This is a genomic window from Cellulomonas sp. P5_C5 (assembly GCF_054049655.1).
Window position 1 is genome coordinate 282,210 of record NZ_JBFULY010000002.1, and the last position, 56,412, is coordinate 338,621.

Annotated in this window: 52 protein-coding genes and 1 tRNA gene (2 of these 53 running past the window's edge); 26 read left to right on the forward strand and 27 right to left on the reverse strand. The window is 71.9% G+C overall.

Features of this window, described 5'->3' with window-relative positions; all coding sequences use genetic code 11:
- From ACXJKF_RS03145 to ACXJKF_RS03175, 7 genes are all read left to right on the forward strand, one after another.
- On the forward strand, window positions 1-19 hold the end of the coding sequence (locus tag ACXJKF_RS03145) for a CU044_2847 family protein (RefSeq protein ID WP_456786281.1). 311 nt of this gene lie to the left of the window's left edge; only the last 19 of its 330 coding nucleotides appear in the window; the start codon falls outside the window, past its left edge; the stop codon is at window positions 17-19.
- The gene (locus ACXJKF_RS03150) at window positions 16-4,758 is read left to right on the forward strand and encodes a HEAT repeat domain-containing protein (RefSeq protein ID WP_456786282.1); all 4,743 of its coding nucleotides are present in this window, start codon (window positions 16-18) and stop codon (window positions 4,756-4,758) included. Before ACXJKF_RS03145 ends, ACXJKF_RS03150 begins: the two co-directional genes overlap by 4 nt.
- Before the next feature lie 312 nt (window positions 4,759-5,070).
- Window positions 5,071-6,234: an ABC transporter substrate-binding protein gene (locus ACXJKF_RS03155; protein WP_456786283.1), complete on the forward strand. Its 1,164-nt coding sequence runs from the start codon at window positions 5,071-5,073 to the stop codon at window positions 6,232-6,234.
- On the forward strand, window positions 6,231-7,340 hold the full coding sequence (locus tag ACXJKF_RS03160) for a FecCD family ABC transporter permease (RefSeq protein WP_456786284.1): 1,110 nt from the start codon (window positions 6,231-6,233) through the stop codon (window positions 7,338-7,340). The genes ACXJKF_RS03155 and ACXJKF_RS03160 overlap by 4 nt, the downstream gene beginning before the upstream one ends.
- Entirely contained in the window at window positions 7,340-8,131 is a 792-nt protein-coding gene (locus ACXJKF_RS03165) for an ABC transporter ATP-binding protein (protein ID WP_456786285.1), read from the forward strand. The genes ACXJKF_RS03160 and ACXJKF_RS03165 overlap by 1 nt, the downstream gene beginning before the upstream one ends.
- 17 nt (window positions 8,132-8,148) lie before the next feature.
- Entirely contained in the window at window positions 8,149-9,459 is a 1,311-nt protein-coding gene (locus tag ACXJKF_RS03170) for an NtaA/DmoA family FMN-dependent monooxygenase (RefSeq protein ID WP_456786286.1), read from the forward strand.
- Window positions 9,459-10,196: a class II aldolase/adducin family protein gene (locus tag ACXJKF_RS03175; RefSeq protein ID WP_456786287.1), complete on the forward strand. Its 738-nt coding sequence runs from the start codon at window positions 9,459-9,461 to the stop codon at window positions 10,194-10,196. The genes ACXJKF_RS03170 and ACXJKF_RS03175 overlap by 1 nt, the downstream gene beginning before the upstream one ends.
- A 73-nt stretch (window positions 10,197-10,269) precedes the next feature.
- Here ACXJKF_RS03175 and ACXJKF_RS03180 read toward each other — a convergent pair whose 3' ends face one another.
- The 3 genes from ACXJKF_RS03180 to ACXJKF_RS03190 form a co-directional block, all read right to left on the reverse strand.
- Complete coding sequence (locus ACXJKF_RS03180; RefSeq protein WP_456786288.1) at window positions 10,270-11,523, reverse strand: alanine racemase; 1,254 nt, start codon at window positions 11,521-11,523, stop codon at window positions 10,270-10,272.
- Window positions 11,520-12,203, reverse strand: coding sequence for an HNH endonuclease family protein (locus tag ACXJKF_RS03185; protein WP_456786289.1), 684 nt, complete (start codon window positions 12,201-12,203; stop codon window positions 11,520-11,522). Before ACXJKF_RS03185 ends, ACXJKF_RS03180 begins: the two co-directional genes overlap by 4 nt.
- A 117-nt stretch (window positions 12,204-12,320) precedes the next feature.
- Window positions 12,321-12,785, reverse strand: coding sequence for an anthrone oxygenase family protein (locus ACXJKF_RS03190; protein WP_456786290.1), 465 nt, complete (start codon window positions 12,783-12,785; stop codon window positions 12,321-12,323).
- 192 nt (window positions 12,786-12,977) lie between these two features.
- On the opposite strand from ACXJKF_RS03190, the gene ACXJKF_RS03195 reads away from it, so the two are divergent.
- Genes ACXJKF_RS03195 through ACXJKF_RS03210 form a run of 4 tightly spaced genes read left to right on the forward strand, consistent with a single transcriptional unit; the run spans window position 12,978 to window position 16,200 of the window.
- A complete protein-coding gene (locus ACXJKF_RS03195) occupies window positions 12,978-13,388 on the forward strand; it encodes a MerR family transcriptional regulator (RefSeq protein ID WP_456786291.1) in 411 nt (136 codons plus the stop codon).
- 35 nt (window positions 13,389-13,423) lie between these two features.
- On the forward strand, window positions 13,424-13,873 hold the full coding sequence (locus tag ACXJKF_RS03200) for a ribosomal maturation YjgA family protein (RefSeq protein ID WP_456786292.1): 450 nt from the start codon (window positions 13,424-13,426) through the stop codon (window positions 13,871-13,873).
- A 27-nt stretch (window positions 13,874-13,900) separates the two neighbouring features.
- Window positions 13,901-14,638, forward strand: coding sequence for an MIP/aquaporin family protein (locus tag ACXJKF_RS03205; RefSeq protein ID WP_456786293.1), 738 nt, complete (start codon window positions 13,901-13,903; stop codon window positions 14,636-14,638).
- A 59-nt stretch (window positions 14,639-14,697) separates the two neighbouring features.
- A complete protein-coding gene (locus tag ACXJKF_RS03210) occupies window positions 14,698-16,200 on the forward strand; it encodes an APC family permease (protein WP_456786294.1) in 1,503 nt (500 codons plus the stop codon).
- Here the strand turns inward: ACXJKF_RS03210 and ACXJKF_RS03215 are convergent.
- Window positions 16,197-16,631, reverse strand: coding sequence for a nitroreductase family deazaflavin-dependent oxidoreductase (locus tag ACXJKF_RS03215; RefSeq protein ID WP_456786295.1), 435 nt, complete (start codon window positions 16,629-16,631; stop codon window positions 16,197-16,199). The genes ACXJKF_RS03210 and ACXJKF_RS03215 overlap by 4 nt on opposite strands.
- A 140-nt stretch (window positions 16,632-16,771) precedes the next feature.
- Here ACXJKF_RS03215 and ACXJKF_RS03220 point away from each other — a divergent pair, with 140 nt between their 5' ends.
- Window positions 16,772-17,401 carry an LppU/SCO3897 family protein gene (locus ACXJKF_RS03220; protein WP_456786296.1) on the forward strand — a complete coding sequence of 210 codons (630 nt, stop codon included), beginning with the start codon at window positions 16,772-16,774 and terminating at the stop codon, window positions 17,399-17,401.
- 43 nt (window positions 17,402-17,444) lie between these two features.
- On the opposite strand, the gene ACXJKF_RS03225 is transcribed toward ACXJKF_RS03220, so the two are convergent.
- Both ACXJKF_RS03225 and ACXJKF_RS03230 read right to left on the reverse strand, forming a co-directional pair.
- Window positions 17,445-17,627 carry an antitoxin gene (locus tag ACXJKF_RS03225; protein WP_456786297.1) on the reverse strand — a complete coding sequence of 61 codons (183 nt, stop codon included), beginning with the start codon at window positions 17,625-17,627 and terminating at the stop codon, window positions 17,445-17,447.
- Window positions 17,628-17,653: 26 nt separating this feature from the next.
- Window positions 17,654-19,024, reverse strand: coding sequence for an MFS transporter (locus ACXJKF_RS03230; protein ID WP_456786344.1), 1,371 nt, complete (start codon window positions 19,022-19,024; stop codon window positions 17,654-17,656).
- A gap of 131 nt (window positions 19,025-19,155) precedes the next feature.
- On the opposite strand from ACXJKF_RS03230, the gene ACXJKF_RS03235 reads away from it, so the two are divergent.
- Entirely contained in the window at window positions 19,156-20,433 is a 1,278-nt protein-coding gene (locus ACXJKF_RS03235; protein ID WP_456786298.1) for an alpha/beta fold hydrolase, read from the forward strand.
- 108 nt (window positions 20,434-20,541) lie between these two features.
- Here the strand turns inward: ACXJKF_RS03235 and ACXJKF_RS03240 are convergent, their stop codons facing one another.
- The 4 genes from ACXJKF_RS03240 to ACXJKF_RS03255 all read right to left on the reverse strand — a co-directional run bounded on the left by ACXJKF_RS03240 (window position 20,542) and on the right by ACXJKF_RS03255 (window position 24,280).
- Entirely contained in the window at window positions 20,542-20,976 is a 435-nt protein-coding gene (locus ACXJKF_RS03240; RefSeq protein WP_456786299.1) for a hypothetical protein, read from the reverse strand.
- A gap of 206 nt (window positions 20,977-21,182) precedes the next feature.
- Window positions 21,183-22,988: a carbohydrate-binding domain-containing protein gene (locus tag ACXJKF_RS03245; protein ID WP_456786300.1), complete on the reverse strand. Its 1,806-nt coding sequence runs from the start codon at window positions 22,986-22,988 to the stop codon at window positions 21,183-21,185.
- Between the two features lie 12 nt (window positions 22,989-23,000).
- Complete coding sequence (locus ACXJKF_RS03250) at window positions 23,001-23,717, reverse strand: polyphosphate polymerase domain-containing protein (protein ID WP_456786301.1); 717 nt, start codon at window positions 23,715-23,717, stop codon at window positions 23,001-23,003.
- Window positions 23,714-24,280, reverse strand: a complete 567-nt coding sequence (locus ACXJKF_RS03255; protein ID WP_456786302.1) for a DUF4956 domain-containing protein — start codon at window positions 24,278-24,280, stop codon at window positions 23,714-23,716. Before ACXJKF_RS03255 ends, ACXJKF_RS03250 begins: the two co-directional genes overlap by 4 nt.
- A gap of 197 nt (window positions 24,281-24,477) precedes the next feature.
- Between ACXJKF_RS03255 and ACXJKF_RS03260 the strand changes: the two genes are divergently transcribed.
- Entirely contained in the window at window positions 24,478-25,287 is an 810-nt protein-coding gene (locus tag ACXJKF_RS03260; protein WP_456786303.1) for a hypothetical protein, read from the forward strand.
- Between the two features lie 3 nt (window positions 25,288-25,290).
- Here the strand turns inward: ACXJKF_RS03260 and ACXJKF_RS03265 are convergent, their stop codons facing one another.
- Window positions 25,291-26,691, reverse strand: a complete 1,401-nt coding sequence (locus ACXJKF_RS03265; protein ID WP_456786304.1) for a glucose-6-phosphate dehydrogenase — start codon at window positions 26,689-26,691, stop codon at window positions 25,291-25,293.
- A gap of 119 nt (window positions 26,692-26,810) precedes the next feature.
- Between ACXJKF_RS03265 and ACXJKF_RS03270 the strand changes: the two genes are divergently transcribed.
- Complete coding sequence (locus ACXJKF_RS03270) at window positions 26,811-27,926, forward strand: hypothetical protein (protein ID WP_456786305.1); 1,116 nt, start codon at window positions 26,811-26,813, stop codon at window positions 27,924-27,926.
- Between the two features lie 18 nt (window positions 27,927-27,944).
- Here the strand turns inward: ACXJKF_RS03270 and ACXJKF_RS03275 are convergent, their stop codons facing one another.
- Window positions 27,945-29,240, reverse strand: coding sequence for a glycosyltransferase (locus ACXJKF_RS03275; protein ID WP_456786306.1), 1,296 nt, complete (start codon window positions 29,238-29,240; stop codon window positions 27,945-27,947).
- Window positions 29,241-29,254: 14 nt separating this feature from the next.
- Complete coding sequence (locus ACXJKF_RS03280; RefSeq protein ID WP_456786307.1) at window positions 29,255-31,474, reverse strand: glycoside hydrolase domain-containing protein; 2,220 nt, start codon at window positions 31,472-31,474, stop codon at window positions 29,255-29,257.
- A gap of 172 nt (window positions 31,475-31,646) precedes the next feature.
- Between ACXJKF_RS03280 and ACXJKF_RS03285 the strand changes: the two genes are divergently transcribed.
- The 4 genes from ACXJKF_RS03285 to ACXJKF_RS03300 all read left to right on the forward strand — a co-directional run bounded on the left by ACXJKF_RS03285 (window position 31,647) and on the right by ACXJKF_RS03300 (window position 34,968).
- Window positions 31,647-32,561 carry a hypothetical protein gene (locus tag ACXJKF_RS03285; protein ID WP_456786308.1) on the forward strand — a complete coding sequence of 305 codons (915 nt, stop codon included), beginning with the start codon at window positions 31,647-31,649 and terminating at the stop codon, window positions 32,559-32,561.
- Between the two features lie 115 nt (window positions 32,562-32,676).
- A complete protein-coding gene (locus ACXJKF_RS03290; RefSeq protein ID WP_456786309.1) occupies window positions 32,677-34,170 on the forward strand; it encodes an MFS transporter in 1,494 nt (497 codons plus the stop codon).
- Window positions 34,171-34,215: 45 nt separating this feature from the next.
- Window positions 34,216-34,539, forward strand: coding sequence for a hypothetical protein (locus ACXJKF_RS03295; protein ID WP_456786310.1), 324 nt, complete (start codon window positions 34,216-34,218; stop codon window positions 34,537-34,539).
- A 45-nt stretch (window positions 34,540-34,584) separates the two neighbouring features.
- Window positions 34,585-34,968: an SseB family protein gene (locus tag ACXJKF_RS03300; protein ID WP_456786311.1), complete on the forward strand. Its 384-nt coding sequence runs from the start codon at window positions 34,585-34,587 to the stop codon at window positions 34,966-34,968.
- 20 nt (window positions 34,969-34,988) lie between these two features.
- On the opposite strand, the gene ACXJKF_RS03305 is transcribed toward ACXJKF_RS03300, so the two are convergent.
- From ACXJKF_RS03305 to ACXJKF_RS03320, 4 genes are read right to left on the reverse strand one after another with little or no spacing between them, the layout of a single operon-like run.
- Window positions 34,989-35,780 carry a hypothetical protein gene (locus ACXJKF_RS03305; RefSeq protein WP_456786312.1) on the reverse strand — a complete coding sequence of 264 codons (792 nt, stop codon included), beginning with the start codon at window positions 35,778-35,780 and terminating at the stop codon, window positions 34,989-34,991.
- Between the two features lie 15 nt (window positions 35,781-35,795).
- A complete protein-coding gene (locus tag ACXJKF_RS03310) occupies window positions 35,796-36,512 on the reverse strand; it encodes a GNAT family N-acetyltransferase (protein WP_456786313.1) in 717 nt (238 codons plus the stop codon).
- The gene (locus tag ACXJKF_RS03315) at window positions 36,509-37,333 is read right to left on the reverse strand and encodes an LLM class flavin-dependent oxidoreductase (protein ID WP_456786314.1); all 825 of its coding nucleotides are present in this window, start codon (window positions 37,331-37,333) and stop codon (window positions 36,509-36,511) included. The genes ACXJKF_RS03310 and ACXJKF_RS03315 overlap by 4 nt, the downstream gene beginning before the upstream one ends.
- Window positions 37,334-37,344: 11 nt before the next feature.
- Entirely contained in the window at window positions 37,345-38,274 is a 930-nt protein-coding gene (locus ACXJKF_RS03320) for an NAD-dependent epimerase/dehydratase family protein (RefSeq protein WP_456786315.1), read from the reverse strand.
- Window positions 38,275-38,397: 123 nt separating this feature from the next.
- Here ACXJKF_RS03320 and ACXJKF_RS03325 point away from each other — a divergent pair, with 123 nt between their 5' ends.
- The 4 genes from ACXJKF_RS03325 to ACXJKF_RS03340 all read left to right on the forward strand — a co-directional run bounded on the left by ACXJKF_RS03325 (window position 38,398) and on the right by ACXJKF_RS03340 (window position 40,904).
- Window positions 38,398-39,174: a TetR/AcrR family transcriptional regulator gene (locus ACXJKF_RS03325; RefSeq protein WP_456786316.1), complete on the forward strand. Its 777-nt coding sequence runs from the start codon at window positions 38,398-38,400 to the stop codon at window positions 39,172-39,174.
- Window positions 39,175-39,304: 130 nt separating this feature from the next.
- Window positions 39,305-39,381: transfer RNA gene (locus ACXJKF_RS03330), tRNA-Arg, on the forward strand.
- Between the two features lie 15 nt (window positions 39,382-39,396).
- Window positions 39,397-39,843, forward strand: coding sequence for an HNH endonuclease (locus tag ACXJKF_RS03335; RefSeq protein ID WP_456786317.1), 447 nt, complete (start codon window positions 39,397-39,399; stop codon window positions 39,841-39,843).
- Between the two features lie 23 nt (window positions 39,844-39,866).
- Complete coding sequence (locus ACXJKF_RS03340; protein WP_456786318.1) at window positions 39,867-40,904, forward strand: hypothetical protein; 1,038 nt, start codon at window positions 39,867-39,869, stop codon at window positions 40,902-40,904.
- Window positions 40,905-41,188: 284 nt separating this feature from the next.
- Here the strand turns inward: ACXJKF_RS03340 and ACXJKF_RS03345 are convergent, their stop codons facing one another.
- The 9 genes from ACXJKF_RS03345 to ACXJKF_RS03385 form a co-directional block, all read right to left on the reverse strand.
- The gene (locus tag ACXJKF_RS03345; protein ID WP_456786319.1) at window positions 41,189-42,163 is read right to left on the reverse strand and encodes a glycoside hydrolase family 113; all 975 of its coding nucleotides are present in this window, start codon (window positions 42,161-42,163) and stop codon (window positions 41,189-41,191) included.
- A 65-nt stretch (window positions 42,164-42,228) separates the two neighbouring features.
- Window positions 42,229-42,981, reverse strand: a complete 753-nt coding sequence (locus tag ACXJKF_RS03350) for a uracil-DNA glycosylase (RefSeq protein ID WP_456786320.1) — start codon at window positions 42,979-42,981, stop codon at window positions 42,229-42,231.
- A 69-nt stretch (window positions 42,982-43,050) separates the two neighbouring features.
- Window positions 43,051-44,553: a cellulose binding domain-containing protein gene (locus ACXJKF_RS03355; protein ID WP_456786321.1), complete on the reverse strand. Its 1,503-nt coding sequence runs from the start codon at window positions 44,551-44,553 to the stop codon at window positions 43,051-43,053.
- 157 nt (window positions 44,554-44,710) lie between these two features.
- Window positions 44,711-46,150 (reverse strand): glycoside hydrolase family 16 protein, encoded by a 1,440-nt coding sequence (locus tag ACXJKF_RS03360; protein WP_456786322.1) that lies wholly within the window; start codon window positions 46,148-46,150, stop codon window positions 44,711-44,713.
- 262 nt (window positions 46,151-46,412) lie between these two features.
- Window positions 46,413-46,895, reverse strand: a complete 483-nt coding sequence (locus tag ACXJKF_RS03365; protein ID WP_456786323.1) for a TIGR00725 family protein — start codon at window positions 46,893-46,895, stop codon at window positions 46,413-46,415.
- A gap of 12 nt (window positions 46,896-46,907) precedes the next feature.
- Window positions 46,908-47,528, reverse strand: coding sequence for an L-threonylcarbamoyladenylate synthase (locus ACXJKF_RS03370; protein WP_456786324.1), 621 nt, complete (start codon window positions 47,526-47,528; stop codon window positions 46,908-46,910).
- Between the two features lie 10 nt (window positions 47,529-47,538).
- Window positions 47,539-47,895 carry a nucleotide pyrophosphohydrolase gene (locus tag ACXJKF_RS03375; protein WP_456786325.1) on the reverse strand — a complete coding sequence of 119 codons (357 nt, stop codon included), beginning with the start codon at window positions 47,893-47,895 and terminating at the stop codon, window positions 47,539-47,541.
- Window positions 47,892-49,943 (reverse strand): elongation factor G, encoded by a 2,052-nt coding sequence (locus ACXJKF_RS03380; RefSeq protein WP_456786326.1) that lies wholly within the window; start codon window positions 49,941-49,943, stop codon window positions 47,892-47,894. The genes ACXJKF_RS03375 and ACXJKF_RS03380 overlap by 4 nt, the downstream gene beginning before the upstream one ends.
- A gap of 95 nt (window positions 49,944-50,038) precedes the next feature.
- Entirely contained in the window at window positions 50,039-51,007 is a 969-nt protein-coding gene (locus ACXJKF_RS03385; RefSeq protein WP_456786327.1) for an FKBP-type peptidyl-prolyl cis-trans isomerase, read from the reverse strand.
- Between the two features lie 349 nt (window positions 51,008-51,356).
- Here ACXJKF_RS03385 and ACXJKF_RS03390 point away from each other — a divergent pair, with 349 nt between their 5' ends.
- The 3 genes from ACXJKF_RS03390 (at window position 51,357) to ACXJKF_RS03400 (ending at window position 54,826) form a co-directional block, all read left to right on the forward strand.
- Window positions 51,357-51,935, forward strand: a complete 579-nt coding sequence (locus tag ACXJKF_RS03390; protein WP_456786328.1) for a DUF4956 domain-containing protein — start codon at window positions 51,357-51,359, stop codon at window positions 51,933-51,935.
- On the forward strand, window positions 51,932-52,717 hold the full coding sequence (locus ACXJKF_RS03395) for a polyphosphate polymerase domain-containing protein (protein WP_456786329.1): 786 nt from the start codon (window positions 51,932-51,934) through the stop codon (window positions 52,715-52,717). Before ACXJKF_RS03390 ends, ACXJKF_RS03395 begins: the two co-directional genes overlap by 4 nt.
- A 63-nt stretch (window positions 52,718-52,780) precedes the next feature.
- Entirely contained in the window at window positions 52,781-54,826 is a 2,046-nt protein-coding gene (locus ACXJKF_RS03400) for a CotH kinase family protein (RefSeq protein WP_456786330.1), read from the forward strand.
- A gap of 253 nt (window positions 54,827-55,079) precedes the next feature.
- Here the strand turns inward: ACXJKF_RS03400 and ACXJKF_RS03405 are convergent, their stop codons facing one another.
- Window positions 55,080-56,412 carry the 3' portion of an alpha-amylase family protein gene (locus tag ACXJKF_RS03405; protein ID WP_456786331.1) on the reverse strand. It continues 350 nt past the right edge of the window, so the window shows 1,333 of its 1,683 coding nt (coding positions 351-1,683); the start codon falls outside the window, past its right edge; its stop codon occupies window positions 55,080-55,082.

The following is a 56,412-nucleotide window of genomic DNA, read 5'->3' on the forward strand; positions in this document are numbered from 1 at the left end:
GTTCAAGCGCGACCCATGACCCGGACGACGGGCGAGGCGGCCGGCACCATCTCGGTGGGGGGCAACCTGCGCGGCTGCGGATTCCTGATCGGCCCGCAGATCGCTCTCACGGCCAATCACGTCGTCCGCGGTCGGGACGGCCGTCCTGTGGACCCGTCCTCGGTTCTCCTCGACGCGCAGGGGATGCGGTTCACCGTGTCCCGCATCGAGTCCGACCCGGTGCTGGACGTTGCAGTGCTCCATGTGATCGAGGAGTCCACGGCCTGGTTGCGAGCAGGTCGTGCCGATGTCGGCCAGCGCTGGTCCGTGCGCACGCAGCCGGCGCCGAACGACCCGGCTCTGGACGGCTCGATCACGGTCCTCCGGCGGGAGTATGCCAACCGGCAGGGCGCGGCCGTCGGCCACCAGCTCCAGGTCGAGCAGGACCTGGACGAGTACGAGGGGTACTCCGGGAGTCCCGTCGAGACGTCGCCCGGTGTCGTGGTGGGCGTCCTGGTCGAGCAGGTGCGCTCTCGCCTCACGAGCCTGTCGGGGGAGCCTGTGCGCGCCGCGCCGGTCCTCTACGCAACCCCGATCGAGGAGGTGGAGGAGCGGTTCGGGCTGCAGGAGCGCGTGACGCGAGCACAGGTCGAGGGCGTCGATCCGAGCCGGGCACTCGACCGGTTCGTCGAGATGGTCGGTGCACGACTTCACGACGGATCCCGGGTGGACGGCAACTACATGGAGCTGCTCCTCCGCACGCGAGCAGGAGACGACGCGACGGCGCACGACCCCACCGAGGTGCCGACGGAGGCACCCCCTCACGCGTTCGTAGCCGCCAAGGGTGCGCGGCTCCTCGCCATCGGCGAAGGCGGCGCCGGCAAGACGACCGCCGTGCTGAAGCTCGGCATGGACCTCGCCCGGGACGCCGTCCGTTCGGGGAACGGGCACGTCCCCCTGTACGTGCCCCTCAACCTCGCAGGCACCGCGGACGGTGTGACGGTCGAGGGGATCCTCACGCTGGTCGCCGAGCAGAACGACGTCGACTACGAGGCACTGCGCCGGACCTGGTTGGGCGGGCCGCAGGAGCTGGTCTTCCTGCTGGACGGGCTCAACGAGGTGCGCGACGACCTGGAGGACGACCTGATCGTCGCGCTCCAGCGGCTCATGAGCTCGCGCCGCCACAGCTTCCTGGTGACATCCCGACCAACACGCGCCGCGGAGAAGCTCGCCCGTCGCTGCGACGGGCTCACGGTGCTCGACGTGGTCCAGCTGGACGAGGAGCAGGTCGACGACTACCTGGACCGGCGCGGGCTCGGGCGCCTGAGCATCACCATGAGCCGCGAGCTGAAGGGTCTCGCACGGAACCCGTTCATGCTGTGGGCCCTCGTGCAGGCGTGCGCGGACATCGAGGGACCCCGACTGCCGACGAACGCCGGTCAGCTCTACCAGCTGTTCCTGGACGACYACGTCTTCAGGCGTCGGGAGCCGGCGAAGGCCAACCCTGGCGTCAGCTTCGACTACGCCGCCGTGAAACGACCGGCGCTGTCCTGGCTGGCTGCCACGATGACCCTGGCCGGAAGCACCGCGTTCTCGGTCGACGACGACACGGTCGATGCTCTCGCGACGCGGCTCGACGAGTGTGGGGCGACGGGGGCACGCCGCCGATCTCTGCTCCCGAAGGACTGGGCGGTCGAGGACTTCCTGGACGAGGTCGTCTACAACGGCGTCCTGACCCGCTCGGGCTCCTCGCTGACCTTCATGCACGAGTCCGTGCAGACGTACTTCACCGCGGTCGCCATGGTCACCTGGCCCGTGGAACGAGTCGTCGCCGCGGTGTCGCCGCTCGTCTGGCGATGGGTGGAACCCGGCTTGCGGACGTGGGACAGCTCCACCCGACCCCTTGCCGCCGCGGTCGTCATGCTTGCCGGGATCGATCGGGCGGAGGAGCTGGTCGAGGCGCTCGATGCGCGCAACCCGATGGTGGCCGCCAGGTGCCTGATCGGCGCGTCCGTCACTCCAGAGGTTCGCACGAGGACGATCGACGGCTGGAGCGCCATGCTGTCCCGTCGCGACGCCCGGGCGCGGTTGGTGGCAGCCACCTGCCTGAGGCTGGCCCGTGCTGACAGCATCGCCGCCGTCGATGCGCTCGCGGCCTGCGCCGCCGACGACTCTCACCCGGTCGAGGTCGCCTGGGAAGCTGTCGACGCACTCGTCGCGGCGGCGACACCGCTGGCGCGTACCAGGCTGGTGCAGCTCGCGATGCGGACCTCGAGGTCCTCGGAGCGCGTGCGCTACATGCTCGCACGACACTCGACGGCGGACGACTTCGCCGAGATCATCGAGGCCTGGCGCACCACCGACGCCTCCGATGCCCGGACATTCGCCGAGTCGATCCTCGCAAGGATGGACCCCGATGCCTTCCAGCTGTTGCACGACCACCTTCTCGCCGTCCTGATCGACAGCCGGCAGACGGAACGAAGGGCAGACGTCGAGCGCATCACGAGCGCTGCTCTCGAGCTGCGTCGGGAGGTGAAGCCGCGGACAGCGTGGGACGTGCGCGACGCGATGGAACGAGGCCGGAAGAAGCGCGCGCGCATCCTGGACCGCTTCCTCGTCGCCGACCCTCCCGAGATCCTCGACGCCCTGGTCTGTGGAAGTGCAGCCGAACGGCAGATGGCTGCGCAGGCGGCCGCACGCCGTCTGCCTGACGCGTTCCCCGCGCTGTTGTCAGCGCTGTGGCGGGAGGCGGACGAGCACATGGCCGACACCATCGCGGAGGCCATGTCTGAGTGCACGGTGCCACCGCAGGGCATCGACGCCCTGATCCTCGACCTCCAGGAGCTGAGGCCCGTCGCAACGCTGCGTGCGCCACCCGTCGGCGACGCAGTCACCGTCAGTGTCCTCCGTCAGTCGCTGAGAGATGCGGACCTCCTGGTGGGGCCCGACGAGCCCGACGACGATGACGACGATGACGACGCGCCGGCTGACGGGCGGTACGTCAGCAAGAGCGACAAGGGCACGTTCCACCTCACGGCCGAGGGGGAGGGCCTTGCCGTGTGGGACTCCGATCGCCGTGCCCGGTCGGCGACTGCCTTGGCAAAGGTGGATCCGGCGCKGGCGCGCGAGGCGCTCGCCGAGCTGCTCCCGAGGGTGCTGGAGCGCGCGCGAGGCGAGCTCGTCGGGTTCGCCGCGTGGGAGTCGGAGATCTTCGTCCGTCGTCTCGTCGACGTCCTCGGTGCGGTCCAGGCGCGCAACGCTGCACCGGACCTGCTCGGGCTGCTGCGCAGCGAGATGCGTCAAACCGTCTCCGCACTCGTCCTGCCGCTCGTCGACGCGCTGTCCCTCATGCAGGCGCCTGCGGCCTCGGTCATCCTGGAGGCATCGACCTTCATCGAGTCCGACGGCCGGTCCGAGCGTGCTTGGGGAACGACCGCGTACTCCGCACGGGGTCTGAGCGAATACATCAGTGCTGCGCTCCGACGGTTCGGCGCCACCGACGAGATTCGCGCCTGGATCCGAGAGGCCCTCGCTGACCCTGCCGCTCGCACCCGACTCGCAGCGGTTCGTGCTCTCGGGGCCCTGAGGATCTCGGCCGACGAGCTCGCCACGACGGCGTTGCACGACAGCGACCGTGGAGTCCGCACGCTCGCCGCACAAGAGCTTCGCTGGTTCGACGACGGCTCGTGGCTCGCGCTGCTGGAGGAGGCGCTYGCGTCCGATCCGCACGGCGAGGTTCGCGAGGCGGCGGCGCTGGCACTGCTCGAGGTGAGCGATCCGCGCAGCGTCGCTCGTCTCGTCGAAGCCTTGAGCGACGCAGAGGACCGTGTGCGTCTCGCAGCGGCGGAAGCGCTCGTCGACCTCTCGTCGGACGCGGCGCGAGAGCACGGCGTCGAGGCTCTCTGGACGATCGTGCGTGCTGGCTCCGACGGACCCGCGACACATGCCGCGGAGTTGCTCACAGACATGGGCGCGTGCGCTTGGGATGCGATACCGGACGCGGTCCTCGTTGCTGTCCTGGAGAGCAGCACGTGCTCCACGAGCGCGCGCGAGAGTGCGTTCAAGGCGCTCGGCGAGTTCGACGGACCGACCCTTGCCCCGCTCTTCGAGCTCCCGGCTCGCGACGCCCCTCCCCTGGTCGTGGAGAACCTGTCACGACTGATCGTCACCCCGGACGATCAGGCCATCCCGTTCTTCGAGCAGATTCTGCTGTGGCAGCGATCGGGTGCGCACGCCGCGGTGGGAGCTCTGGATCAGGCGTTGGACGACCTGCGCCGCTCACGTCTGGCGGGCAGCGATCCTGACAGCGCGATGCGGCTAGCCGACCTGCTCGAGCAGGCGGGTCGACGCGACGACGCGCGAAGACTCCTCGCGGACACGGCCGCGGGTGTCGAAGGCTTCCGGCCGTACGCAGCCGATGACGAGTCGTCCCGGGAAGCAGAGGCAAGGGTCCGCACGCAGCTGGGGTGGCTCGCCTACCTCGACGGCGACGGCGACGTGGCAGCCGCCGAGGCAGCCTCAGCATCCGCGCTCGGGAGCGGGGCCGTCGTCGGCGTCGTCGCGACCTTCAACCTGGGTCTGGTCCAGCTCGTCCTGGGAGATCCCGGCGAGGCGGCGGCGACCTACGCCGAGGCGCTGGCGCGCTGCACAGCGCTCGGCGGCGCGGCGTCAACCGAGGCGATGGCGGATGCCCTCTCCGACCTCGACGCCGCGACGGGGGCGCCAAGAGCTGCCGCAGGGGCCGTGCGTACGTTACTGGTCGCGTCCCGGACAGCCTGACGTCGACGTGCGGCTGTCGTGTTCCGGGGGAGCTCCGCCCGTCCGGGTCCGTGCCCCGGTCACCCGATCTCACCGGGTGAGAAAGTCGACTAGATAAGTCGGCTTTTGAGTGGGTCGTCCCTACTCTCCCCACCCATGGCCGCCCCGACACGAACGCTCCCGGACGCTCTCGCGTCCGGCGCTGCCGTGTGCCCGGGCGCGCTGTGTCGTTGTCGCCACACCCGCTGAGGCACTCGCCCGCACGCCGGTGATCACTCCCGGCCCCGCGCTCGCGCGCGGTCGCGCACCGCCATCCCCGACAGGAGCACACCCATGCATCGCCCCCGACTCCGCGGCGCCCTCGCCGCCCTCACCGTCGCCGTCCTGGCGCTCGCCGGCTGCGCGACGGGCGCCGCCGAGGCGGACACCCCCGGCGACGTCGCGACCGGCAAGACCGCGTCCGACGGCCGCGAGATCCGCACGTTCACCGACGAGACCGGCCGCGAGGTCGAGATCGCCGTGCCCGTGAAGACGGTCGCCGTCGGCTACAACTGGTACAACGTCGAGCTCATCCGCGGTGTCGGAGCGGGCGACCGGATCGTCGGCGTCAGCGCCGAGGGCGTCGAGGACACCCCGGGCAACACGCCCTACTGGGCGTCCGTCCCCGGCACGGACACGATCATCTCGCGGGCCGCGGAGTTCAACTACGACGAGATCATCGCCGCCGGCCCGGAGCTGTTCGTCACGCTCAGCAACAGCCCGTACGAGGAGGCGGCGACCAAGCTCGAGCCGTTCGGCATCCCCGTCCTCGTCGTGACGGCGTGGGAGCCGACGCTGTTCCAGCAGAACGTCGAGCTGCTGGGCGAGGTGTTCGGCACGCAGGACCGCGCGCAGGAGCTCTCCGACCTCTACGGCGAGATCCACGACCTGCTCGACGAGCGTCTCGGGGACCTTCCCGACGAGGAACGCAAGGTCGTCTACTTCGAGAACGGCGTCGCCAACACCACGGGCGTCCCGGGCTCGGGCTGGCACGACATCATCGAGCTCGCCGGCGGCACCAACGCGTTCGGGGACATCGACTTCGACTCCGACCCGAACCGCGAGGGCACCGTCCACACCACCCCGATCGACCCGGCCGAGATCCTCGCCCGCGAGCCCGACGTGGTGCTCCGGCACGGCATCGACGGCCTGTCGCCCGGGTACGAGCCGTGGCCGCAGGAGGCGCAGGCCCAGCTCGCGGCCGAGCTCGCCGCCCGACCCGGCTGGGCGGACCTGCCCGCGGTGCGCAACGGCGACGTGTTCGTGGCCAACAACTTCTGGACCAGCTCCGTCGCCAAGGCCATCGGCGCGCTCGGTCTGGCCACGTGGCTGCACCCCGAGCGGTTCGAGGGCGTCGACGTCGACGAGTACTTCACGCGGTGGGTCGAGGACTTCCAGGAGACGGAGCTGGAGCACGGGACCGCGGACTACGTCTACCGGCTCGGAGACGGCGAGTGACCAGCGCGGTCGCCGTCGACGACGAGGCCCTCGACGACCTCGACCGTGAGCTCGACCGGGCCGCCCGGAGAGGAGCGGGGGACGGCCGGAAGGTCGCCGTCGTCGTCGGCACCCTCGTCCTGACGGTCGTCGTCACGCTGCTCACCCTCCAGATCGGCGCCGGCGGGATCACGCCACGGATCGCGGTCGAGGCGATCTGGGCGCAGGTCACCGGCGCCGCACCCGTCGACGCCGTCCAGCAGCGGCTGTTCACCACGGTCTGGGAGCTGCGGGTGCCGCGCGCGGCGCTCGCGGTCCTCGCCGGCACCGCGCTGGCCGTCGCCGGGGTGCTGTTCCAGGGCCTGCTGCGCAACCCGCTGGTCAGCCCGTTCACCCTGGGCATCGCCCCGGCGGCGGCGTTCGGCGCGGCCCTGGCGATCCTCTTCTTCGGCGGGGCCAGCGTCGCGGCGGGCACCCCGCTCGTCGTCGGCGCCCTGCTGTCCGGGCTCGCGTGCGCGGGGATCGTGCTCGGGCTGGCGTCGACCAAGAAGATGCAGCCGACGACCCTCATCCTGCTGGGCATCGCACTCACGCAGCTGTTCACGGCGCTGACCGCGGGGCTGCAGTACATCGCGAACGAGGAGACGCTCGCCGCGATCGTGCGCTGGACCTGGGGCACGGTCAACGGGGCCGTCTGGTACCAGGTGATCACCCTGGCGGTCGTCCTCGCGATCGCGCTGCCGTACGTGCAGTGGCGGGCGTCGTCGGTGAACGCCATCGCGTTCGCCGGTGACGACGCGGCCCGCAGCCTCGGCGTCCCGGTGTCGCGGCTGCGGCTCGAGCTGATCTTCGTGGCCGTGCTCATCACCTCGGTGACCATCAGCTTCACCGGGATCATCGGCTTCGTCGGGCTCGTCGGCCCGCACATCGCGCGGCTCATCATCGGCGCCAACCACCGCTACCTGCTGCCGTTCTCGGCGCTCATCGGGGCGCTGCTGCTCGTCGTGTCCGACGCGGTGGGCCGGGTCCTGCTCGCCCCCGCGCTGGTGCCCGTCGGCATCATCGACGCCCTCATCGGGGCGCCGGTCTTCCTCTACCTGATCCTCGCCCGGCGGAGGTCCTTCTGATGTCCCTGGAGATCACCGGCCTGACCGTCGGCTACGGCAAGCGGGAGGTCCTGCACAGCCTCGACCTGACCGCGCAGCGGGGCACGGTGCTCGGCCTGCTCGGGCCGAACGGCGCCGGCAAGTCGACGCTCATCAAGGCCGTCGCGCGGATCGTGAAGCCCAGCACCGGCTCGCTCACCTGGGACGGGGGAGACCTCGCGGCCCTGTCCCGACGCGACCTCGCACGCCTCGTCGCGTACGTGCCGCAGGCCATCGACGTGTCGTTCTCTCTGTCGGTGCGCGAGGCCGTCCTGCTCGGACGCACCCCGCACTTCGGCGCACGCCCACGCGCGTCGGACTGGCGCAAGGTCGACGAGGCCATCGGCCGGCTCGGCCTGGACGACCTCGCCGAGCGCAACGTCGACGAGCTGTCCGGCGGGCAGGCGCAGCGTGTGCTGATCGCCCGCGCGCTCGCCCAGGACCCGCAGCTGCTCCTGCTCGACGAGCCGACCAGCGCGCTCGACGTGCGCTACCAGCTGGCCACGCTCGAGCTCGCGCACTCCATCGCCGTCGACCGCAACATCGCCGTCGTCATCTCGCTGCACGACCTCAACCTCGCCGCGCGGTTCTCCGACCACGTCGCGTTCCTGCTGGACGGCCGGATCCTGCGGCACGGCACCCCGCGCGACGTCTACAGCCCCGACCTCATCGCGGAGGTCTACGGCATCGACGTCGACCTCACCACCTACGACGGCTTCGCGGAGGTCCACCCCCGCACCAAGCCGCAGCGCACCCTCGTCCCCACGTCCTGACCTCCCGGGAGAAGAACATGACCAGCACCGACCGCGGCGGCGGCCTCCTCCTCGGCCTCCTGCTCGGCGGCGTCGCCCGCACCTGGCGCAAGCCGCATAGCCGTGCCGACGAGGTCCTCGACCTCGACCTGTACGCCGACCTGACCGCGGCGGCCGAGGCCGCCAAGATCCACACGATCTTCCTGGCCGACGGCGTCTCCACGGACCCGGCGCACCCCGAGCCCGGCCTCGAACCCGTCACCCTGCTCTCCGCGCTCGCAGCCCGCACCAGCCACATCGGGCTCATCGGCTCGGTGTCGACGTCGTTCAGCCAGCCGTACAACGTGGCCCGGCAGATCGCGTCCCTCGACCACATCTCCCGCGGGCGGGCGGGCTGGAACATCGTCACGTCCGCGTGGGGCGGCGAGAACTTCGGCATCGAGCTGCCGCCGCACGACGAGCGCTACGCCATCGCGGAGGAGTTCGCAGGCGTCGTCGAGGCGCTCTGGGACAGCTGGGAGGCGGGCGCGATCGTCCGCGACGCCGAGCGCGACCTGTTCGTCGACCCCGCCAAGGTGCACAGCATCAACTGGGAGTCGGAGCACTTCCGGGTGGCCGGACCGCTGGGCGTGCCGCGCAGCCCGCAGGGCCGGCCGATCATCGCGCAGGCCGGCACGTCCCCGGCGGGCAAGGCGTTCGGCGCCCGGCACGCCGACGTCATCTTCACCACCGGCCTCATCGACCTGCGCGAGTCCCAGGACGTCTACGACGACCTGCGCAAGCACGTGGTGAACGCCGGCCGGGACGCCGACTCCGTCAAGGTCCTGCCCGGTGTCGCCCCGGTCATCGGGTCGACCGATGCGGAGGCGCGACGCATCTGGGAGGACTCGCACGACGACCTCGACCTCGACCGCGGGCTGGCCGCCCTGACCAAGCAGTTCGGCGGCATCGACCTGTCCGGGTACGACCCCGACGCACCGATCCCGCTCGCCGACCTCCCGCCCGAGGAGGCCATCGAAGGCCGCCGGTCCCGGTACGGGGTCCTGCGCCGCATCATCGAGAGYGGCCGCGCCACCACGGTCCGGGACCTGGTCCGGTACCACGCCAGCGCCGCCGGGCACTGGTTCCCCATCGGCTCCGTCGAGAACGTCGCCGACCAGCTCCAGGAACGCTGGGAGTCCGGCGCCGCCGACGGCTTCAACTTCCTGCCGTTCTTCCTCAACTACCCCCACGGTCTCGAGGCGCTCACCGAGCACCTCGTCCCCGAGCTGCAGCGGCGCGGGCTCTTCCACACCGACTACGAGGCCGCCACGCTGCGCGGCAGCCTCGGCCTTCCGGAGGTCAACTGATGAGCGTCACCATCCCCGCGGTCAGCCCGCACACGGCACCCGAGGTCCGCACCGACCGCCCGCGCAGCGTGCGCTGGGAGCTCGCCGCCGCGCTGCGGACGTTCGCCCGGGAGGGCTACGAGTTCGGGTTCAACGGGCACGTGTCCGCCCGCGCTCCCGAGGTGCCCGGCCACTACTGGGTCAACCCCGTCGGCATCTCCGCGGCGACGATCACGCCCGGGGACCTCGTCCTGGTCGACGACGAGGGCAAGGTCGTCGGGGCCGGCGCCGGCCCCGTCAACGGGTTCGCCGGGAACCTGAAGCTGCACCAGCAGGTGCCCGACGCCGAGGTCGCCATCCACCTGCACACGCCCTACGGGTTCATCTGGTCCAACTTGGGCCGCCCGCTGGAGGCGGTCACCACCGACGCCGCGCTCGTCGTCGGGCTCCAGGGCCTCACGCGCCAGACGTGGGGCGAGCCCGACGGGCCCACCGCCGTCGACCGGGCGCTCGAGGGCGCGCGGGTCATCCTGCAGGCCGGGCACGGGTTCCTGACGCTCGGCACCTCCGTCGGTGAGGCGGCGTTCTACCTGCTCGCCGCCGAGCGGGCCGCGCACCAGAACGTCGCGCTGATGCCCGTGCCGGACCGCGCGGTGCTGTCCGCCGACGCGGTGGCCCGGTGGACGCTGACCCCCGAGCTGGCGACGGCGCACTTCGAGACGTCGTTCACGCGCATCGCCGCGGAGGGCGTGCGCTGAGACGTCGCGTGTCACCCGCTGGACTTCGACGTCGACCCGGTCCCCGGCCGCGCGGCGTCCCCGGAGGGCTCGGTCAGAACCAGGTGGTGACGACGTCGACCACGCGCTGGTCGGCGTCGATCACCGGGATCGCCCGCCACTTGTCGAACGCCGTGCACGGGTGGGAGACGCCGAGCTCCAGCAGGTCACCGACGACCAGCGCCGTCCCGAGGGGGTCCGTCTCCTCGAGGTACGCGTGCTGGTCGTTGGTGCGCGTCACGGTCCAGCCCACGACGGCCACGGGCTGCTCGCGGGGGCGGTGCCGCCGCAGCACCACGGGCAGCCCGGAGTCGTACGGCACGTCCCGCTTGCCGGCGCCGATGATGGCGAGCCCGTCCTGCGGGGTCGACACCACCTGCGCCCAGATCCGCAGCGCCGGGTAGAGGTGGCCGACGATCCGGGTGAACGGGGTCGAGCCCGCGTAGGTGCCGTGGTCGTGGGTGAGGTAGGCGCCCGACCGCAGGATCGTCGTGCTGGGCACCCCGCTCACGTCTGGCCCGCTGGACCCGTTGCTACGCCCCAGGACGTCCGCGACCACGTCGAAGTAGGCGGACCCGCCCGCGGAGAGCACGACGTGGTCCCGCAGCAGACCCGCGTCGACGAGCATCTCCGCGACGGCACGGACCTCCGACAGGAACTTCCGCGCGGCGTCGGCGTCGGCGAGCGCACCCTCGTAGGCGCTGACCCCGACCAGGTCGACGCCGGGCGTCTGCGCCGCGTGCTGCGCGACCGCGAGGGCCTGGTCGCCCGTACGGACCCCGGACCGGCCGGCGTCGTACCCGACCTCGAGCAGCACGCGGACCCGCCGCCCGTCGCCGACGGCCGACGCCGCGACGTCGATGGCCTGCACGGAGTCGACGTGGAACAGGATCTCGGTCGACGGCTCCGCCGCCAGGGTCTCCGCGATCCAGCGCAGCACCGTCGGGTCGAGGACCTCGTTGGCGACGAGCAGCCTGCGCACCCCGAACGAGTGCGCGGCGAGCAGCTGGTTGCCGGTCGCGACGGTGATGCCCCACGCCCCGGCGTCGAGCTGCGCGGCGAACAGCTCCGGCGACATCGTCGTCTTGCCGTGCGGCGCGAACGCCAGACCACGCTCGGCGGTGAACCCCGCCAGCTGCGCGATGTTGTGCACGACCGCGTCGGCGTCCAGGGTCAGCACCGGCCAGGTCAGCGACCCGTCCGTGAGCGTGTGGCCTGCGGCGACGAACTCCGACCGCGTCACCGGGGCGGGAGACCAGAAGCCCTTGGTGGTCGGGCCGAGCAGCAGGGGCGGGAAGCGCAGCGTCATGGTGGCCTCACCGTAGCGACGACGCACCCGTTCAGCTCCCGGTTCAGGGCATCGTGTTCCGCCGCGGTGACCCACAGGCCGTAGGCGGCCTTCACGCGCACCTGCCGCAGCGCGTAGACGCACCGGTACCCACGGGCGGGCGGCAGCCACGTCGCGGCGTCGCCCGCACCCTTCTCCTGGTTGGCGGGACCGTCGACGGCGAGCAGGTTGGCGGGGTCGTTGGCGAACGCCTCGCGCTGGGCCGCGGTCCACGCCTGGGCGCCCTTCTGCCAGGCGTCGGACAGCGCGACGACGTGGTCGACCTGCACCTGCGCCGAGCCTGGCCCGCGCGCGAACGCGATCGGGACCCCCGTGTAGGGGTCGTCGAGCACGCCGCTCAGCACCACGCAGTCCTCCACCACCGTCGCCGTGAGGTCCCGGCGCAGGATGTCGTTGCGGGTGTCGCACCCGTTGCGGTCGACGTCGGCCCACGCCTGACCGAACCGCTCCCGCTCGTACCCGGTGCTCGGTGCCCGCCCGCGGACCGCCAACGAGCCGAGTGCCACCCGTCCGCCCGCGAGGTCCTCGGCCGACACCGCGTACCGCGCGGCCGCACGCGCCTGCGACCACGCGGGCACCCCGGCTCCGACGGCGACGCAGACGGCCAGGACGACGAGCCACCGTCCGACGTCTCTGCCCATGTCGTCAGCGTCGCGCGCTGCGCCTCGTGCCCGGGTGGCCGGTGTGCACAGCCGGGGCTGTGGGCGGCTCGAGAGCGGGAGATCGCGGGAGCGTGGGCCGCGCCACCTGGACCTCGTCTACAGCACCGCCTGGAGCAGCAGTGCCGCGGCCGCGAGGCCGGCGATCGTGCGCACGTGGTTGCCCGCGGTCCACTCGCTCTCCCACTCCAGCCAACGCGCTGCGGCGTCCGGGCTCGCGGCGTCCAGCGCCGCGAGCTCGAGGTTGCGGGGGACGTTGTACGCGGCGGTCACGACGATCGCCCCGACCAGGTAGACGGCCGCACCGGCCACGAGCCAGGGCGACTGGTCGACCACCGCGAGGACGACCAGCGCGACGCATGCGAGCGTGGTGCCGAGCATCAGAAGCATCAGCGGCGGCCGCTGCGCGGTGACGTTGATCGCCTGCATCGCCGCGATGCCGTGCGATGCCGGGAGGCGACTCAGGGCGGGCATCACGAAGGTCGAGAAGGCGAAGAACACGCCGCCGACCGCCGCGGACCCGATCGCGGTCGCGACGACGAGCACGACGAGGGGCGTGCTCATCGGGTCGCCCTCCGCACGGCGGTGGGGGCGGGGACGTGATCGCGACGTGTCATGCCTCCACGATCGCTAGGCCGGTCTGGACCGTCTATGTCTGGAAGTCGTCCATACATGCCCGATCGTCCAGCGACAGGCCTCGCCCCGTCGAACCCACAGCTTGACTTCGAGTGCACTCGAAGGCGCACCATCGACGCCATGAGCGTCGTCGAGACTGTCGCCGGGTCGGCCGTCGTCACCAGCCTCAGCATCGCCGAGGCGGCCGAGGCCACCGGCCTGACCACGCACACGCTGCGCTACTACGAGCGCGACGGGCTGCTGCTCGACGCGGTCGACCGGGCGTCGTCGGGCCACCGCCGCTACTCCGAGGACGACGTGGGCTGGATCCGGATGGTCACACGGCTGCGCTCGACGGGCATGCCGATCCGGGAGGTCCGCCAGTACGCCGACCTGGTCCGGGCGGGCGACGGCAACGAGGCCGAGCGGCTGCAGCTCCTCGTCGCGCACCGCGACCGCGTCCGGCAGCAGCTCGCCGAGGTCGCCACGCACCTGGAGGCCATCGAGCTCAAGATCGGGCTGTACGAGCGCAGCACCTGCACGCTCACCTGACACGACCTCCATACCCGTCCCCGTACCGTCGACCCGTGCCCGCCGACGACAACGCGAAGACTTCGACCTACCAGGCGCTACCAAGTCTTCGGGCTGATCGGGACGGCGACGACGGGCCGGAGGCGGCGGTGCGGCCGGCCGCCTCGCGGGTGGCTGCTGGGGTCGTGGCGGTCGCGCTCGTCGGGGTCGGCGTCGCGGTGTCGCGACTGGAGCACCCGCTCGCGGACCCGGTCGGCGACGCGCTCTACGCCGCGTTCGTCTTCGCGCTGCTGGTCCTGATCGCCCCGCGTGCGAGGTCGGGCATCCTGGCTGCGGTCACCGTCGGGATCTGTGCCGTGGTCGAGGTCGCGCAGCTCACCGGGGTGCCCGCGGCGATCGTCGATGCCGTCCCCGTGGCCCGGTACGCGCTGGGCACGACGTTCGTCGCCGCGGACCTGCTCGCCTACGCGGTGGGTGCGGGCGTGGCCTGGGTCGTGCGACGCTGACAGCCGGACCGACGAACCGGGGGCCTCATGGATCCGTCGTACAGCCTGGCCGTGCGGCTGACCTGCGAGTTCATCGGCACCGCGATCCTCATCATCCTGGGCAACGGCACGGTCGCGAACGTGCACCTCAAGGGGTCGAAGGGGTACCGCGGCGGGTGGTCGCTGATCGCGATGGGGTACGGGTTCGGCGTGATGATCCCGGCGATCATGTTCGGGGGGATCAGCGGCAACCTCATCAACCCGGCGTTCACCATCGGGCTGGCCACGTGGGGGCTGTTCCCGTGGTCGGAGGTCGCGCCGTACATCGTGGCGCAGATGCTCGGGGCGATCGCCGGGCAGGTCGCCATCGTCGTGACGCACAAGCCGTACTACGACCAGACGACGAACCCCGAGGACATCCTCGCCACGTTCTCGACCATCAACGCGGCCCACTCGCGGCTCAACGGGTTCCTGTCCGAGCTGCTCGGGTCGGTGGTGCTCTTCTCGTGCGCGATGGCGATCATCACGTCGCCGCTGACGGAGAACGAGCCGGCGGTCGCGCACCTGGCGCTCGGGTTCCTGGTGTGGGGGCTGGTCGCCGGCCTCGGTGGGCCGACGGGCCCGGCGCTCAACCCGGCGCGTGACCTGGGACCCCGGATGGTGCACGCGGTGCTGCCGCTGCGGCACAAGGGGTCGTCGCAGTGGGACTACGCGTGGGTGCCCGTGGCGGCGCCGGTGCTGGGCGGGGTCATCGGCGTCGGCGGCTGGTACCTGCTGCTCGGCTGACTGCTCCGCAGGACACATCGGGCCATGAACGGCATGCTCGTTGCCGGGGGTGGCGACCAATGGCGGGTAGCACCAGCATCTTCCGACGGAAGTCGGTCGAGGACTCACTCGAGGAGTCCCTGGATCCGGAGCGCGCGCTCAAACGCACCCTGACCACCTGGGACCTCATCGTCCTCGGCGTGGCGGTGGCCGTCGGCGCGGGCATCTTCTCGGTGGGCGCGACGGCGGCGGCGAACTACGCGGGACCGGCCGTGATCGTCTCGTTCCTCATCGCGTCCGTCGTGTGCGGGCTGGCCATCATGTGCTACGCCGAGTTCGCCTCGACGCTGCCGGTCGCGGGGTCCGCGTACACGTTCTCCTACGCCTCGATGGGGGAGTTCGTCGCGTGGATCATCGGGTGGGACCTGATCCTCGAGATGCTGCTGGGGTCGGCGGTGATCGCGAAGTTCTGGGGCGTGTACCTGTCCGACGCGTTCGGCCTGTTCGGCATCGACATCCCGACCACCCTGAGCCTCGGCGGCGTGGACCTCGAGTGGGGTCCGGTCGTCATCGTCGGCATCTTCACCGCCCTGCTGGCCCTGGGCACCAAGCTGAGCACGCGCGTGAACAGCGTGTTCACCATCATCAAGGTCGCCATCACGATCTTCGTCATCGTGGTCGGCTTCTTCTACGTGAACACCGCGAACTTCTCGCCGTTCGTGCCGCCGTCGCAGCCGGCACCGGAGCGGACGTCCCTGGAGCAGCCGGTGTTCGCCTTCCTGTTCGGGCTGGAGCCGACGGCGTACGGCGTCATCGGGGTGCTGTCCGGGGCCGCGCTGGTGTTCTTCGCCTTCATCGGCTTCGACGTCGTCGCGACGACCGCCGAGGAGACCAAGAACCCGCAGCGCACGGTGCCGCGCGGCATCCTGGGCGGTCTGGCGATCGTGRCGGTGCTGTACGTCCTGGTGACGATCGTGGTCACGGGGATGGTGTCCTACACCGAGCTCGCGGAGGCGGACACCCCGTCGCTGACGACGGCGTTCGTGCTCGTCGGGGCCGACTGGGCGGGGAAGGTGATCTCCGTCGGGATCCTGGTCGGTCTCACGTCGGTGCTCATGGTGCTGCTGCTGGGCCTGACGCGCATCGTCTTCGCCATGAGCCGCGACGGGCTGCTGCCCCGGGCCGCGTCGCGCACCTCCCCGAGGTACGGCACGCCGGTCCGGCTGCAGATCGGCGTCGGCGTCGTCGTCGCCCTGATCGCCGGCCTCTCCGAGGTGGAGCTGCTCGAGGAGATGATCAACATCGGGACGCTCTCGGCGTTCGTGCTGGTCAGCTTCGGCATCCCGATCCTGCGCCGGACGCGCCCGGACCTGCCGCGCGGCTTCCGGGTGCCGTGGTCACCGGCGCTGCCGATCATCGCGGGCGTCGCGTGCCTGTGGCTGATGGTGAACCTCACCACGCTCACCTGGCTGCGGTTCCTCGCCTGGCTCGTCGCCGGGGTGGTCATCTACTTCGCGTACTCGTACCGCCACTCGGTCGCGGCGAACCCGCACCACGACGCGAAGACGGGCGCGAAGCTCTAGAGCGGTTCGAGGACGAACACCGGGATCAGCCGGTCCGTCTTCGTCTGGTACCCCGCGTAGGCGGGCCAGACCTCGTTGGCGCGCGCCCACCACTCGTCGCGCTCGGTGCCGGAGGTCTCGCGCGCGACGTAGTCCTTCCGCACGGCGCCGTCCTGGAGCTCGACGTGCGGGTGCTCGACGAGGTTCCGGTACCAGGCCGGGTTCTCGGGCGTCCCGCCCTTCGACGCGACCACCGCGTACCGCCCGTCGTGCTCGACCCGCATCAGGGCCGTCTTGCGGAGCTTGCCGCTGGTCGCACCCACGGACGTCAGGACGATCACGGGCTTGCCCTGGAGCGTGTTGGCCTTCTGGCCGTCGGTGCGCTCGAAGGTCTCGGCCTGCTTGCGGGCCCACGCCGACGTGCTGGGTTCGTACTCTCCGGTCAGTGGCATGACCGGTGCAACGACGCCGGTGCGGAAGCGCATTCCCCGGCGGCTCAAGCGGATCCTCCTATCAGCCGATGACACCGGGTCACAGGGTGCTACCACCCAGCGCCCTCTCCGCCGCCGGTGCGGCCTCAGATCGGAGCACGATGAAGTTCAACCCGCCCCCCAACTGGCCGACGCCTCCCGAGGGTTTCGCGCCCGAGCCGGGCTGGACGCCGGACCCGTCGCTCCCGGCGCCGCCTCCCGGCTGGCAGCTCTGGGTGCAGGACGACGTCGCCCTGCCCGGCGAGACCACGGAGGCCACCCGGCACTACAAGCAGGCCATGACGTCGTTCCTCGTCGGCGTCGGCTTCTTCCTCGCGGGGGCGATCTCCACGATCGTCACGGCGAACTCGGCCAGCGGCATCTACTGGTGGGGCGGCATGATCGTCGGCGGCATCGCACTGGTGCGGTCGTTCACGGAGTTCCGGGCCGCGCGCCAGGACGGTGCCCCCAGCCTGTCCGGGGTCGCCAAGGGTCTCGTCGCCGTCGGCGTCGTCGCGGTGCTCGGCACCGGTGTCGGCGCGGCGTCGAGCTTCATCACCTCCGAGACGACGGCGACCGGCGTGGGCTCCTGCTGGACCGTCGGCGACGACGACACCGCCATGCCCGTCAGCTGCGACTCCGACCACCTGTACAAGGTGGTCTCCGAGGTCAGCAGCGCGGAGCAGTGCCCGGACGAGATGTACCTCGAGGCGGACGCCGAGAACGGCGTCCTCTGCTTGCAGGAGGACTGAGACCGCGGTGCGCGGCGGTCGACCTGACCGCCGCGCACCGGGACTACTTCTTCTGCTCGTCCAGGTACGTCTTGGCCTTCTCGACGACGCTGTCGATCTGGGCGTYCTGGCTGTCGCTGGTCTTCGCCTTGACCGCCTCGGCCGCCTTCTCGATCGCGTCCTTGGCCTGGTCCTCGTGACCGCTGACGGCCGCCTTCGCCTGGTTGACCAGGTCCTCGATGCCCATGATCGCGTCCTCCCGCTGGTGAGCCCTCAGTCTGCGACGTCAGCGACCGGCGTGCTCGGCGAGCCGACCCTCCGGGGCATCGCGGCCGCGGCTGCCACCGTCGCCAGCGCGACGACCGCGACCGCGACGAACGCCACCGTGACGGCGTCCCCGAACTGCTCCGGGTCCTGGGTCGGGGTGTCCCCGTGCATCAGGCCGTTGACCAGCGCCCCGAGCGCCGCCACGCCGACCGCGCTGCCCATCGACCGCGAGAACAGGTTGGCGCCGGTGACCACCCCGCGCTCGTTCCAGCCGACGCTCGACTGCGCGGCGATGAGGCTGGGGGACGCGACGAGCCCGAGACCGGCACCGATGACGAAGCACGCGAGCCCGACCGCGAGCACCGACGGGTGCGTCGACGCGACGACCAGGCCGACGGCGCCGACCACGACGACCGAGGAGCCGATGAGGGCGGTGGTGCGGAACCCGAAGCGCAGGTAGAGCCGCCCCGACTGGGACGCGGAGATGGGCCAGCCGATGGTCAGCGCCGCCAGGGTGAGGCCCGAGGTCAGCGGCGAGACACCGAGCAGCGCCTCGAGGAACGTCGGCACGTACGACGTCAGGCCGATGAGGATGACGCCGACCCCGACCGACACCAGCGACGCGGCGAGCAGCAGCCGTCGTGAGAACACCCACAGGGGCAGCACGGGCTCGTCGGCCCGCTGCTCGACGCGGACGAACATCACGAGCAGCAGGGCGCCGACGACGAACGCGCCGACGCTCGGCACCGACAGCCACTCCCAGGCGTTCCCGCCCTCCAGCAGCGCGAGGATCAGCAGGCTCATGCCCGTGGTCAGCAGCAGGCCCCCGGCCCAGTCGATGCGGTGGCGCGTGTGCTCGACGGTCTCGTGCAGGTGCCGGACCAGCAGCCACGCCGCCGCCAGGCACAGCGGGATGTTGACGAAGAAGATCCAGTTCCAGGACAGGAACTCGGAGAACAGCCCGCCGAGCGTGGGCCCGACCACCGACGAGATGCCCCACACGCTCGCGATGTACCCCTGCGCCTTGGCCCGCTCCGCGACCGTGTAGATGTCGCCCGCGATGGTGATCGCCATCGGCTGCACGGCCCCGGCGCCCAGCCCTTGCACCGCGCGGAACGCGATCAGCGCCGGCATGCTCCACGCGAACCCGCAGAGGACCGACCCGAGCAGGAACAGGCCGATGCCGAGCAGGATCACGGGCTTGCGGCCGACGGTGTCCGCCAGCTTGGAGTAGATGGGGACGCTCACCGCCTGCGTCAGCAGGTAGACCGAGAACAGCCACGGGAAGCTGGTGAACCCGCCGAGGTCCGCGACGATCGTCGGCACCGCCGTGGCCAGGATCGTCGCGTCGATGGCGACCAGGCCGGTGGTCACCATGATCGCGATCAGGATCGGGCCGCGCTCGGAGCGGAAGCCGACGTCGGTGCTCAGTGTGGTCTCCTCGGGGATCAGCCCCCAGCATGCGACGTCCGGACCGTCGCGCAACCTCGGAGCCTAGGCTGGCGGGCGTGACGCGCGAGTATGCGATGACCGGGTTCACCGTCCGCGAGCACCGGGTCGAGGTGCCGGTCGACTGGTCGGCACCCGACCGGTTCGGCTCGATCGAGGTGTTCGCCCGCGAGCTGGTGGACCCGGAGAAGGCCTCGCACGACCTGCCGCTGCTGCTGTTCCTGCAGGGTGGGCCGGGCGGCCAGGGACCGCGACCGCTCGGTGGCGGATGGATCGCCGCGGCGCTCGAGAGGTACCGCGTGATCCTCCTCGACCAGCGCGGGACCGGCCGGTCGTCACCGGTCGACGGTCGCGTGATCAGCGGCGTGCCGGACCCGGCCGGCTACCTCGCGTGCTTCCGCGGCGACGCGATCGTCGCGGACGCCGAGCACCTCCGGGCCTCGGTGTACGGGGGTCGGCAGTGGGCGACCCTCGGGCAGTCGTACGGGGGGTTCCTCACGCTGACCTACCTGTCGCGGCACCCGTCGGCGCTGACCCGGTGCTTCGTCACCGGTGGGCTGCCCCCGGCGACCGTCGACGCCGAGGCCGTCTACGCGGCCACGTTCCCGCGGCAGGCCGCACGCAACCGGGAGCTGGCGCGCCTGCACCCCTCGGACGTGTCCCTGCTGGGCGCCATGGCCGACCTCCTGTCCGACCGCCCGACCGTCCTGCCCACGGGGGAGCCGTTCACGGTGGAGCGGCTCCAGCAGCTGGGCCAGGGGCTGGGGATGAGCACCGGGATCGACGAGGTCCACTGGCTGCTCGACACCGCGCTCACGACCGCCGGGACCCTGTCCGACGCGTTCCTCGGGGCGGTCGTCCGCGCGACGGGCTTCGACAGCAACCCCCTGTACGCGGTGCTGCAGGAGGTCATCTACCACCAGGGCCACCGCGAGCCCGGCTGGGCGGCGCAGCGCGAGCGCGACCAGTGGCCGACGTTCGACCCCGACGCGCGCCCGCTGCAGCTCACCGGCGAGACKATCTTCCCCTGGATGTACGAGCAGCACGCCGCCCTGCGACCGTTCCGTGCGGCCGCCGAGGCGCTCGCCGCCCGGACCGAGTGGCCCGCCCTCTACGACCTCGACCGGCTGGCCGCCAACGAGGTCCCCGTCGCGGCCGTGCAGTACTACGACGACCCGTACGTCGACCTCGACCTCGCCCTGGCGACGCCCGTCGGCAACCTCGACGTCTGGATCACGAACGAGCACCTGCACGACGGCCTCCGCGTCGCCGGCGACACGGTCCTGCCGAGGCTGTTCGACCTGGCAGCCGGCAAGGCCCGGGTCACAGGCCGCTGAGCTACGGCGGCTGGATGCCGGCGCGCGAGAACGTCAGCTCGCCGCGAGACCGGCAGTTCAGAGTGACGCTCTCGCGGAGAGGTGACGTTCTCGGAGCTGCTGCCGTCCTCAGGAGTCCGGCGTCGCCTCGTGGCCCGGGCGGCCGTGCGTGCGGTTCTCCTCCTTCAGCCGCGCCTCGTACACGTGGCGGCGACCGCCCGTGAGCTCGTCCCGGACACGCTTCTCGGCCGCCTCGAACACCCGGTAGTACTCGTCGTCGTACTCCTCGACCACCTGGAACGTCCACCGGCCCGGCAGCACGTTGCGGCCGACCAGCTCGGCGCGCAGCTCGTCGGCAAGGTCCGCGTGCCCTGCCTCCGCGAGCTGGTCCAGGGCCTCCGCGAGCTCGTTGTCCGCGCGGCCCGTGAGCCGGTGKAACGCGTAGAGCATCCCGCGCGCGTGCTCGACCACCTCGAACGCGGCGGTGAGCGCGCCGACGGCGTCGACCACCGCGTCGGAGGTACCCGGCGGCGCCCGGTGCGCGTCGTCCCGCTCGTCGTCCATGGGTCGATGCTCGCGGTGCGGGCGACCCACCGCACGCCGACACCGCACCGCCACCCGCCGACCCGCCGCGCGACCGCGGTCGACCCGACGCTCCCGAGCGCGCCGCCGCTGCTCGCCGCAGCGCGCTCGAACCCGACATGAGTGCCGTCATCGACGTGCAGAACGACACCCATGTCGGGTTCGGCCGCCACCAGCTCGCGGCTGGGTCAGGGGCGGCGGCCCGGGCCGCCGGCTCCGCCGGGGCCTCCGCCCATCCCGCCGCCGCCCATCCCGGCGATCGCCTCGCCGGCTGTCGCGGTCGTCGCGACCGTCGTGCCGGTGCTGTCACCGGACGCGGCCAGGCCGCCGACGGTGTCGCCGGTGACCGAGCCGCCCGTCGCGGCCGAGTACGTGTCGCCCGAGACGACGTCCGCCGACGCGTAGACCAACGACGAGAAGTCCTTGCTCGACTCGAACACGGCGAGCTCGGTGCCGTCGGCGTCCAGGACGTGCACGACGGTGCCGGCGGCCTGCGTCGAGTCGAACGTGAACGCGACGAACGACTGCGCCGAGTCGGCGCCGGGGGTCATCGCCATGCCCGACGCTCCCGCCGCCAGCAGCGTGCCGCCGGAGACGTCGAACGTGCCGTCCACGTCGAGCGCGCCGTTGCCGTCGTTCGTCGGACCGCTGACGACGGCGGTGCCGCCGGTCATCGTGAGAAACCCGTTGGCGTCGAGGCCGTCGCCGCCGGAGTCGACGACGATCGTGCCGCCGGAGATGGTCAGCCCGACGTCGGTCGTCGCCGCACCCGCGGCCGCGTCCTGCGCGCCGTCGGCGGGGGCCGGTTCGGCCGTCGCGTCGGGGTCCGACGCGTTCACGCCGTCGTCCGACGCCACGACGCTGATGTCCCCGCCCGCGATCGTGATCAGCCCGGCCTCCAGCCCTTCGACGGAGGTCGTGATGTCGAGGGTCCCGTCGCTGACCTGCAGCACCTGGTCGCCGTGCACGCCGTCGTCGCCGGCGGCGAGGGTCAGGGCGCCACCCGCGATGCTGACGACGCCGTCGGAGCCGATGGCGTCGTCGGCCGCGTCGACGAGCAGCTCCCCGCCGCCGACGACCACCGACACGGTGCCGGAGACGCCCTTGGGGGAGGCGTCGTCGGCGACGGTGGCGTCGTGCCCGCCGCCCGCGACGATGCTCACGGTGCCGTCGGCCAGGATCGCGTCGGTCTGTGCGGCGATGCCGTCGTCACCGGCGGTGACGTCCAGGGAGCCGCCGGTGACCTCGACGTAGCCGAGGGTCTCGTCCTCGTCGTTGTCGGACTTCAGCCCGTCGCCGCCCGCCGTGACGTCGAGGGTTCCGCCGGTGACCACCAGGTAGTCCTTGCCGCGGATGCCGTCGTCGACCGCGTCGACCGTGACGGTGCCGCCCGCGACGACGAGGCCGTCCTTGGCGGCGATCCCGTCGTTCGCGTTGCCGTCGACCGTCAGTGAGCCGTCGCCGGTGATCGTCAGGTCTGCGCTGCTGAACAGGGCGGCGCTCGCCTCGTCGGTCTCGGCGTAGGACGTCGTGTCGGACAGGTGGTTGTCGCCCTCCAGGTGGACGACGACCTGGTCGGCGTCGAGCACCTGCAGCGGGCTGGTGGTCGAGCTGGTGAGGGAGGCGTCGTCGAGGATCAGGTGGACGACGCCGTCGTCGGCGGTGTTCACGACGACGGACCCGTCCGCGAGGGTGCCGCTCAGCCGGTAGGTGCCGGCCGCGGTGACCGTGAGCGTGCTGCCGTCGACGGTCACTCCGTCGGCCGCGGCGGGTGCGTCGAGGTCGATGGCGACCTCGTCGTCGGAGGCGGTCAGGTCGACGTCGTCGGGCGCCGTGTTGGCGGCCATCGCCTGGTCGACGGTGACGTCGGCGTCGGACGTCGGCGTCACCGTGGCGGAGTCGGGAGAAGCCGCGTCGGCCGTGGCCGTGCAGCCGGCCAGCAGGGCCGCCACGAGGGCGGCGGGGACCAGGATCTTCGCGTTGAGGCGTCGCATGAGGGTGCTCCTTCAGAGGGTGACGTGCCGGTCGAGGACGCGGCGCCACGGGTGGTGGGGGAGGTCGGTGTGCAGGGCGGCCATGCCGGTCCCGTACTTGGAGATGCGGACCGGGCGGTGGCCGTGGCGCCACAGGAGCCGGTCGGTGGACGAGGGCGTCGAGCCGGTCTTCGTCTCGATGACCACGCGGTCCGGCAGCGCCCGCGACGCTCCGGTGAGGGCCGACGTCCACACCAGGCCGGTGTCGATCGTCGTGCGGCTCGCGGTGGCCGGCAGGAACAGGGTGGTGCGGCGGTAGGTGCTGACCAGCGTCTTCTCGACGGCCACCCCGGTGTCCAGGACGTCGTCGGCGAACCGGCGCCCCTCGTCGGTCAGGGTGTCGCGGTCGTCCGGGTCGTACGGCAGGCGCGTCTTGACGGTGCTGCCGCGCGGGCCGCGGGTCTTGACCTCGACCCAGCACAGCGCCGAGTCGACGTAGGTGCGGGTGCGGATCTTGAACCGCCGGCGCCGCCGGTGCGCCGCGCCGAGATAGCTGGCCAGGTCGGGGGTGTCGAAGTAGACGGACTCGTACGCGAAGTCGCGCTCACCGTCGATCTCGAGGACGCGGGCGCCGGGCTCGATGCCGCGGAGCAGGACAGCGAGCTTCTCCGACGGGACCACGTACTTGCGGTCGATACGGGTCTGCAGCGAGGCGCGTTCCGTCAGCTCGACCAGGTCGATGGGCATCATGCCGCGACCCGCTCCCGGACGGCGGCGAGCTCGAACCGGACGTCGACGCACGTGGTGTCGTTGACCAGGTCGACGCGCTGCACGACGGCGGTGTGCACGGTCGCGCCCAGCAGGCGTTCCAGGTGCGCGACGAGCGCGGTCTCGTCGGTGATCGCCGAGTCCAGCACCATCGTCTGCTGCCGGTACCGCCGCAGCATCCGCGGGTGGTCGACGACGGTCATGACCGCGACGATCAGCACCATCAGCGCGGCGTTCACGGCGGACGGCGTGGTGGACAGCCCGCCCAGCAGACCGAGCGCCAGCGCTGAGAAGTAGTACGCCACCTCGTGCTGCGTGAGCTCCGTGGACCGCAGCCTGATGATCGACAGCACCCCGAACAGCCCGAGCCCGAGGCCCGCGCCGACCGTGCTGCCGGCCAGTGCCGTCGCGACGGCCAGGACGCCGACGTTCACGCCGAGGTACGCGACGACGAGGTCGCGACGGCGGTGCCGGGGGAAGTAGACGCCGAACGCGAGGACGCTGATGGCGACGAGGTCGAGCGCGAGGAGCGCGTACTGAGACATGGGAACCCTCCTTGTGGGACGGCTTCCATTCAGCGGTGCGCGGCTGTGCCGATCCTGTGCGGGCGCTGAGGCTGGGGCGTGGATCCGTCGCACGACGGACGATTTGTCCGGATCTGTGTGGCAGCCTGTCTCCCGGTCGTCGGGGCACCGCCTGGTTCCGATCCGACCCCGCCCCGACCTAGGAGTCAGCCTTGCGCGTGTCCCGTCGTCTCCTCGCCGTTCCCGTCGCCGCCGTCCTCGCCTGGTCGCTGACCGCCTGCGCGGGTGACGCCCCAGCGCCTCCCGCCGGGCTGACCGCGAGCGCGTCGCCCACCGAGGAGCCGGTCGCCGAGCCCGCCGGCTTCGTGCTGACCGCCGACACCCTGGACGACCTCACCGGCGCCATGCTGGCCGCGCAGACGTACGACCTGTCGATGGTCGTGGAGGCGGGCCCCGCCTCGATGACCTCGCAGGGACAGGCGCGGGCGACGGAGGCCGGCACCGAGCTGACCATGACGACGAGCGGCGCCGACGCGCCTCCCGTCGAGATCCGGCTCGTCGGCGGCCAGATGTACGTGAACATGGGCGAGCTCACCGGCGGCCTGTTCTGGCAGATCGACGCCGCGGACACCACGAACCCGCTGGCGGCCGCCATGGCGCAGTCGACGTCCGCATCGAGCGCCGCCGACAGCCTCGCGGCGCTGCTCCCGGCCCTCGTCTCGGTCGAGACGTCCGGTCCCGAGGAGGAGATCGACGGCGTCAGCACCCAGCCGTACGACCTGGTGGTCGACACCAGCAAGCTCGCCGGGCCGACCGCGGAGCAGTTCTCCTCCTCCATCGACCAGGCGGGGGTCGACATGCCCGCGCAGATCACCTACCGGTACTGGATCGGCAGCGACCAGCTGCCCCGCAAGCTCTCCCTGGACCTGCTCGGCACGCACCTCGAGATGCTGCTCAGCAACTGGGGCGGCCCCGTGACCATCGAGGCTCCGCCCGCCGACCAGGTGACCGCCGCACCGGCCATGTGACGCTCAGTCGCCCAGCGCCCAGCCGTGCGGCTCCGCCAACCGGTCGGCCGAGTCAGGCCCCCAGGACCCGACGGCGTACGGCTCGGGCGACGGGCGGTCGTCGCCGAGCAGCGGGGCGAACGCGGTCCACGCGGACTCGAAGCCGGCGGCCGTCGTGAACAGGGTGCGGTCGCCGACCAGCACGTCCTCCAGCAGCCCGGCGTAGGGCGGCAGCGACTCGCCGGGCTCGACGTCCGCCAGGGCGAGGTCGGCCGTCCCGGTGGCCAGCTCGAGGAAGGCGCCGGGCCGCTTGACGGTCGTCGTCACCTTCAGCTCGCCCGATCCCGCCAGCGACACGACCACGCGGTTGGGGCCGACGGGGGAGCCGAACAGCTCCTCAGGCGTCCGCAGCACGAGCGTCACCTGCTGTGCCGACGCGCCCATCCGCTTGCCCGTCCGGAGCAGGAACGGAACCCCCGCCCACCGCTCGGTGTCCACCCAGAGCCGCGCGGCGACGAACGTGTCCGTCGTCGAGTCGTCCGGCACGCCGTCGATGTCGCGGTAGCCGTCGTACTGCCCCAGCACCACGTCGTGCGCCGGGTCGAGCGGGCGGAAGTGCGCGATGACGGCCTCCCGCGCCGGGCCCAGGTTCGCCGCGTCGAGCCGTCGCGGCGGCTCCATCGCCACCTCGGCGGCTACCTGGAACAGGTGGGTGACCAGCATGTCGAGGGCCGCACCGGTCGCGTCGTAGAACTCCGCGCGCTGCGCCACGTCGAGGGTCTCCGGCACGTCGATCTGCACCTGGGCCACGTGCTGCCGGTTCCAGATGCCCCCGAACAGCTCGTTGGCGAAGCGCAGGACGTGCAGGTTCTGTGTCGCCTCCTTGCCCAGGAAGTGGTCGATCCGGAACACCTGCTCCTCGTCGAACGCGTCGTGCACGATCGCGTCGAGCTCCCGGAACGTCTCCAACGAGGTGCCGTACGGCTTCTCGTAGACGATGCGGATGCCGTCGGTCAGGCCGGCCTTCTTGAGCGCGCGGGTGATCGGCGCGAACGACGACGGCGGGACCGCGAGGTAGTGGATGACGGTGACGTCGCCGCCGAGCGCCTCGCGGAGCCGGTCGAGCTCGCCGGGCAGCTCGTCGGCACTGTCGTCCTCGCTGACGTCCCCGCAGTACGCGGTGTGCCTCGTCAGCTCCGGCACGCCCGCCGCGGCCTCGTCGTCACCGAACTCCGCGACGGCGGCGCGCAGAAGCTCGTCGAAGTCGTGCGAGCTGATCGGCGTGCGGCCCGTGCCGAGCAGAGCCCATCTCTCCGGCAGGAGACCGCGGCGCTGCAGGGTGGCCAGTGCAGGGAGCACCATGCGCTTCGCGAGATCACCGCGGGCGCCGTGCAGGACGAAGATCAGGGGCTCGGTGGGCGCCATCGGGTTGGGTCCTCACGACGGGGGATGGAACCTCGACGGTACGTGCGCCTGGCAGCGGCTGCCATGGATGTCAGACCTCGCTGCTAGACATTCCGGACGTAGGGAGCGTCGGGGGAGCCATGATCCAGAAGACTACGAGCAGCAATCCGGAGATGTTCTCGGCCGTGCTCGAGATCGTCGACGAAGCAGAACGTGCTGCACCGACCCGTCGACTGCTCGCACGCCACCATCCCCAGGACGGACGTGTGGTGCGCTCGAGCTCGGTGAGGGTGCGCCGACTCCGCCGGTCGCTGCGGATCGCCGCCGTGGTCTCAGCTCTGGTCATTGTCCTCGCGCTGAGCCAGTCGAGCGTGTGGCCGGTGCCGTCGATTGTGGGTGGCTTCGCCTGTGCTCTCGCGCTCCTGGTCCTCGCCGTGTGGAGGCTGGGAGTGGATCTCTCGCCGTCGGCGCGTCAGCGTGTCAGGCGCTTCGTGCGACACGACGAGCGGATCGCGATCCCTCTGCTCGCGGTGGTGGCCGCGTTCCTCGCGGCGAGCCTGCTCAGCTCCAGGTCGATCGTGCTGACCGCGCTCGGCGTCGGGGCGTTCGGTCTCATGGTGCGCACCTCGATGCTGGACGCCCCGAGGGGTGCGAGCCATCGCCGGGCTCGTCGAGCGGATGTCGCCTGGAGCGTTCACCTCGTGATGATCGTTGCTCTGGCGGCGCTCGCTGTTGCGGTGGTGCTGGAGCTGTTCGCCGACGGGCTGCGGGATGCTGCGGTCGCAGACGTCGTCGCGGTCGGGACAGTCCTCGCGGCGGTCGTGGGCGCGCTCGTCAAGGTCGTCGGCGCGAGCGTCCAACACCGCAGCGACGCTGTGGACGGCGCGCGGTCGGCCATTCTGCAGGTACTGATGGTGCTGAACACGCGTGACCTGTCGGCCGCCGACCGGCGCGAGGTGAGTCGGGGGATGGCCGTCCTCGACCGGGCGCTCAGCAGCCGGGTCGACTGCTTCAGAGGCGCGTACGCATTCCCGTTGGAGACGAGGTTCTACCGGATGGTGCTGCTGATCGTCGGGGAACGCGTGGCCGTGACGCCTCCCGTCGAGCTGTCGTCGATGACCATGAGGCGGCCGTTCCGCGACGAGCATCGGTATGCGAAGGCGGCGGTGCAGAAGCTGGTCAGCGACCCCGGTTGCGCGCCGGAGACTGTCCTCCGACGCGAGCTCTGCCGACTGCTCGCCGCGCTCGACGCCTGACTGTCGCGCGCGTTCCGTTCACCAGGCCGGAGCGGGCACCCTCGGTAACGACACCTGAGCCACGCGGTCGAGGATCGCGTCGAGCACTGCCCCGCGGTCGAACTGCAGGGCGTGCAGGCGGGCGCGGGTCTCCCAGCCGGCGCGCTCGTCGGGGGACATCGCCAGGATGCGGTCCAGCGACTCCGCGATCGCCGACGGCGACTCGACGGGGACGATGAGTGCGCAGTCGCCGACCGCCTCGCCGATGCCGCCGGTGTCCGTGGTGATGATCGGTCCACCGCCGGCGAGCATCTTCTCGGCCAGCGCGATGCCGAACGTCTCGACGAACTCCGGGCGCGGCTTGCTCGGCAGCACGTACGCGGCGGACGCAGCCATGAGGTGGGCCTTCTCGTCGTCGTCGACGTCGTCGAAGAACACGATCCGGTCTGCTGCCGACGAGGCCGCGGCGATCTCCTGCAGGCGGCCGGCGTCGGGACCGTTGCCCGCGATGACCAGCTGGAGATGGTCGGAGCCGCGGCTTTGCGCGAAGCCCGCGATGAGGTCGTCGACGCCCTTGGCGTGCGCGAGGCGCGAGAGGAACAGGACGAAGCCGTCGGCGGTCAGGCCGCGCTTGTGCAGGACGGCGGCGCTCTCGGACGCGTCGAGGTCCAGGTAGGAGCCGACGTCGATCGCCGGGTAGGAGACGGAGACGCGCTCGCGGCACTGCGCGGCGAACGTGGTGCCGTGCTTCGCGTCGATGGCGGCGGCCTCGGCGATGATCAGCTCGCGCGTGTAGTCGCTGACCGCGAGGCACACGTCGTGCTCCAGGTAGCTGGACAGCACGTGCGCGGCGGCGCCGAACTGGTCCTTCTCGACGCAGGCGCGGACCACGTTGGTGACGTCGGAACCGACGGCCTCGGCGACGGTCGTGACGTTCACCGGCAGACCGGTCCGGCGCGCGACGTGCACCGCGTCGGCCACGGCGAGCGAGTGCGGGCTCAGGTACAGCGACATCGCGACCGTCGGGACCCCGTCGGTGAACAGCTCGACGAGGCGGCCGACGATGCCCGCGAGCCAGCGGCCGTCGGGAACCTTGTAGTCGCCGACCGGCTCGGGGCGCTCGACGGTGATCCCCGGCGAGTACGGCAGCACGCCGTCCAGGGGCTTGAGGGGCAGGCCGGTCGCCTGCAGCCGGTCGATGGGCCACGTGACGATGCGGACGTCGTCGAAACCCCTCTGCAGGGCGGCCTCGGCGAGGTTGCGGGCCTCACCCGAGTGCCCGCAGATGACCGGGTCGGCGCGGACGACGATGACGAGACGGCGGTTCGGGAACACGGCGACTCCTGGGTTCAGCGCCGCAGCGCGGCGGTCGGGGGGTGGGTGCTCACGGACGGGGGCCGGACGGTGGTGCCCCAGTCGCTCGGCGTCGGGCCGAGCTCCAGGTGCAGGCGTCCGCCACGATGGAGCTCCGTCCCGGTGAGCCACGTGCGCTCGAGCCGCACACCGTCGAGGTGCACGGAGTGGACGTACTGCGTGGGTCCGTCCGGGGTCGGTTCGACGAACCCGGTGGTCTCGATCGTGAGGTTCCGGTCGCCGACGTCGATGCTCGACTCGCGCCACGCGGGTGCGCTGATGAGGAACAGGTTCTGGCCCGCGACCGGGAAGAGCCCGAGCGACGCCCACACGAACCACGACGACAGCCCGCCGGAGTCGTCGTTGCCCGGCAGCCCGCCGCGCCCGGTGCCGAACTGGTTCTGCACGATGGCCTGCACCACCTCGGCGGTCCGGTCCGGCCGGCCCGCGTAGTGGTACGACCACGGCGCCTCCATGTCCGGCTCGTTGTTCAGACCCTCGAACCGGTTCAGCGCGTAACCCGCGGCCATCTCCTCGATCGCCGGCCGGACGCCCGGCTGCGTGACGGCAGGTGCCCCGAACCCGAAGAACTGGTCGAGCTGCGCCACGAACGCGTCGTCGCCGCCCGAGAGCTTGATGCGTGCCGCCATGTCGTGCAGCAGCCGGAACGAGTAGTTCCAGCGCCCGCCCTCGTAGTAGGTGGAGTCCTGCAGGAGGCCCGTCTCCTCGTCGAACGCGTTGACCCAGCGCGCGGCCAGCGGCGTGAACTGCTCGACGAGCGCTGGGTCGCCGACGTGCGCCGCGATCTGCGACGTGCACCAGTACCCGAACGCCAGGTCCAGCGTGTGGCTGATCGGGTGCACCTTGCCGCGCAGCAGGAAGTCCTCGCCGTACGTCCGGCGCAGGTCGTTGTGCATGTGCACCAACGCCCAGTCCCAGTCCATGCCCGGCAGCCCGAGCTGGCAGAGGTCCGACAGGAACGTGTGCGCCAGCGCCGACGCCTGCCGGCTGAACTGGTCCGCGCCGCGCGCCATCCGGTACCCGATCGGGAGGTTGCCCTCCTCCTCGGAGATGTACAGCAGCGCGTTCGCCAGCTCGACGGCCTTGTCCGGCAGGAGGGTCGTCAGCAGGGGCAGCTGCGTCCGGTAGATGTCCCACATCGTCGCCAGGTCGAACGCGAACGGCCCATCGGCCGGCCAGAACGGCGACTCGTCCGGCGCCAGGCACGGCTTGATCAGCGAGTGGTACAGCGCGGTCGAGAAGACCGTCTGCTTGTCCTTCGACGACGTGTCCACCCGGATCTTGCTCAGACCCTCCTGCCAGACCTCCGCCGTCGCCGCACGCCTCGTCGCAAAGCTCGACGGCCCCGGCCCGCACTCCCGCTCGAGGTTCTCCCGCGCCTGGTCCACGCCGCGCAGCGAGAACCCGAACCGCAGCTCCACCACCTGGCCGGGTTCCGACGGCCCCGCCCACATCAACCCGAACGGACGCAGCGTCGTCGGCCGGATCCGGTCGAAGTCCAGCCGCGTCCCCCCCGGCATGAGCCGGCGGTCGTACCAGAGCAGCTGCCGCCAGCGCGGGTCGTCACACTCCACGTGGATCGCCAGCGGAGCGCCCTCCACGACGATCTCGCCCTGCGCGATCCCCGGGCTGATCGAGTGCAGGTGCGCTCGCAGCGGCACCGTCCGACCGTGCGGGATCGACAGGCCACCCAGCGAGAAGTCGATCACCAGCCGCGCGTCCCGGTGCGCCGGGAACGTGTACCGGTGCACAGCGCTCTTCGGGCCGACCGTGATCTCCGCCCGGATCCCGCTCTCCAGAGTCGCCGAGTAGTAGCCGGGCTCCGCGGTCTCGTCGACGACGTCCCACAGCTGGCCCAGGTCGTCCAGCGGCTGCAGCATCGGCGTGACGCGGAAGTAGTTGTAGTACTTGCGGATCGCACCCGTGCCMGACTGCTGGAAGTGCGTGAAGCCGCTCGCCACCTGCCGGTCGTACAGCTCCGTCGGGAGGCCCTCCGTGCCCAGGTCGTAACGGCCGTACCCCGTCGGGTACGCCCCGCTGTACGCGCACGCGCTGACCATGCCCAGCGGGTACGTCGCACCCGGGTGCGTGTTGCCCACCTGCGGCTTCGGCCACCACCACGACTGCGCGATCCCGTGCTGCGGAGGCAGGCTCGTGGCCTCCGTGCCGATGAAAGGGTCGACGCGTTCGAACATCCGCCGCTCCTCGCGCACCTCGTCGGGACGACAGGGTCGCGTGCGGGCGACGCCTGCGTCTATGCCTCGTTGGGGGGACGGTACGGGGGGAGTGTGTCTGGCGGGTTACAGAACGCTGCGCCGCATCAAGGTCGACGACGTCGTGCCCGATGACTGAGGACGGAGGTACGCGATGGGGTGGCGGTGGCCATGGCGGCGGCGCGCGAGCGTGGACGTGCGGCGCGGTGCGCTGATCGCGGCCCCGGCGCACCAGGTCTGGGAGCTGGTCAGCGACTCCCGGCTGTTCGAACGGACTGCCGCCCGCGGGCATCTCTGGACCTTCGTGGTCCCGGGCACGCCGGCCGGGTTCGTCGGCGAACGACGAGTCACCCTGACCCGATCCGGCGACGACCAGATCACCGCGACCCTGGTGGAGCGGATCGCCATGGAGGACGGGCGGCAGGTGGTCACCCGCAACCTGGTCAACGGCATCGAGATGACCACGACCGTCGAGCCCCGCGGATCGACCAGCTGCGAGCTGAGCTACGTCCTGGGCGCGACGGACCCGGCCGACGAGCCGCTCGCGGCCGCGAGCCTCGACGCGCGACTGGCGAGGATGTCCGCACACGTCGCGGGTGAGCCGCCGTCGGCCGGGCGGTCCGATGTGCCCGTGCTCGACCACGTCGAGGTTCGGGCCGTGCGGGTGGTCGTCGTCGGCACCGTCCTCGCGCCGCCGGCCGAGGTCTGGACCGCCGTACGCACCGCGGGAGGGGTGCTGGTGGAGCTCGCGGAACCCGACGGTGCGTGCGTGACGACCGTGCCTGGCACGCCCGCGGGCGAGGTCGGTGAGCAGATCTGCATCGTCGCCTTCGACCCACCGTTCGTGCAGGTGCTCGAGGTGGTCGCGCAGGAGGTCGGTCGATCCCTGACCGTCCGGTACCGGACCGCACCGACGCAGGTCGACCGCACCGTGTCCCTCACGCCCAGCGCCGCCGGCACGGACGTCACCATCACCATCGACTTCGTCGCACCCGTCGCCGACCTCGCAAGCCAGGAGGCGCGGATGCGGGACGTGGCCGAGACATTCCTGCGGTGCTGTCAGCGCTGAGCTCTGCCGAGTCGCGAGCAGGTCCGGTCGGGCGCGACCGACCGACCGCTGCAATGATCGGAGAAGGCGCTGCCCGGTTCGACGCGGCGCGTCGAGCACGTCCCGAAGGACGCACGTGGCCGAGACCAAGCCTGCCCGCCAAGCCCCCGCCGTGCCCCGCAGCGCGTGGAACGCGCTCATCGTCCTCATGGCCGGCATGTTCATGGCCCTGCTGGACACGACGATCGTCAACGTCGCACTCCCGACGATCCAGGTCAGCCTGGACGCGAGCGAGGCGACGCTGAGCTGGATCATCAGCGGCTACGCGCTGGCGTTCGGTATCGCGCTGATCCCGGCGGGCCGGGTGGGCGACCGCATCGGGCACAAGTGGGTGTTCTTCACGGGCCTGCTGCTGTTCACGGTCGCGAGCCTGTTCTGCGGGCTGGCTCAGGACAGCCTGCAGCTGATCATCGCGCGGGTGGTGCAGGGGCTGGCGGGCGGCATGTTCGTGCCGGCTGTCACGGCGTTCATCCAGCTGCTGTTCCCGGGGTCGGTGCGCGGGAAGGCGTTCGCGATCATGGGGTCGGTCATCGGGGTGTCGACGGCGCTGGGGCCGATCCTCGGTGGGCTGATCATCGAGGCGTTCGGCGACGAGAACGGGTGGCGGCTCGTGTTCTGGGTCAACATCCCGATCGGGGTGATCGCCTTGATCGCGGCAGCGAAGATCCTGCCGGCGGGTGCGGCGGGGAAGGCCAAGGAGGGGTACGACTTCGTCGGTCTGGCGTTGCTCACGCTGGGGCTGATCGCGTTGTTGGTGCCGCTGATCGAGGGGCAGGACAAGGGCTGGCCGGCGTGGACGTTCGTCACGCTCGCGGCGGGGGTGCTGCTGATCCTGGCGTTCGCGTTGTGGGAGAAGCGCATCGAGGACGAGAACCCGATKGTCCCGCCGCACCTCTTCTCGCACCCGGCGTTCACCGGTGGCACGATCCTGGCGCTCGTCTACTTCGCCGCGTTCACGAGCATCTTCTTCACCATCTCGTTGCTGTGGCAGGCGGGTCTGGGCCACACGGCGCTCGAGTCCGGCGTGGTCGGGGTGCCGTTCGCGATCGGGAGCATCATCGGGGCGTCGCAGAGCAACCGGCTGTCGCAGCGGCTGGGTCGGACGGTGCTCGTCGTCGGCACAGCGATGGTGGCCGCCGGCCTCGTGGCGGTCTGGCTCATCCTGCGGTTCGTCCCCGCGGAGGACCTGGTGAACTGGGACCTGCTCCTGCCGCTGCTGGTCGCGGGCATCGGCAGCGGGCTGTTCATCGCGCCGAACGCGCAGTTCATCGTCGCGACGGTCAACCGGTCCGAGGCGGGCGCCGCCAGCGGGGTGATCAGCGTGATGCAGCGCGTCGGGTCGGCCATCGGGATCGCGGTCATCGGCAGCGTCCTGTTCGGCACCCTGCACATCACCAGCAAGGACCCGGTGCAGATCCAGCAGGCGTTCGTGGACAGCGCCGCGCACGCCATGGCGGTGAGCGCGATCCTGGCGATCGTCAGCTTCGTGCTGGTGTTCGTGCTGCCGAAGCAGGTGGACGCGCACGGCGGTCCGCCGGCGGACCAGCGCGAGGACGTCATCCCGGCGTAGCCCGCACGTCACGCGGATGCCACCTCGGGAGCATTCGATGGACCCATGGCCACCACCCTGGACGCCACCCGCCTCTACTCCGCCGCCGACCACCACGAGCCGGTTCTCGGTTCGACCGTCTGGGCCGTCGCCCACCCGATCGGGGAGCCGCCGAGCGTCGGCCCGGACCTGCGCTGGGTCGCGGTGATGGGGGAGGTCCTGGGCGTCCTGCTCGACACCCCGGGGTGGCCGCACGGGCAGGTGTGGTCGACGGAGGCGCTCTGCCGCGAGCACGCGTGGGCCCGGCACGTCGCCGGCCGACGCACGGGGTTCGAGATCCGTCGGATCTCCGTCGTGACACCGACCCTCTTCCGGCTGGCTCCGCGCTGAACCGCAGGTAGCGTGAACCTCGCCCGCAACGACGAGGGAGCACCCATGAAGGACTTCGACCAGGCGCTGCGCACGGCGGCCCCCGGCACGATCGACGGCGCCAAGCTGCTGACGCGGTTCGCGTACGAGCAGCTCGCGGTCCCGAGCGGCGGGCCGGTGGGAGAACACTTCGAGGGGTTCATCCCCGCTCTCGTGCAGCGCGACGGCGGGCACCACCTCGTGGCGTTCTCGTCGGTGCAGCGGTTCCGGGACGAGGGGCGGCTCGGCGGTGAGGCGATCGCGATGCCCGTGCGCGAGGTGCTGCTGCGGATGCCTGCGGACGTGGGCATCCTGATCAACCCGGGCAGCTCGCAGGGGTTCGAGCTGGGTCCGGAGGCTGTCGCGAAGCTGCGCGACGAGCTGACGCGGCCGCACGACGAGTCACCGTGAGCCGCGCCAGCACCGAGTGACTACGCGGGCACCTTCACGGTCGTGAGGAACGCGGCGGCCTGGGTGAGGTCGTCGAACTCGTCCTCGACCAGGTCGACCAGCAGGTCGTTGCTCCACAGGATGAGCCGGCCGATGGTGAACTGCTCCTTGGCGACCTCCGGGAGGGTCAGCCCGTAGACGCGCTGGGCGATCTCCTTCTTGCCGCCGCGCGCCCCGCCGTAGGTGGAGATGGGCAGGTAGGAGTCGGGCTCCGTGGCGACGAGCACCCGCGTCAGGGTCGGCTCCTTGAAGCCGGTCATCCCGAGCCCGCCCTGGCCGAGGATCAGCCGGGTGAGCCGGTCGGGCAGCGGCACGGTGGTGGGCCCGTAGAGCAGGTAGCGGATGGTGTTGCGGGTGCGGGCCGACGCCTCGCGCTCGCCCATCGTCTTCCACGCGCGGTTGAACGAGGCGGTGGTCGCGTTCGTCGCACCGGGGGTCTCGTTCACGAAGGACAGCAGGTCACGGGGGTCGCAGTCCGCCACCTCGTCGCGGGCGAAGACCTGCTGGTAGTGGGACCAGTCGTACCCGGGCTCGGTGGGCGGCGACGCCGCGGCCAGCGCGGCGACCTTCTCCCACCGCTCGGGGTCGACGGCGGAGCGGTCGGGGAATCGGGCCTGCAGGTCGGCCGACGAGGACGGCAGGGGGGCCGACGTCTTCGACTCTCCACGGGTCCACTCGTGCTTGCAGGCGGTGCATCGGATGGTGCGGCGATCGTCCGCCAACCGTTCGACGAGCTCGAGCTCTCCGGACGTGCAGGCCGGGCATGTCAGCATGGTGCTCCTTCGTGTCTATGGAGAGTGTGACGCACCGCGCCCGGCTCCGGGGACCGTCGGTGGATGCAGCCACCACGTGATGCCCGTGCCGACGAGCTCCAGACCGCACTTCCGGTAGAGCCGGAGGCCCGCCGGCGTCGAGTTGAGTACCGCGTTCCAGGCGCCCGCGCCGGCTGCGGCGGCGCACACGGCCTGCATCAGMCCGGTCCCCAGGCCGCGTCGCTGGAACGGCTCCCAGACGTCGACGTCGAACACTCCCGCCAGCCCGTCGACGTGGTGGGACCACGCCCGTCCCGCGAACCTGCCGTCGTCGTAGGCGGCGGCGCACCAGGCGCGCGCGGGCCGCAGCCGCGCCATCGCGAGGTCCGCGGCATCGCCCGTGGGCTCGACCGTGTGGTCCAGCAGCTCGACTCTCGGATCCGCGGGGAGACCGCCCAGGTCGATCGGGCCGGCCATCCACCACGGCGACCAGCCCGTGGTGAACCCGGCCGCCGCCAGCGGGGCGGGGTCGACGTCGAGCCCGAGCCACGCGCCGATCACGGTGCTGCCGCCGGCCCGCGCACGTTCCACGCCGCGGGCGAGCGCTGCCGGGTCGATGACCTGCGGGAACATCAGGTCCCCGTTGGCCCAGGTCAGTCCGGTGTCCTCCCACGAGTCGACGCCGAGGACGTCGGACCGCAGCTGGAACCAGCTGGTCTGGGCGCGCTCGCAGTCCGCGACGGTCACGCTCACGTGGGCAGGGGGCCCTGGCGGATCCGGTCGAGAAGGCCGTCGGGGGTGACCGTGTCGAAGTTCCAGTTGGAGTCGATCCACCAGGTGACGCCCGCGTTCTCGAGCGCGGAGATCTTGTCCGCGGCCTCGGCCGGGTCCGCCGGGAGCACGCCCTCGGCCACCAGCTCCACCGACCGGCCGTCGCTGTGCTCGTCCACCCAGGACCGCACGGACCGCCACTCGTCGGGCGTCAACGGGTCGAAGCCGTCCTCCCGGCGGATCGCGATCACGCCGTCCCGCCCGACGGCCCGGCGCAGGGACCGCGGCGCGAACCAGGCGCCGATGACCCAGACGGGGATGGTCCCGCGCACCGGCCGGGGCTGGAACTCCAGGTCGGTGACCTGGTGGTGGGTCCCGGCGTAGCTGAACTTCTCCCCGGTCCAGGCGAGGTCGAGGATCGCGAGCGAGTCGTCGAGCAGGGCCGCCCGCTCCTTGACGTCGGTGGTCTCGCCGGAGACGCGGCTGTAGGCACCGTCGTCGACGGCTCCGAGGCCGACCGGCAGCACCAGCCGACCGCCCGACAGGTGGTCGACGGTCAGGGCCTGGCGCGCGACCTCCCACGGCTTGCGCCGCGGCAGGGAGAACACCATGGCGCCGAGCGTGATCCGGCTGGTCCGCACCGCGGCGGCGCCGAGCACCGTCCACGGGTCGAACGTGTCCATGGGGCCGACGCTGATGCCGTCCCAGGCCATGAAGGCGTCCCAGCCGGCCGCCTCGGCCGCGACGGCCATCTCGATGTTCTGGGCTGCGGATCCGCAGGACGCGGTGACACCGAACTTCATGGGATCCGACGCTACGCCCGACCTCCGACACTCGTCCGGCCGACCGTCTCGGCGACGGCGACGTCCCACGGGGTGGCGACGAGACCGAGCACGCGCGACGACGCCTCCGTGTCCATGACGTACGGCTCGGAGAAGTGGTCGGAGACGCTGGCCACCTCCCGCAGCAGCGGCGACACGAGGCCGAGCGCACGCACGACCGCCGACGGCAGCGGGCGGATCCGGGGCGTCGGCCCCCCTGCGACGAACCGTTCGCCCAGCTCACGCACGGTCAGGGGCTCCGCGGTCGGGACGTGCCAGGCGCGACCCCAGGCGTCCGGCGTCCGGCCGGCGGCGACGAGCGCACGGGCGAGGTCGGGGAGGTAGGTCCAGCTGTGCGGCTGGTCCACGGCCGTGATCGTCCGGACCACCTTGCCGGCGAGCAGCGGCGTGAGGAACCGCGGGCCGACCATCGCCTGAGAGTCCGCGAACGGCCCGAAGTAGTCGGCGGCGCGCACCTCCGTGACCCGCAGCTCGCCCGCACGGTGCCGGGCCTCGGCGTCGCGCCACATCTGGGCGCGGACCATGCCCTTGCGCTCGGTGCTGTCGAGCGGGGTCTCCTCGGTCATCACGGCGCCGTGCGTCGCGTACCCGTAGAGGTTGCCGACGGCGACGAGGACGGCACCGGTCCGGGCAGCCGCGTCGAGCAGCGCCGCCCACAGCGGGGGCCAGTCGGTGGGCCAGCGGTGGTACGGCGGGGCCGCGCAGCTGTAGACGACGTCGGCGCCGCGGGTGGCCGCGGTCAGGGCGTCGGCGTCGGTGGCGTCGACGGCGGCGTGCGTGATGCGCCCRGCGGAGGTGCCGCCCGTCCGGCTGAGCACCAGGACGTCGTTGCCCTCGGCGGCGAGGTGGTGGGCCAGCGTGGTGCCGACGGCACCCTTGCCGACGATGACGTGACGGGTCATGGCGATCTCCTCCAGACGAAACGAGAGCGGTGCTCTCTGCTGTGAGCAATGCTCGCACAACTCGACGACGCAAGACAAGAGCAGTGCTCGCAGTTTTCCGACGGAGCAGGCACACTGGCGTCCGTGACCGAGCAGACGACCCCGCCGCGCGCAGACGACCGCGCCACGGCCGGGCCGACGAGGTCGCCGCTGGGTGCCCGCGACCGCGCGCGCGCCGAGGTGATGTCCGAGCTGCTCGCCGCGGCACGCGCCCGCCTCGAGAGCGAGGGGTCGGCCGCGCTGAGCCTGCGCGCCGTCGCCCGCGACCTCGGCATGGCGTCGTCGGCGGTCTACCGCTACGTCCCGTCGCGCGACGCGCTGCTCACCCTGCTGATCATCGAGGCGTACGACGCCGTCGGAGAGGTCGCGGAGAAGGTCGTGGCCCGGTCCGACGGGGCCGACGCCGCGCAGACCTGGCTGGACGTCGCGCGCGCCGTGCGGCAGTGGGCCCTCGACCAGCCGTACTCGTTCGAGCTCATCTACGGCACCCCCGTCCGCGGCTACCGCGCCCCGGACGACACCGTGCGATCGGCCGTGCGGGTGTGGGGCGTCATCATCGGCCTGCTCCTGTCGGCGCACGGCCACGGCACCCTCGACCCGGCCGGACCCGACTTCGACCCCACCGGCCGGATGGCCCCCGAGGCCCTCGCCACCGCCGGCTTCACCGACCCGACGACCGTGCCCCCCGAGGTGGCCCGCATCGCGATCCGGTCGGCGACCCTGTTCACGTCGCTCATCGGTGCGATCTCCGTCGAGCTGTTCGGCCACCTGCACCACGTCGCCGCCGACCACGCACGGTTCTTCGACGTCACCATCGCGACGTCGGCCGCGGGCGTCGGGCTGCGCATCACGCTGGACTGACCAGGAAATCAGTGGCCCGACCGCCCGCCGGGACCGCACCCTGGTGCCCGCGGGCGCAGGTCGCCGGCGGGTCCGCGACGGTCCCGCCTCGGGGGGTTCGACTCCTCCGCCCGCGACCACACACCCGTCCGCCCCGCTAGCTCAACAGGACAGAGTGCCGGCCTACGACGCCGGAGGCTGCTGGTTCGACTCCAGCGTGGGGCACCACCGAAAGGGTCGACGATGGCGGGAGTACTCGTCCTCAACGCGGGCTACGAGCCCCTCCAGCGCGTCTCGCTCGCGCACGCCGTCCGCATGCTCCACCGTCGGGTGGCGGTCGTCGAGGTCGCGGTCGACGGCCGCACGTTCGGCCCGTACCCGCTGCCTGCCGTGCTGCGCCTGGTCCGCTACGTGCAGATGCGCTGGCGTCACCGGGCGGGCGTGCCGACGTGGTCGCGCCCCGGGATGCTCGCGCGCGACGGCCACCGCTGCGCGTACTGCGGCACCGCGGGCGCGCTGACCGTCGACCACGTGCTGCCCCGCAGCCGCGGCGGGACGAGCTCGTGGCTCAACACGGTCGCCGCGTGCGCCGACTGCAACCACCACAAGCGCGACCGCACGCCCGCGGAGGCGGGGATGCGGCTGCGCGTCGAGCCGAGGGTGCCGACGCACCTGGAGCTGCTCACGTAGCCGGCCTCAAGCAACAGGTCACAGTGGTCGACACCATCAGCATGGACGTGGACGCGTGGATCGACCGGGGCCGTGCGGGCGTCGGGAAGTGGCGCGACGACCAGCGGCAGCGCTCGGTGCAGCGGCTGCCGCTGGTCCAGGTCCGGGTCCGCGAGCAGGTCGCGGTGCCGCTGCCGTCGGCCGAGATCTGGCGCTTCATCAGTGACCCCGCGAACGACGGACCGATCGTCGGCGGCGCGCACGTCCGGACGTTCGTCGTGCCCGGGACACCCGCGGGTGCCGTCGGAGAGGTGCAGTGCATGGTCCTGCGCCGTCCGGACGGCTCCTGGGCCGGGCTGCTCCAGCAGGTGGTCGAGCGCGTCGACGGGGTCCGGCTGGCCGGCCGGGCGCTGAGCCTGGGATACCGGCACCTGGAGACGGCGACGGTCGCCGACGGGCTGCTGACCTGGGAGGCCGTCGTCGAGACGCGGCAGCTGCGCGCCGGCCAGGTGCAGGCGATCGTGCAACGCACCGTCGTCGAGCACCTCGACCGGATCGCCGTGCTCCTGCGTGGTGAGGTGCCGCGCGAGCAGGCGGTGCCCTTCGTGACGTCGTGCACCGACGGCAGCGCCATCGTCGACGTCGACGTCACGGTCAGCGTCGACCTGCGCGTGCCGGCCGAGGTCGTGTGGGCGCACCTGCGTGACGCCCGGACCGTCGCGCTCGCGTCCTCGGACCCGACCGCGACGAGCTTCACGGTGCCCGGCTCCCGCCAGGGCGAGGTGGGCGAGCTGGTCTGCGTGATCACCGGGACGCCTGACGGTGGGCGGGCCGCGACGTTCCAGCAGGTCGTCGGAGAGGAGCCCGGGCGCGCGGTCGTCACCCGCGCGCTGTCGGTCGTCGCCGAGCACGCCTGGGAGCGGGCGCTGCACGTCGAGGCCCTGCCGGACGGTTCCCGGGTCGTCCACCGCGTCCGGGTCCCCGTGCACCGGCGGCAGGTCGCCGCGACCCGGGCCGCCTGGACCGCGGACGCGCAGCGGTACCTCGGCGCGATCGAGGCGGCGCTCGTCGCAACTGCGTGACGCCGTCGCTCAACCGGTCCGGCGGACGCGTCGATGGGTGCGTCGACCGGTACGGCAACCCCGCGGACCAGCCGACATCCGTCGGCGGCATCGTCTTCGGGGTCTGCGCGGTGTCGACCCTCGCCCTGTGGGCCTGGAACCGTCGGGTGCGCGCGGGTCGCCCCGGGCAGTCGTGGGGCAAGAAGGTGGTCGGTCTGACGTCGCGCACCACGTCGACGGCATCTTCTACCTCGGCTACCTGTGGCCGTTGTGGGACGGCAAGTGTCAGACGTTCTCGGACAAGCTCACGAAGTCGGTCGTAGCGCGGTGACGTCGGTGCGCAGCGCGTCCGCGTAGGCGGTGCGCACCACGCCCTCGGCGGCCTTGTCGAACATGCAGTAGTCGTCGTCGGTCGCTGCGGCGGCCTCGTCGTACAGCTTCGCCGGCCAGTCCCAGAGCATGAAGCCGCGTACCCAGTCGCGACGGGCGCTCGCCGTGAACGCCGCCTCGTACCAGTCCACCTGCGCCTGCTCGGACGGGGCGCCGCGCAGGTTCCAGTCGTTGGGCAGGGCGGGGGAGCCGACGCGGCTGGGGCAGCCGGCCTCCATGAAGAAGAACGGCTTGCCGAAGGCGGCGACGACGGGCTCGATGCGGTCGAGCTGGTTCTCCCAGTCGTCGACGGGGTAGTAGCCCGACGACGAGATGACGTCGACCGCGTCCCACCAGCCGACGTGGTCCTCCTGGTACTTGTCGCAGTTGTACGTGACGAGGCCGTCGTAGACCGCCCGGACCTCCGCGATCAGCGCGCGCCACTCGGCGTCGCGGCGGTCCGTCTGCACCATCTCGCAGCCGATGCAGAGCATCTCGGCACCCTCCTCGGCCGCGATGCGCGCGTGGTGGACGATGAACTCGGTGTAGCTGGCGAACCACTCGGACCACTTCGGCTCCGGGGGGACGTCGATGTCGAAGAAGTTGATGTGCGCGCGCCACGTCCCGTTCCGGACGTTGACGACGGGCTTCAGGCACACCTTCAGGCCACGGGCCTTGGCCTGCCGGACCGCCCACCGCACCTCGTCGTCGGTGACCGTCGGGCGGTCCCGGAACTGGATCTGGGTCGACTGCGGGGTGTCCTGCAGGGCGCTGAGGGTGATCGCGGTCCAGTTGACGCCGAGCCGCTCGACCATGAGGTCCATGGACCGCTCGGCGTCCGGACCGCCCCACGTCCCCCGCACACCGGTCCAGCCCCACGTCATGCCTGCCACGTAGCCGAGGTCGCCCACGCCATCTCCTTCGATCGCCGAGGAGGGACAGCCTAGACTTTCTTAGTCCGACGAACAAAGTGACGTCAGGCGTGGAGCAACGTCCGCGCACGCACGAGGATCGCGTCCAGCATGTCCGGGGTCAGCCGGCCGGTGAAGGTGTTCTGCTGGCTGACGTGAAAGCAGCCGAGCAGCACCAGCTCGGCACCGTCGGGCCCGGCGAGCACCAGCTCCACGCCGTGGCCGAACGCGGGCCGCGGGCGAGGCACCGCCCAGCCCTGCTCGGCGAGCGTCGTCAGCAGCGCCTGCCACCCGAACCCGCCGAGCACGACGACGACCCGCGGGCGGACCAGCGACAGCTCCCGGCCGAGGAACGGCCCGCACGTCCGGCGCTCCTGCGGGGTGGGTGCGTTGCCCGGCGGTGCGCACCGGACCGGGGCCGTGACGCGGATGTCGGTGAGGGTCAGGCCGTCGTCGCGGGCGGTGGACGTCGCCTGCGACGCGAACCCGGTCCGGTGCATCGCCGCGAACAGGAAGTCGCCCGACCGGTCGCCCGTGAACATCCGGCCGGTGCGGTTGGCGCCGTGCGCGGCCGGGGCCAGCCCGACGACGAGCACCGACGCCCCCGGATCACCGAAGCCCGGGACCGGCCGGGCCCAGTACGTCTCGTCGCGGAACGCCGCCCGCTTCTCGACGCCGACCAGCTCCCGCCACGCGACGAGCCGCGGGCACGCACGGCACCGGGGGACGACGGCGTCCAGCGCCGCGAGGTCCTCCGCCTGGGCGGCGGCGCGGACGACGTCGTCGGGGGTCGTCGGCACCCCGAGCGCATCGTCCACACCCAGCACCGTACGACCGACGGCCCCGACCGCGGGTCGCGGTCAGGGCCGTCGAGGTGTTCCTGCCGGTCAGGTCGCCGAGCAGGGCAGCGCGCCGTTCCCGGGCGGGGTGCCGGTGCCGAGGAAGCCGAACGCCGTGGTCCGGCCGGTGGTCAGGGTCCCGTTCCAGGCCACGTTCGCGAAGGTCAGCAGCTGGCCGGACGTCGTGACGTCGGTCGACCAGGCCTGCGTGAGCGCCCCGCCCGTGGACAGCGTGAGGGTCGTCCTCCACCGGCTGATCGCGGTGAGCGCGGTGACCTCGACCGAGGCCTGGTAGCCGCCGGGCCACGTGCCGCCGACCGTGAGCTTCGCCGTGCACCCGTTCGACGCGGACGTCGGCGTCGGGATCGGCGTGGGCGTCACGGTGGGCTTGGGTGTCGGGGAGGCCGTCGGCGTCGGGGTGGCCGTGGCCGTCGGTGTCGGGGTCGGCCCGCCGCCGAGGGGGAGCGACTTGAGGTGGCTGGTGAGCTGGGCGGCGATCACCTTGTCGTCGGCGACCGACGGGTGCCAGTGGCAGCCGGCGTAGTCGAGACCCTCGTTGCCGTAGTACCAGTACGTGACGCGGCTGTCGCCGGCGGCCTGCTCCTCCCGCACGACCCGCTGCGCCAGGTCCGCCAGGTCGGTGCCGGTGGACACGTAGGTCGCGCTGACGACGATGGACGTGTCGGCCCCGTAGCGCGCCCGCAGGGTGTCGATGAACCCGTGGTACGCGGTGACCCACGCCTCTCGCAGCGCGGCCGGGGTCGCCCACGCCTCGTTGCTGTTGAGCGCGGTGGAGAAGTCGTTGATCCCGAGCCCGACGACGACGGCGTCCGGGTCCCAGCCGGCCGGTGGGGTCACTGAGTCGACGACGAACGGGAGGGTGCGCTCGTAGTAGGTGCGGAAGCTGGTGCCCGGCTCGCCACCGGCGTAGTTGCGCACCATGCCGCGGCCCGAGAACGCGTTGATCTGGTAGTCCGCACCGAGCGCCCGGGCGGTCACGGCGCCGAACGACAGGTCGGCGTTGGTGGTCCGGGTGACCTGGTCGCCGGTGCAGTCGCGGCTGGTCGAGGTGTTTCCGTAGCCGGCCGTGTAGGAGTCGCCGACGAACTCGAGCTGCAGGTCACGCGCCGGCGGGGCGGACAGGATGACGCTGCCGTCGACCGGGACGAAGCCGCCGAACGTGCTGGTCGCCCACGGCACCTCGCTGCGCTTCACCACGCGGACGGTGTGCTCGCCGTTCGACAGGCCCGTGATCCGGTGGGTGGTGCGGCCCGGTGTCACGAGCGTCGTGGCGGCGCCGCCGTCGACGGAGATCTCGTAGTCCCCGGTGGTGTCGTCGAGCACGATGCCGACGCCCGTGCCCCGGAACCGGCCCTCGAAGTAGACGCCGGGCCACGCGTGCTGCCAGGTGTCCCCGCTGACGGCGACGCGGCCTGCGGTGTGGACGGTGCTCGCGAGGCTCGAGGTGTCGGCGGCGCTGGCCGCTCCGGGGATCAGAGCCGCGCAGGTCGCGATCGCGGTGAGCGTCAAGGCAGCACGCAGTCGTCGCACGCCGGTTCCCTTCGTCGGGTGGGTGGCCGGCCGGACGGCTGCGGCGCGTTCCTTCGTAGCGTCCGGGAGACGCGCGGCGCACCGTGTGAAGCGCTTCGACGTCGAGCGGCCGACAGCCCCGGCGGACGAGTCCACCGGGGCTGTCGGGTGCCGTGCGCTACTTGCGGAAGACGAACGAGTCGACGTTCACGAAGTCCTGCGGCTGCCCGCTGGTGAACTTCAGGTACACCGTGTGCTTGCCGGTCACCTGCGCACCGACGTTCATCGCCAGGTTCTGCCACGTGCTCCAGCCCCCGGTGTTCCCGACCGCGACCTGCGCGACCGACCCGTTGCTGAGGCTGTCGAGCTTGACCTCGACCAGACCGCTGATGCCGCCGCCCGCTCCGGAGCCGGCCCGCACGACGACGTCCTTGGGCGACGTGGTGCCGAAGTCGACGTTGTTGTACTGGACCCAGTCACCGTTCGCGATGTAGCCGATCTCGGTGGCACCGGCGACGACGCCGGACTGCGCGTTGAACGACTCCGCCTCGATGGTGCTGAACGCGCTCCGGTTGGTCCCGCCGCCGGTCGACGTCGGGGACGGTGTTCCCGTCGGCGTCGCGGTGGTCGTCGGGTTTCCGCCGCCGCCCTTGGTGTAGACGGCCACGTAGTCGACGAGCATCGGCTTGCCGGAGACCGTGCTGCTGGTCGGGGTCGAGGAGCCGGCGACGCCGTTCGGGAACGCGCCGCCCATGGCCACGTTGAGGAGGATGAAGTAGCCCTCGTGGCTGGTCATGTCGCTCCAGTACTGGGCGCCGACCTGGTTCTGCGTGATGTTCAGGAAGTTCTGACCGTCGACGTACCAGCGCAGGATCTGCGGGCTGACGCTCGTGTCCCACTCGATCGCGTAGGTGTGGAAGTTGCCCTGGCAGCTGGTGGTCGGGCAGCTGCGGGTGGCGCCGAGGCCGTTGGTCTCGTTGCACGGGCCGCCGGGGTTCACGCCGCAGTGCAGCGTGCCCCAGACCTGGTTCAGGCCGTTGACGTTCTCCATGATGTCGAGCTCGCCGATGCCCGGCCAGTTCCAGTAGTTGCCGCGGTACGGGGAGCCCAGCGCCCAGAACGCCGGCCAGTAGCCCGCGGCGGAGGCGCCGGTGACGTCGGGCATCGCGATACGGCCCTCGATGCGCAGGACGCCGCCCGACGGGGGCTTGAAGTTGGTCCGCTTCGTCTCGATGCGCGCCGACGTCCAGGACCCGTTGCTGGCCTTGACGGGCGTGATCTTCAGGTTGCCCGAACCGTCGAGCCCGATGTTCTGAGAGCTCGTCGTGTACGTCTGGATCTCGCCGGTGCCGAAGTTGGCGGGGCCGCCCGAGTACTGCGTGCCGGTGGTGAAGAGCCAGTTGTTCGACGACGGCAGCTGACCGGCGGAGCCGGTGAAGTCGTCGCTCCACTGCAGCGACCAGCCCGACGGCGTCGTCGGGACGGCCGCGTTCGCGTTGGCGGCGACGAGGGTGGTGGCGGCGAGGACGGTCGCGGCCGCTCCCGCGATGATCGTGCGGCGGCGACGGTGCCGCTGGGAACCCGGTGCCTGCGTCCGCACCGTTGCGTCAGGTGTCACGTGCAACAACCTCCGGTGTGCCAAGAGGGTCATGGCGACCAGGGGGGTCCGACCGCCATGTCGGAGCGCTTCCACTCCACTGAAAGCGGCGCCGGGGGTTGTTTCTAGTGGGTTAAAGAAGTGGCTGTCAATCACTCGTCAGTGGCAGTCGTTCAGCCCTTTTCTGGGCTGTATCGGTACACCTTGGCGGGCTGTATCGGTCAATACGAGCGCGCTGTATCGGTAATGTACGAATGCCTTCCGGAAGTGCCATTCCTGCAGGTCAGGGCTCTTCGGAAAGCATGGCGTCGAGCAGGTCGAGCGCCTCGTCGACCGACGACACCGCCCGCGGTCCGCCGGCGATCTCCTGCCCGTCCTGCGTGGTCAGGACCCAGCCGCGAATCCCGATCACGGGCCTGCCGGCGCGCACGGCGAGCGCTATCTCGCTGAGCGTTCCCCAGGACCCGCCGACGCCCACGACGACGTCGCTCGACCGCACCAGCAGACCGTTGCGCAGCTCGCCCAGGCCTGTCGGGACGGCGACCGTGACGTGCGGGTTGGCGTCGGCCCGATCGCTCCCGGGCAGCAGGCCGAGGACGGTGCCGCCGGCGCTCGCGGCCCCCCGCGCGACGGCCTCCATGACCCCGCCKAGCCCGCCGCAGACGACGACGTGCCCGCGCTGCGCGAGCCCGCGGCCGAGCGCCTCGGCGTCACCCAGCTCGCACTCGTCGGCCGACGACGGCCCGACCACGCCGACGTACGCCACGCTCGGCTCCTGTCAGCTGAAGCGGTCCGGGTCTCCGGCGCCCACCCGGACGACCTCCGGGGCGCCGTCCGTCCAGTCGACCACCGTGGTCGGCTCGGTGCCGCAGTCGCCGGCGTCGACCACGGCGTCGAGCGCCAGGTCCAGCTCCTCCTTGATCTGCCAGCCCTCGACCATCGGCCACTCGGCACCGGGCATCAGCAGGGTGCTGGACAGGAGGGGCTCGCCCAGCTCGCGCAGGATCGCCTGGGCCACCGGATGGTTCGGGATGCGCACGCCGACGGACCGCTTCTTCGCGTGCGCCAGCCGCTTGGGCACCTCGGGGGTCGCCAGCAGGATGAACGTGTACGGCCCGGGCGTCGCCGACTTGATGGCGCGGAAGGCGCTGTTGTCCAGGTGCACCAGCTGCCCCAGCTGCGCGAAGTCGGCGCAGATCAGCGTGAAGTGGTGCCGGTCGTCGAGGTGCCGGATCGCGCGGATGCGGTCGGCCCCGGCGTGGTTGTCGATCCGGGAACCGAGCGCGTAGCAGGAGTCCGTGGGGTAGGCGATGACCGCGTCCTTGCGGAGCAGCTCGACCACCTGCGCGATCGACCGCGGCTGGGGGTTCTCGGGGTGGACGTCGAAGTACCGGGCCATGGGGACGAGGCTACGGCTTGTGGGGTGCGACGCCACGGACGGAGTCGGCAGCGAACCGGCGGTGGGAGTCGGCGAGCTTGGTCCGCGCGGCCTCGCCCAGGTCGACGCCGAGCACGTCCGCCAGGCACACCAGGTAGACGAGGACGTCGGCCATCTCCTCGGCGACGCGCGCGTGCCGGTCCGGCGCAGAGAACCGTGCGACGGCCTCGTCGGCGGGCACCCACTGGAACAGCTCCGCCAGCTCGCCGACCTCGCCGACGAGCGCGAGGATCACCGACTTCGGGTCGTGGAACTGCTGCCAGTCACGCTCGGTGCTGAACTCGCGGACCAGGCGGGTCAGCTCCGCGAGCTCGCGCTCAGCACTCACGCGGGGACCAGGTGGTCGGGGCAGACCTCGAACCGGTCGGGCTCGATGGTCAGCTCCGCGCGGCCGCCGGTGATCGAGCGCAGGTCCAGCACGTACCGGGCCAGCTCGGCCTCCGGCACCGACGCCTCGATGAGCACCAGGCCGTCGTCGAGGGACGTGGTCGCGTTGATGTGCCCGCGGCGGGCGGACAGGTCGCTCATCACGTCGCCCTGCGCGGCCATCGGCACGGTGACGGACACGTGGCTGATCGGTTCGAGGACCGTCGTGCCCGCGGCGTGCAGCGCGTCGCGGACCCCGGTCGCGGCGGCCGTCCGGAACGCCATGTCGGAGGAGTCGACCGAGTGCGACTTGCCGTCGTAGACCTCGACGCGCAGGTCCACCACGGGGTACCCGTGCGGCCCGCCGGAGGCCATCGCCTCGACGACGCCCTTGTGCACCGCCTGGACGTAGGTGCGCGGGATCGCGCCGCCGACGATCGCGTCGACGAACTCGAACCCGGACCCGCTGGGCAGCGGGGACACCCGCAGCTGCACCACGGCGAACTGCCCGTGCCCGCCCGACTGCTTCTTGACCTTGCCCTCGGCCTCGACCGGCCGCCGGATCGTCTCCCGGTACCCGACCGGCACCGGGGAGGTGCTGACGTGCACCCCGAACACCCGGGCCAGCCGCTCCAGGGCCACGGTCAGGTGCGTGTCGCCGAGGCCGCGCAGGACAGTGCTGTCGCCCGAGCGGTCGACGCGCAGCGTCGGGTCCTCGGCGGTGAGCCGGGTCAGGGCGGCGGAGAGGCGGTCGTCGTCGGACTGCGTGAGCGGTGCCAGAGCCAGGGCGAACACCGTGGCCCGCTCGCGCGGGGGCCGGGCGGTCATCGACGCGCCCGGCCCGGTCCGTTCCGCCAGCAGGGTTCCCGACGGGGTGCCCGTGAGCTTCGCGACGGCGCCGATCTGGCCCGCCGGCACCGCGTCGACCGGCAGGTGCTCCTTGCCGCGCAGCCGGAACAGGCCCGGGATGCGCTCCTCCGTGCGGGTCGCGGTGTTGAGCAGCCGGTCGCCGTTGCGGACCGTGCCGGACAGCACCCGGAACATGGTGACCTGGCCGACGAACGGGTCCGCGAGCGTCCGGAACGCGTACAGCAGCGTCGGGCCGGCGGGGTCGGCGGCGACCTCGACCTCCGTCCTGCCGGCCTGCACCCGTGCCGTCCGGTCCGCCGGCGACGGGCCCAGCTCGCACAGCAGGTCCGCGAGCCGGTCGACGCCCACGCCGGTGACCCCCGACGCCATGAGGACCGGGAACGCCTCGCCGGCCAGGACCTCGTGCGCGAGCGTGCTCTCCAGCTCCTGCGTCGTGGGCACCTCGCCCGACAGGTACCGCTCGAGCTGGTCGTCGTCGTGGGCGACGATCTCCTCGGTGATCTCGTCGTGCAGGCGGTGCTCCTCGTCGGCGAGCCCGGCCGGCAGCGCCTCCGCGTGGTGGTGACCCTCGCCGTCGTACGCGAGGCCCTCCTCGCTGAGCACGTCGGCGACGCCCGTGAACGCCGTCTCCTCACCCAGCGGCAGCTCCAGGGGGACCAGGCCGTCGCCGAACGCCGCGCGCAGGTCCGCCAGCACGTGCCGGAAGTCCGCGCGCGCCTTGTCCTCCTTGGTCACGACGACCATCCGCGGCACCCCGGCGTCGGCCGCGAGCCGCCACGCCGCGTGGGTGCCGGCCTGCACCCCGTCGACCGCGCTGACGACGACCAGCGCCAGGTCCGCCGCGGCGAGCGCCGCGTCGACCGACCCCGCGAAGTCCGCCGACCCGGGGGTGTCCAGGAGCGTCACGTCGTACGCGTTGCCGTCCGTCGCGGTCCACGGAAAGGGGGCGACGCCGAGGCCCAGGGAGATGCCGCGCGCGATCTCTTCCGGCTCGTGGTCGCTCACCGTCGAGCCGTCCTCGACGCGACCGGTCCGGGTCAGGACCCCGGCGCGGTGCAGCAACGCCTCGGTCAGGGTGGTCTTGCCCGAGCCGACGGCGCCCAGCAGCGCCACGGTGCGGATCCTCGGCGACGCTGCCATGGCCTCTCCCCGTCCAGGGTTTGCTCTCTGGACACCCTAGGACGCCACGAGCCCGGGACGCGAGGCGTCCCGGGCTCGTGCTGTGCAGCGGTCTGTCAGGAGGCCGCGAGGATGTCCACGACGAAGATCAGCGTGGAGTTCGCCGGGATGGACTCGCTGGCCTGGTCGCCGTAGCCCTTGTCCGGCGGGACCACGAGCAGCACCTGGCTGCCGACGGTCTGGCCGGCGAGGCCCTCGGTCCAGCCCGGGATGACCGCGTTCAGCGCGAACGTCGCCGGCTCACCGCTGTCGAAGGACGACTCGACGGGCGTGCCGTCCCAGAGGAACAGGCTGTAGTTCACGGTGAGCGTCTGGTCCGCCGTGACCTCGTCGCCGGTGCCCTTGATGAGCGGCTGCACGACGAGCGTCGTGGGCGGGTCGCCGGCGACCGGCGTCACCGTCGGCTTGCCGTCGGCGTCCAGCGTGACCGTCGGCAGGCCGGCGGCGGGCGTCACGGCCTGGCCCTCGGGACCGGCGAGCGGCTTCGGGGTGTCCTTGGCCTCGACGACCTCGCCGACGACCACGTTCGTGACGGGGGCCGCCGTGGCGCCCTCCTCGGCGGTGCCGGGGATGGCGAAGAGGATGCGGACGCCGACCTTCTGGCCGACGAGCGCGTCGTGCAGCTCGGGCAGCAGGGTGTCGTCGGCGACGATCTTCTCGGGGGCGGTCGAGTACGTGTCGCCCAGCTCGCTGCCGTCCGCACCGCTGACGGCCGTCGTCTCGATCGAGAGGGTCTGACCCTCCGTGATGACGTCGCCGTCACCCTCGTCGACCACGCGGACCGTGAGGGCGCTGACCTCGAACGGCGTCTCGGGGAGCGTGATGGTGGGCTTGCTGCCGGGGTCGCCCTCGACCTCGACCTTCGCCAGCGCGGCGGCGTCGGCGGGGTTCGCGGTCGACGCCGACGACGAGGACGGCGACGGGTCGTCGGCGGAGCCGCCGGAGCACGYGGTCAGCGCGAGGCCGAGGGACAGGGTCAGGGCTGCTGCGGCGAGGCCGCGGCGGGCGGTGGTCGTGCGGCGCACGAGGGTCCTCCGTCGGGTTCGGGTCCCGCCCGGGGAGGCGGCGGACCTCGGCACGGTACGCGAGATTGCTGGGAGTCCGCTGGGTGAGCCGGTGGGTGAGCGGAACGAAACGGTTCAGACGCCCGGGTCGCCCGAGCCGCCGCGGATGGTCGCGATCCGGGGCGGAGGCCAATGTTGTGACGATAAAGCGCCGCGCGAATACGGGTAGCAATCGTTATCGATAACGATATGGAAATCGTTTAGCGCATTGACCAGATGTGGCGCCCGCCCCAGGCTCCCCAAGTGTTTCCACCACGTTCGTCCGGTGTTCACCGGCGACGTCCACGGGTCGCAGGGGGTCACTCTCGCCATGCCACAGCTCATGCTCATCGGTGCCGATCTGGTGGCGGTCGTCGTGCTCACCGGCGTCTACTTCCGGCGGCACCGCCGGCGCGACCTGGTCGTGGCGTTCATCGGCGTCAACGTCGGCGTGCTCGTCGTCGCGTCGTCGCTCGGGTCCGGGAACATCGGCGCCGGGCTGGGGCTCGGGCTGTTCGGGGTGCTGTCGATCATCCGGCTGCGGTCCACCGAGATCGACCAGCGGGAGGTCGCCTACTACTTCGCGGCGCTCGCCCTCGGGGTGCTCGGCGCGCTGCCCGGCACGGTGCTCTGGCACTCGCCCGCGCTCATGGCGCTGCTGCTGGTCGCGGTCGTCGTCGGCGACCACCCAAGGCTGCTGCGCCGCCACCAGCGCCAGGAGCTCGTGCTCGACGGGGCCCTGACGGACCACGTCGCCCTCGTCGCGCGGCTCGAACAGCTGCTCGGCGCCCGGGTGCACACCGTGTCGGTGCAGCGCGTCGACCTGGTCAACGACACCACCTGGGTGGACGTCCGCTACGAGACGCTGGCCCTGGCCAGCGGGCGGCGCCGGGTCGGGGTGGCCTCATGACCGCCACCGTCCTCGACACGCCCCTGAGCCGCCTCGCCCCGATGAGCCTCGACGAGCTCATCGAACGAGCAGGCCTGCAGACCCGCGTCGACCGCAAGTACCTCGTGCCCGTCGGCGAGGTCGACGTCCTGCTCGACCGCCTCGCGTCCCAGGCGCAGGTTCTCKACATCGGCGGGCAGCGGCTCTTCGACTACGAGTCCGTCTACTTCGACACCCCCGACCTGCTCGCGTACCACCTGGCCGCGCACCGCCGGCGGCGCCGGTTCAAGGTCCGGACCCGCAGCTACCTGGACTCCGCGCAGTGCTGGCTGGAGGTCAAGACACGCGGGCCGCGAGGCACCACCGTCAAGGAGCGCCTGCCGTACGACCTGCACGACCGGCACACCATCGCGCACGGACGCTGGTTCGTCTCCGGCGTGCTCGGCGCCCACGGGATCCGCGGCACGGACGGGCTCGACTTCGCGCCGACCCTGGTCACGCGGTACCTGCGCACGACGCTCTTCCTGCCGGAGACCGCGAGCCGTGTCACCGTCGACGTCGACCTCTCGTGGCACGACGGGCGCACCCCGCTGACCCTGCGCGGCGTCGCCGTCGTCGAGACCAAGACCGGCTCGACCGCGTCCGGCGCCGACCGCCTGCTCTGGGCCCACGGGCACCGGCCGCAGCGCATCTCGAAGTACGCGACCGGGCTGGCGGCGCTGCAGCCGGACCTGCCCGCGACGCGCTGGCGCCGCACCCTGCACCGCCACCTGCTGCCCTGCTCGACGACCACCCCGACCTGATCCGCCCGCCGCCCCCCGCTGTCGCCTCACCCGACCGATCCGCCTGACCGAGGAGTGCCGCTGATGTCACGCCCGATCCGAGTCGCCACCGCCGCCGTGCTGGCCGCGGCGCTCGCCCTCCCACTGCTCGGGTCGACGCCCGCGGTCGCTCCCGTGGCCGCCGCCGTCGCGGCCGGGGACGTCACGTTCTCCCGGCCCAGCGGCACGTTCACCGGCTCGGCGTCGGTGAGCCTGAGCACCACGGTCGCCGGTGCGCAGGTCCGCTACACGACGAACGGCAGCGCGCCGACGGCCTCGTCGACCGTGGCCTCCGGACCCGTGCAGCTGACCCGGAGCACCGAGGTCCGGGCGCAGGCGTTCGTCGGCGGGGTGGCGACGGGGGCTCCGGCGTCGGCGCAGTACGTCGCGACGAACGTCTCGACGGCCCACGACCTGCCCGTCCTCCTGCTCGACGCGTACGGCGGCGGGGCGGTCGGCGACGACTTCCGGTCGGTCGCGATCATGGAGTTCCAGCCGTCCGGTGGCACGACGTCGCTCMAGGCGACACCGACGCTCGCGGCCCGTGGCGGGTACCACCTGCGCGGGCAGTCGAGCCGGATGTTCGACAAGCTGCCCTACCGGCTGGAGCTGTGGGACGACACCGGCGACGACCTCGACCTGCCCTTCTTCGGCATGCCGGCGGAGTCCGACTGGGTGCTGCGCGGCCCGTTCGCGGACAAGTCGCTGGTCCGCGAGGCGCTCGTCTACGACCTGGGCCGCGCGATGGGTCTGGCGACGCCCCGGTACCGCCTGGTCGAGGTCTACGTGAACGACGACGCCAACCCCGTCGCCGCCAACGACTACCGCGGCGTCTACATGCTCGAGGAGACCATCAAGAACCAGAAGAACCGGCTGGACCTCAAGGGCCTCGACCCCGAGGACGTCACCCCGCCGAAGGTCGAGGGCGGCTACATCATGGCGTTCGAGTGGCTGGCCGCCAAGGAGCCCCGGCTCACCTGCACGGGCTCGCCCTGCTGGACCGACCTGGAGGTCAAGGACCCGGACGACCTCGTCCCGCAGCAGAGGGCGTACATCACCGGCTACGTCCAGAAGCTCAACGACGTGCTGCACAGCGCCGACCGCTTCAACCCCACCACCGGCTACCCCGCGTACGTCGACGTGGCCTCGTTCGTGGACTTCGCGATCATCAACGAGCTGAGCCGGGACCTCGACGCCTACTACCGGAGCCAGTACTTCTACAAGGACCGCGGGGGCAAGCTCACCGCCGGTCCGCTCTGGGACTTCGACCTGACCTTCGGGGTGGGCGGCTACTTCGGCAACGAGCAGGTGCAGGGCTGGCAGTACCAGCAGACGCGGCAGCCGATCGCGTTCGACTGGTTCACCGTGCTGATGCAGGACCCCGCCTTCGTCAACCAGGTCAAGGTCCGGTGGCAGGAGCTGCGCCGCAGCACCCTGTCCGACAACGAGCTGCGGACCCGGGTGAGCGGGCTGACCGCGCCGCTCAGCGGTGCCGCCGCACGCAACTTCACGCGGTACCCGAACCTCTCGACGCGGATGATCGGGCCGTTCATCACCTCGACCACCGGGACGTGGCAGGGGCAGGTGTCGGAGCTGCAGTCCTGGATGCTGCGCCGGGCCGCGTGGCTGGACACGTCGGCGGCATGGGGTGGTCCGACGACGCCGGTGACACCGACACCGACCCCCACGCCTTCACCCACGCCTTCGCCGACGCCGACTGCGTCACCGACGCCCACGCCGACACCGACTGCTTCGCCGACGCCCACGCCGACGCCCACGTCGGTCCCCGGGGGCGCCTGCTCAGCCACGTTCACCGCGGTCTCCCGCTGGAACGGCGGGTTCCAGGGCGAGGTCACGGTGACCGCAGGGTCCGCGCCGCTGACCGGCTGGGCGGTCACTCTTGCCCTGCCCGCGGGCGTGACGCTGAGCCAGTCGTGGAACGCGACGGTCACCGGCAGCGGATCGGCGCTCACGGCCCGCAACGTCACCTGGAACGGCTCGCTCGCGGCGGGCGGCCGCACGGCTTTCGGCTTCATCGCCAACTCAGCGACGGGCGCCGGCACCCCGACGCTCACCTGCGCAGCCGGCTGACCCCGGAAACCGAACCCGACATGGGTGCCGCCATCCTCGTCAATGACGGCACCCATGTCGGGTTCGCCCACGTTCCCCGGACGACCGAGCCATGGGTGCCATCAACCGGGGCCGATGCGGCAGCCATGGCTTGGTCGACGTGACGTGACCTCGACCCCGGCGGCCGCGTCCCGACCCCGCCGGGGCCGAACCGGGGGTTGGTGCCGTGAACCCGGGTCGATGCAGCAGCCATGACCGGTTCGACCATCGACGGTCAGAGCAGGCGGCGGTCGTTCTCGCGGACGACGCGGAGCCAGCGGTAGCCGTAGCCGTCGAGCTCGACCTCCGTGCGGCCGTGGGCGTCGATGGTGCACGAGCCGTCCTGGAGCAGGTCGACCAGCTCGACGGTGTCGTCGCAGTCGGCCAGCTTCAGCGGGACCATCACGGGCTCGGTGCCCAGGTTGTGCAGCGCGACGAGCGACCCGTCGTCCCAGGTGCTCCGGTGCGCGAGGACGGCGGCGTGCGGCTGGTCGAGGATCTCGGCGCGGGGCGTCCAGCCGAGCTCGGGGCACTCGCGGTACCGCCGGACCAGGAGCTGCACGAAGGTCAGGAGCGAGTCGGGGTCGCGACGCTGGTCGGCGACGTTCACGTGCTCGGGGGCGAACCCGCCCTCGGTGACCGGCCCGGACAGCGCGCGCTTCGGCGCCCGGGAGAACCCGCCGTTGAGCCCGGACGTCCACTGCATCGGGGTGCGGACCGCCAGCCGCCCCTCGGCCGCCAGGTTCTCGCCCATGCCGATCTCCTCGCCGTAGAACAGCACCGGGGTGCCGGGCAGGGAGAAGAGCAGCGAGTAGACCATCCGGAGGCGGCGCGGGTCGCCGCCGAGCATCGTCGGGAGGCGTCGGCGCAGGCCGCGGTCGTACAGCTGCATGTCGGGGTCGGGGCCGAAGGCGGCGAACACCTCCTGCTTCTCGTCCTCCGACAGCTTGTCCAGGGTGAGCTCGTCGTGGTTGCGCACGAACGTGGCCCACTGGGCGTCGTGCGGGATCTCCGGCCTCTGCTCCAGAGCCTTCGCGACGGGCCGCGCGTCCTGCCGGGCGAGGGCCAGGTACAGGTTCTGCATCCCGATGAAGTCGAACTGCAGGGTCAGCTCGTCGCTGTCGGCGCCGTCGCCACCGAAGTACTTCTGCTGCTCCGCGTACGGCAGGTTGACCTCGCCCATGAGGATCGCGTCGCCCACCCGCCGCGTGAGGAACGCCCGCAGCTCCTTGAGGAAGTCGTGCTTGTCCTCGACCTTGTCCCCGGGCGTCTTGGCGGCGTCGGCCAGGAAGAACGGCACGGCGTCCACGCGGAACCCGCTCAGGCCCAGCTCCGCCCAGTACCCGATGACCTTCGCTATCGCGTCCCTGACCTGCGGGTTCGCGGTGTTCAGGTCGGGCTGCTGGTGGTAGAAGGTGTGCCGGTACCACTCGCCGGTGGGGTCGTTCTTGGTCCAGATGCCCGTCTCCTTGTCGGGGAAGACGACCTTGTCCTTGGTCGACGGCGGCTTGTCCGTGCGCCAGACGTAGAAGTCGTGGAACGGGCTGTCCTTGGACTTGCGGGCGCTC

Excerpts from the sequence above, each read along its gene's own strand:
- ACXJKF_RS03285 (WP_456786308.1), top strand. The coding sequence starts at position 31,647 with ATGGGGTGGCGGTGGCCATGGCGGCGGCGCGCGAGCGTGGACGTGCGG.
- ACXJKF_RS03390 (WP_456786328.1), top strand. The coding sequence starts at position 51,357 with ATGCCACAGCTCATGCTCATCGGTGCCGATCTGGTGGCGGTCGTCGTG.
- ACXJKF_RS03335 (WP_456786317.1), top strand. The coding sequence starts at position 39,397 with ATGGCGGGAGTACTCGTCCTCAACGCGGGCTACGAGCCCCTCCAGCGC.
- ACXJKF_RS03270 (WP_456786305.1), top strand. The coding sequence starts at position 26,811 with ATGATCCAGAAGACTACGAGCAGCAATCCGGAGATGTTCTCGGCCGTG.
- ACXJKF_RS03190 (WP_456786290.1), bottom strand. The coding sequence starts at position 12,785 with ATGAGCACGCCCCTCGTCGTGCTCGTCGTCGCGACCGCGATCGGGTCC.
- ACXJKF_RS03195 (WP_456786291.1), top strand. The coding sequence starts at position 12,978 with ATGAGCGTCGTCGAGACTGTCGCCGGGTCGGCCGTCGTCACCAGCCTC.
- ACXJKF_RS03230 (WP_456786344.1), bottom strand. The coding sequence starts at position 19,024 with ATGGTGACCACCGGCCTGGTCGCCATCGACGCGACGATCCTGGCCACG.
- ACXJKF_RS03185 (WP_456786289.1), bottom strand. The coding sequence starts at position 12,203 with ATGGGCAGAGACGTCGGACGGTGGCTCGTCGTCCTGGCCGTCTGCGTC.
- ACXJKF_RS03215 (WP_456786295.1), bottom strand. The coding sequence starts at position 16,631 with ATGCCACTGACCGGAGAGTACGAACCCAGCACGTCGGCGTGGGCCCGC.
- ACXJKF_RS03300 (WP_456786311.1), top strand. The coding sequence starts at position 34,585 with ATGAAGGACTTCGACCAGGCGCTGCGCACGGCGGCCCCCGGCACGATC.
- ACXJKF_RS03305 (WP_456786312.1), bottom strand. The coding sequence starts at position 35,780 with ATGCTGACATGCCCGGCCTGCACGTCCGGAGAGCTCGAGCTCGTCGAA.
- ACXJKF_RS03245 (WP_456786300.1), bottom strand. The coding sequence starts at position 22,988 with ATGCGACGCCTCAACGCGAAGATCCTGGTCCCCGCCGCCCTCGTGGCG.
- ACXJKF_RS03165 (WP_456786285.1), top strand. The coding sequence starts at position 7,340 with ATGTCCCTGGAGATCACCGGCCTGACCGTCGGCTACGGCAAGCGGGAG.
- ACXJKF_RS03370 (WP_456786324.1), bottom strand. The coding sequence starts at position 47,528 with ATGGCCCGGTACTTCGACGTCCACCCCGAGAACCCCCAGCCGCGGTCG.
- ACXJKF_RS03380 (WP_456786326.1), bottom strand. The coding sequence starts at position 49,943 with ATGGCAGCGTCGCCGAGGATCCGCACCGTGGCGCTGCTGGGCGCCGTC.
- ACXJKF_RS03295 (WP_456786310.1), top strand. The coding sequence starts at position 34,216 with ATGGCCACCACCCTGGACGCCACCCGCCTCTACTCCGCCGCCGACCAC.
- ACXJKF_RS03315 (WP_456786314.1), bottom strand. The coding sequence starts at position 37,333 with ATGAAGTTCGGTGTCACCGCGTCCTGCGGATCCGCAGCCCAGAACATC.
- ACXJKF_RS03250 (WP_456786301.1), bottom strand. The coding sequence starts at position 23,717 with ATGATGCCCATCGACCTGGTCGAGCTGACGGAACGCGCCTCGCTGCAG.
- ACXJKF_RS03155 (WP_456786283.1), top strand. The coding sequence starts at position 5,071 with ATGCATCGCCCCCGACTCCGCGGCGCCCTCGCCGCCCTCACCGTCGCC.
- ACXJKF_RS03255 (WP_456786302.1), bottom strand. The coding sequence starts at position 24,280 with ATGTCTCAGTACGCGCTCCTCGCGCTCGACCTCGTCGCCATCAGCGTC.
- ACXJKF_RS03180 (WP_456786288.1), bottom strand. The coding sequence starts at position 11,523 with ATGACGCTGCGCTTCCCGCCCCTGCTGCTCGGCCCGACCACCAAGGGC.
- ACXJKF_RS03175 (WP_456786287.1), top strand. The coding sequence starts at position 9,459 with ATGAGCGTCACCATCCCCGCGGTCAGCCCGCACACGGCACCCGAGGTC.
- ACXJKF_RS03265 (WP_456786304.1), bottom strand. The coding sequence starts at position 26,691 with ATGGCGCCCACCGAGCCCCTGATCTTCGTCCTGCACGGCGCCCGCGGT.
- ACXJKF_RS03205 (WP_456786293.1), top strand. The coding sequence starts at position 13,901 with ATGGATCCGTCGTACAGCCTGGCCGTGCGGCTGACCTGCGAGTTCATC.
- ACXJKF_RS03220 (WP_456786296.1), top strand. The coding sequence starts at position 16,772 with ATGAAGTTCAACCCGCCCCCCAACTGGCCGACGCCTCCCGAGGGTTTC.